Annotated in this window: 44 protein-coding genes (1 of these 44 running past the window's edge); 33 read left to right on the top strand and 11 right to left on the bottom strand. The window is 44.4% G+C overall.

Features of this window, described 5'->3' with window-relative positions:
- Nucleotides 1-615, bottom strand: the 5' portion of a protein-coding gene (locus BN1234_RS04860; protein WP_054955542.1) for an AraC family transcriptional regulator. 234 nt of this gene lie to the left of the window's left edge; only the first 615 of its 849 coding nucleotides appear in the window; the start codon lies at nt 613-615; the stop codon falls past the left edge of the window.
- Between the two features lie 190 nt (nt 616-805).
- Between BN1234_RS04860 and BN1234_RS04855 the strand changes: the two genes are divergently transcribed.
- The 13 genes from BN1234_RS04855 (at nt 806) to BN1234_RS04795 (ending at nt 18,173) form a co-directional block, all read left to right on the top strand.
- Nucleotides 806-1,981 (top strand): galactokinase, encoded by a 1,176-nt coding sequence (locus tag BN1234_RS04855; RefSeq protein WP_054955532.1) that lies wholly within the window; start codon nt 806-808, stop codon nt 1,979-1,981.
- Between the two features lies 1 nt (nt 1,982).
- Nucleotides 1,983-2,972 carry a UDP-glucose 4-epimerase GalE gene (gene galE / locus BN1234_RS04850; protein WP_054955531.1) on the top strand — a complete coding sequence of 330 codons (990 nt, stop codon included), beginning with the start codon at nt 1,983-1,985 and terminating at the stop codon, nt 2,970-2,972.
- Nucleotides 2,973-2,984: 12 nt separating this feature from the next.
- A complete protein-coding gene (locus tag BN1234_RS04845; protein WP_054955530.1) occupies nt 2,985-4,568 on the top strand; it encodes a UDP-glucose--hexose-1-phosphate uridylyltransferase in 1,584 nt (527 codons plus the stop codon).
- Nucleotides 4,569-4,711: 143 nt separating this feature from the next.
- Complete coding sequence (locus tag BN1234_RS04840; protein WP_054955529.1) at nt 4,712-5,875, top strand: iron-containing alcohol dehydrogenase; 1,164 nt, start codon at nt 4,712-4,714, stop codon at nt 5,873-5,875.
- A 190-nt stretch (nt 5,876-6,065) separates the two neighbouring features.
- On the top strand, nt 6,066-6,611 hold the full coding sequence (locus BN1234_RS04835; RefSeq protein ID WP_054955528.1) for an NfeD family membrane protein: 546 nt from the start codon (nt 6,066-6,068) through the stop codon (nt 6,609-6,611).
- The gene (floT, locus tag BN1234_RS04830; RefSeq protein ID WP_054955527.1) at nt 6,604-8,130 is read left to right on the top strand and encodes a flotillin lipid rafts scaffold protein FloT; all 1,527 of its coding nucleotides are present in this window, start codon (nt 6,604-6,606) and stop codon (nt 8,128-8,130) included. The genes BN1234_RS04835 and floT overlap by 8 nt, the downstream gene beginning before the upstream one ends.
- 108 nt (nt 8,131-8,238) lie before the next feature.
- Complete coding sequence (gene glcT, locus BN1234_RS04825) at nt 8,239-9,090, top strand: glucose PTS transporter transcription antiterminator GlcT (RefSeq protein WP_054955526.1); 852 nt, start codon at nt 8,239-8,241, stop codon at nt 9,088-9,090.
- A 277-nt stretch (nt 9,091-9,367) separates the two neighbouring features.
- Entirely contained in the window at nt 9,368-11,437 is a 2,070-nt protein-coding gene (gene ptsG, locus BN1234_RS04820; protein ID WP_054955525.1) for a glucose-specific PTS transporter subunit IIBC, read from the top strand.
- Nucleotides 11,438-11,479: 42 nt separating this feature from the next.
- On the top strand, nt 11,480-11,755 hold the full coding sequence (locus BN1234_RS04815; protein WP_054955524.1) for an HPr family phosphocarrier protein: 276 nt from the start codon (nt 11,480-11,482) through the stop codon (nt 11,753-11,755).
- Complete coding sequence (gene ptsP, locus BN1234_RS04810) at nt 11,748-13,463, top strand: phosphoenolpyruvate--protein phosphotransferase (protein ID WP_054955523.1); 1,716 nt, start codon at nt 11,748-11,750, stop codon at nt 13,461-13,463. Before BN1234_RS04815 ends, ptsP begins: the two co-directional genes overlap by 8 nt.
- A gap of 500 nt (nt 13,464-13,963) precedes the next feature.
- Nucleotides 13,964-16,216: a type I pullulanase gene (gene pulA, locus BN1234_RS04805; RefSeq protein ID WP_306455048.1), complete on the top strand. Its 2,253-nt coding sequence runs from the start codon at nt 13,964-13,966 to the stop codon at nt 16,214-16,216.
- Between the two features lie 182 nt (nt 16,217-16,398).
- Nucleotides 16,399-17,040 carry a 50S ribosomal protein L25 gene (locus BN1234_RS04800; protein WP_054955521.1) on the top strand — a complete coding sequence of 214 codons (642 nt, stop codon included), beginning with the start codon at nt 16,399-16,401 and terminating at the stop codon, nt 17,038-17,040.
- A gap of 263 nt (nt 17,041-17,303) precedes the next feature.
- A complete protein-coding gene (locus BN1234_RS04795) occupies nt 17,304-18,173 on the top strand; it encodes a glycerophosphodiester phosphodiesterase (protein WP_054955520.1) in 870 nt (289 codons plus the stop codon).
- 86 nt (nt 18,174-18,259) lie between these two features.
- On the opposite strand, the gene BN1234_RS04790 is transcribed toward BN1234_RS04795, so the two are convergent.
- From BN1234_RS04790 to BN1234_RS04760, 7 genes are all read right to left on the bottom strand, one after another.
- Nucleotides 18,260-19,060: a YitT family protein gene (locus tag BN1234_RS04790; protein WP_281177637.1), complete on the bottom strand. Its 801-nt coding sequence runs from the start codon at nt 19,058-19,060 to the stop codon at nt 18,260-18,262.
- An 82-nt stretch (nt 19,061-19,142) separates the two neighbouring features.
- Nucleotides 19,143-20,393, bottom strand: coding sequence for a cation:proton antiporter (locus BN1234_RS04785; protein ID WP_054955518.1), 1,251 nt, complete (start codon nt 20,391-20,393; stop codon nt 19,143-19,145).
- A gap of 4 nt (nt 20,394-20,397) precedes the next feature.
- On the bottom strand, nt 20,398-20,892 hold the full coding sequence (locus tag BN1234_RS04780; RefSeq protein WP_054955517.1) for a cation:proton antiporter regulatory subunit: 495 nt from the start codon (nt 20,890-20,892) through the stop codon (nt 20,398-20,400).
- 141 nt (nt 20,893-21,033) lie between these two features.
- On the bottom strand, nt 21,034-21,369 hold the full coding sequence (locus BN1234_RS04775) for a hypothetical protein (RefSeq protein ID WP_054955516.1): 336 nt from the start codon (nt 21,367-21,369) through the stop codon (nt 21,034-21,036).
- 209 nt (nt 21,370-21,578) lie between these two features.
- On the bottom strand, nt 21,579-21,785 hold the full coding sequence (locus BN1234_RS04770; RefSeq protein WP_054955515.1) for a hypothetical protein: 207 nt from the start codon (nt 21,783-21,785) through the stop codon (nt 21,579-21,581).
- Between the two features lie 101 nt (nt 21,786-21,886).
- Nucleotides 21,887-23,470 (bottom strand): response regulator transcription factor, encoded by a 1,584-nt coding sequence (locus BN1234_RS04765; RefSeq protein WP_054955514.1) that lies wholly within the window; start codon nt 23,468-23,470, stop codon nt 21,887-21,889.
- Entirely contained in the window at nt 23,463-25,238 is a 1,776-nt protein-coding gene (locus BN1234_RS04760) for a sensor histidine kinase (RefSeq protein WP_054955513.1), read from the bottom strand. The genes BN1234_RS04765 and BN1234_RS04760 overlap by 8 nt, the downstream gene beginning before the upstream one ends.
- A 229-nt stretch (nt 25,239-25,467) precedes the next feature.
- On the opposite strand from BN1234_RS04760, the gene BN1234_RS04755 reads away from it, so the two are divergent.
- The 15 genes from BN1234_RS04755 (at nt 25,468) to BN1234_RS22185 (ending at nt 46,306) form a co-directional block, all read left to right on the top strand.
- Nucleotides 25,468-26,406 carry an ABC transporter permease gene (locus tag BN1234_RS04755; protein ID WP_054955512.1) on the top strand — a complete coding sequence of 313 codons (939 nt, stop codon included), beginning with the start codon at nt 25,468-25,470 and terminating at the stop codon, nt 26,404-26,406.
- Nucleotides 26,407-26,454: 48 nt separating this feature from the next.
- The gene (locus BN1234_RS04750; protein WP_054955541.1) at nt 26,455-27,387 is read left to right on the top strand and encodes a carbohydrate ABC transporter permease; all 933 of its coding nucleotides are present in this window, start codon (nt 26,455-26,457) and stop codon (nt 27,385-27,387) included.
- 57 nt (nt 27,388-27,444) lie between these two features.
- Nucleotides 27,445-28,932: an ABC transporter substrate-binding protein gene (locus BN1234_RS04745; protein WP_054955511.1), complete on the top strand. Its 1,488-nt coding sequence runs from the start codon at nt 27,445-27,447 to the stop codon at nt 28,930-28,932.
- Nucleotides 28,933-29,081: 149 nt separating this feature from the next.
- Complete coding sequence (locus BN1234_RS04740) at nt 29,082-30,827, top strand: LytS/YhcK type 5TM receptor domain-containing protein (RefSeq protein WP_054955510.1); 1,746 nt, start codon at nt 29,082-29,084, stop codon at nt 30,825-30,827.
- A 21-nt stretch (nt 30,828-30,848) separates the two neighbouring features.
- Nucleotides 30,849-31,595, top strand: a complete 747-nt coding sequence (locus tag BN1234_RS04735) for a LytR/AlgR family response regulator transcription factor (protein WP_054955509.1) — start codon at nt 30,849-30,851, stop codon at nt 31,593-31,595.
- A 141-nt stretch (nt 31,596-31,736) separates the two neighbouring features.
- Nucleotides 31,737-33,188, top strand: coding sequence for a carbon starvation CstA family protein (locus BN1234_RS04730; RefSeq protein WP_054955508.1), 1,452 nt, complete (start codon nt 31,737-31,739; stop codon nt 33,186-33,188).
- Between the two features lie 146 nt (nt 33,189-33,334).
- Entirely contained in the window at nt 33,335-33,793 is a 459-nt protein-coding gene (locus tag BN1234_RS04725) for a zinc-ribbon domain-containing protein (protein WP_054955507.1), read from the top strand.
- A gap of 251 nt (nt 33,794-34,044) precedes the next feature.
- Nucleotides 34,045-35,484, top strand: coding sequence for an extracellular solute-binding protein (locus BN1234_RS04720; protein WP_245640093.1), 1,440 nt, complete (start codon nt 34,045-34,047; stop codon nt 35,482-35,484).
- Nucleotides 35,481-37,280 carry a sensor histidine kinase gene (locus BN1234_RS04715; RefSeq protein ID WP_054955506.1) on the top strand — a complete coding sequence of 600 codons (1,800 nt, stop codon included), beginning with the start codon at nt 35,481-35,483 and terminating at the stop codon, nt 37,278-37,280. The genes BN1234_RS04720 and BN1234_RS04715 overlap by 4 nt, the downstream gene beginning before the upstream one ends.
- Nucleotides 37,280-38,890: a response regulator transcription factor gene (locus tag BN1234_RS04710; RefSeq protein WP_054955505.1), complete on the top strand. Its 1,611-nt coding sequence runs from the start codon at nt 37,280-37,282 to the stop codon at nt 38,888-38,890. The genes BN1234_RS04715 and BN1234_RS04710 overlap by 1 nt, the downstream gene beginning before the upstream one ends.
- Before the next feature lie 187 nt (nt 38,891-39,077).
- Complete coding sequence (locus tag BN1234_RS04705; RefSeq protein WP_054955504.1) at nt 39,078-40,034, top strand: ABC transporter permease; 957 nt, start codon at nt 39,078-39,080, stop codon at nt 40,032-40,034.
- Between the two features lie 13 nt (nt 40,035-40,047).
- A complete protein-coding gene (locus BN1234_RS04700) occupies nt 40,048-40,974 on the top strand; it encodes a carbohydrate ABC transporter permease (protein ID WP_370733786.1) in 927 nt (308 codons plus the stop codon).
- 83 nt (nt 40,975-41,057) lie between these two features.
- Nucleotides 41,058-42,569, top strand: coding sequence for an extracellular solute-binding protein (locus BN1234_RS04695; RefSeq protein WP_054955502.1), 1,512 nt, complete (start codon nt 41,058-41,060; stop codon nt 42,567-42,569).
- Nucleotides 42,570-42,651: 82 nt separating this feature from the next.
- Nucleotides 42,652-46,173: a family 10 glycosylhydrolase gene (locus BN1234_RS04690; RefSeq protein WP_082423097.1), complete on the top strand. Its 3,522-nt coding sequence runs from the start codon at nt 42,652-42,654 to the stop codon at nt 46,171-46,173.
- A complete protein-coding gene (locus BN1234_RS22185) occupies nt 46,142-46,306 on the top strand; it encodes an S-layer homology domain-containing protein (RefSeq protein WP_156337149.1) in 165 nt (54 codons plus the stop codon). Before BN1234_RS04690 ends, BN1234_RS22185 begins: the two co-directional genes overlap by 32 nt.
- A gap of 134 nt (nt 46,307-46,440) precedes the next feature.
- Here the strand turns inward: BN1234_RS22185 and BN1234_RS04685 are convergent, their stop codons facing one another.
- The 3 genes from BN1234_RS04685 to BN1234_RS04675 form a co-directional block, all read right to left on the bottom strand.
- Nucleotides 46,441-48,015: an FAD-dependent oxidoreductase gene (locus tag BN1234_RS04685; RefSeq protein ID WP_054955501.1), complete on the bottom strand. Its 1,575-nt coding sequence runs from the start codon at nt 48,013-48,015 to the stop codon at nt 46,441-46,443.
- A 204-nt stretch (nt 48,016-48,219) separates the two neighbouring features.
- On the bottom strand, nt 48,220-50,007 hold the full coding sequence (locus tag BN1234_RS04680; protein ID WP_054955500.1) for a sensor histidine kinase: 1,788 nt from the start codon (nt 50,005-50,007) through the stop codon (nt 48,220-48,222).
- Nucleotides 50,008-50,022: 15 nt separating this feature from the next.
- A complete protein-coding gene (locus BN1234_RS04675) occupies nt 50,023-51,582 on the bottom strand; it encodes a response regulator transcription factor (protein WP_054955499.1) in 1,560 nt (519 codons plus the stop codon).
- 269 nt (nt 51,583-51,851) lie between these two features.
- Here BN1234_RS04675 and BN1234_RS04670 point away from each other — a divergent pair, with 269 nt between their 5' ends.
- The 5 genes from BN1234_RS04670 to BN1234_RS04650 form a co-directional block, all read left to right on the top strand.
- Nucleotides 51,852-53,162 carry an ABC transporter substrate-binding protein gene (locus tag BN1234_RS04670; RefSeq protein ID WP_054955498.1) on the top strand — a complete coding sequence of 437 codons (1,311 nt, stop codon included), beginning with the start codon at nt 51,852-51,854 and terminating at the stop codon, nt 53,160-53,162.
- A gap of 25 nt (nt 53,163-53,187) precedes the next feature.
- Nucleotides 53,188-54,063 carry a carbohydrate ABC transporter permease gene (locus BN1234_RS04665; RefSeq protein WP_054955497.1) on the top strand — a complete coding sequence of 292 codons (876 nt, stop codon included), beginning with the start codon at nt 53,188-53,190 and terminating at the stop codon, nt 54,061-54,063.
- Complete coding sequence (locus BN1234_RS04660) at nt 54,060-54,866, top strand: carbohydrate ABC transporter permease (protein ID WP_054955496.1); 807 nt, start codon at nt 54,060-54,062, stop codon at nt 54,864-54,866. The genes BN1234_RS04665 and BN1234_RS04660 overlap by 4 nt, the downstream gene beginning before the upstream one ends.
- A gap of 19 nt (nt 54,867-54,885) precedes the next feature.
- Nucleotides 54,886-56,931, top strand: coding sequence for a beta-galactosidase (locus BN1234_RS04655; protein WP_054955495.1), 2,046 nt, complete (start codon nt 54,886-54,888; stop codon nt 56,929-56,931).
- 297 nt (nt 56,932-57,228) lie between these two features.
- Nucleotides 57,229-57,671: sigma-70 family RNA polymerase sigma factor (locus tag BN1234_RS04650; RefSeq protein ID WP_156337148.1), on the top strand; the 443-nt coding region annotated here is incomplete at its 3' end.

The raw sequence follows: 57,671 nt of genomic DNA, 5'->3' as shown, positions 1-57,671 counted from the left end.
GTTATATCCCAGGCTTGCACACATTTGCTCTATTGAGACCGGATGAGCATACTGCGAAGACATATAGTTGATCATTTGTTTCACCGTTCGCTGAACCTGGGGTTCCGCTATGGAAAGCTGAAGCGGACGGCTGGTATGGTTCATGACTTCAGCCCAGATCAGGTGCAGATATCCAATAGCAGCCATATGAGAGCCTTCCTGTTTGGTATGAAAGAGCTCTTGAATCAGATGAATGTAATGTGGAATATGATTGGTTTCGGCCCGGTACAGCACAGGAAAGTCTGGGAGAAAGCCGGCAGAAACTACGAAGCTGTGGCTATCCCTCCCGGAAAAGGCAACCCATCGGTATTTCCACGGATGAGTGTGGCTGGATACATAGCTGACCAGCTGCCCAGGATGGATAAGGAAGCAATCGCCAGGGCCAAGCTTATAAACATCACTTTCCGTTCGAAAAGATCCCTGACCGGACTCAATGGCATGGAGTAAGTAGTAGTCATATATTTTCGGTCCGAGTGCATGATCCGGCTTCGTCTGGCTTTCACCGGCAAACAGCACATTCAGCTTGTCTGAATCGTGATGAATTGGACTTGAGGATACGGAGTAGCTTTCCTTCATTGTCATGACTCAGCCTCTCATTTTTCATTTAGGTGATAGCGGGCAGTACATATATACTTAATTATAGTTTACAGGGTAAGGTCACATTTATCCATATGTATCACACAAGATTACATTACTCTCAGCATAAGAGTCTCTTATACTATAGGTATCAGAACTACCATATGTAAAAGGATGGAGTGATCAACGGATGAATAAAAAAGAGCTCAAACAGATGTTTCTTGAAAAATACGGAGAAAGCAATCGTTCATACCGGGTATTTAATGCACCAGGACGCGTGAACCTGATTGGAGAGCACTTGGATTATAACGGAGGGTATGTACTTCCGGCAGCGCTAGAATTCGGTACAACCCTGGTAATCCGGGAACGTGATGATCAGAAGATTTCGTTCTCCTCTACCAATTTTTCTTTCGAAAGTACAATTTCATTACAAGATGATTTTGAAAAAAGCGGTCAGTGGATTGATTATCCGGTTGGAGTCATCAACGAGCTTCATAAACTAGGCTACAGGTTCAGCAAAGGCTATGACCTTCTCTATCATGGGGATATTCCGAACGGTTCAGGATTGTCTTCTTCAGCATCGATTGAAGTTGTAACCGCTTATGCGCTGCTGGTGATGGAAGGTCATGAAACCGATACCATTGAAATTGCGAAGCTCTCCCAAAAGGCTGAGAATTTATTCGTAGGAGTTAACTCCGGGATTATGGATCAATTTGCTGTAGCCAATGGACGTAAGGATCATGCGATTTTGTTGATGTGTGACACGCTGGAATATGATCTCGTTCCGTTTCATACCGGAGCATATAAAATTGTCATCGCAAACACGAAGAAACAGAGAGGCCTGGTGGACTCAAAATATAATGAACGCCGCAGCGAATGCGATCAGGCGCTTGAAATTTTGAAAAAGGAGCTTTCGACGCTTTCATTCTTAGCGCAGCTGAGACCCGAACAATTCATCTCCCTGCAAGACCATATAAAGGATGAGACGATTAGACGCCGCGCGCAGCATGTTGTGGAGGAGAACCAAAGGGTGCTTGATTCCGTGGAAGCACTGAAGAAAGGTGACCTGGAGACATTCGGACAGTATATGAATCAATCTCATGACTCCTTACGCTACCTTTACGAAGTGACCGGGGATGAGCTGGATGCGATGGTTGAAGAATTCCAGCGCCAGTCAGGAACGCTCGGAGCGCGTATGACGGGGGCGGGTTTTGGTGGTTGTACTGTGGCATTGGTGCATGAAGATGAGGTTGATCGAGTGATCAAAGAGGTTGCACATCATTATGAAGCCAGAACGGGGCTTAAGCCTGAATTTTATGTGTGCGGGGTAGGTCAAGGCGTACACGAAGTAAAGGAGATGTTGTAAAATGGCGATCCTTGTTACCGGCGGTGCCGGATATATTGGTTCTCATACTGTAGCAGAGCTGCTTGAACGGGGTGAAGATGTTGTTGTAATTGATAGTTTGGAGACAGGTCATCGTGAAGCGCTGCTGGGCGGAAAGCTCTACGAGGGTGATCTTCGTGATAAAGCGCTGTTGAAACAGCTGTTTAGCGAGAATGATATTGATGCTGTCATTCATTTTGCGGCAAATTCTCTTGTCGGGGAGAGCATGAAAGACCCGGTGAAATACTACGATAACAACGTTTATGGGACGCTTTGCCTTTTGCAGGCGATGAATGAGGCGGGTGTACGCAAAATTGTATTTTCGTCTACGGCAGCAACATATGGAGAACCGGAGAAAGTGCCGATTGAAGAGAAAGACCGCACCCAGCCGACGAATGTTTACGGTGAAACGAAGCTGACGATGGAGCGAATGATGTCCTGGTTTGATCAAGTGCTTGGCATTAACTATGTATCACTCCGGTATTTTAATGCAGCCGGTTCACATGCAAGCGGAAAAATAGGAGAGGATCATCGTCCGGAAAGCCATCTCATTCCACTGGTACTCCAGACAGCTCTTAAACAGCGCAAGCATATTTCGGTGTTCGGCGAGGATTATCCTACAGCGGACGGCACTTGTATTCGAGACTATATTCATGTCAGTGATCTGGCCGATGCACATATGCGGGCCGTAGATTATTTGCGCCGAGGAGAAGAAAGCAATGTATTCAATCTTGGAAATGGCCAAGGCTTCTCGGTTAAAGAAGTTATTGAGACGTCGAAGCAGGTAACTGGCGTGGATATTCCGGTTGTGATGGAGGCACGCCGTGCAGGTGATCCTGCGGTTCTGGTTGCTTCATCAGATAAAGCCCGCAGTGTTCTGGGCTGGAATCCTTCCCGCACGAATCTGGAGGATATTATCGCAAGCGCCTGGAGATGGCATAGCAGCCATCCGAACGGTTATGAAGAGAACTAAGGGGGAGCGGGCATGGAAAATCTGACAGCAAGAACTCCTGAAATCAATGAAGTATTGCATGCGATCGAGCGGCTCATTCTATTTGCTGCGCGGAAGGGATTAATTCAGGAAGCGGATTATGATTACAGCCGCAATTTGCTTATGGAGGATTTCGGCTTTAGCGAACCCTTTGATGGTGGAGTGAATGAGGAGCCGGTTGAAAGTCCGCAATCACTGCTGGATATATTAATTGATTACGGCATTGTTATTGGACTTATTCCAGACAATACAGACACGTACCGGGATCTGCTTGACGCCAAAATTATGGGGCGCTTGATGGCTCGTCCATCCGAAGTTATCAGTGCTTTCCGTATGACAGAGCAAGCGCAGGGGATCGAGGCGGCAACGAACAATTTTTATAAATTATGTATCGATTCCAACTATATTCGTATGGACCGAATCGCAAAGAATGAATACTGGAAGCATCCAAGTTCATACGGGGATATCGAGATCACGATTAATCTATCGAAGCCGGAGAAGAATCCCAAGGAGATTGCGATGGCGAAGCTGCTTCCTCCTCCTGTGTATCCGAAATGTCAATTATGCCGGGAGAATGTTGGATATGCCGGACGGGTTAATCACCCTGCCAGACAGAATCTGAGGGTTATACCGCTTGAATTAAACAGGGAGAAATGGTTGTTCCAGTACTCTCCTTATGTCTATTATAATGAGCACTGTATTGTACTTCACCATGATCATGTTCCTATGAAATTAACGAAAGATACACTTGCCCGTTTACTGGATTTTGTGGATGCTTATCCTCATTATTTTCTGGGTTCGAATGCGGATCTGCCGATTGTTGGCGGTTCGATATTGACCCATGATCATTTTCAAGGGGGGAGACACACATTCCCGATTCAAAAGGCACCCAAACTAGCCCGATTTAAACATGATAAGTATTCAGGAGTCTCTGTCAGTATCGTAAATTGGCCGATGTCGGTCATCCGTTTGTCTGCAGCGGACCGGGGTACACTGCTTGAATGTGCCAATGATATTTATGAGTCATGGAAGGTATACAGTGACCCGTCTGTAGATATTGAAGCATACAGTGACATAGAAGGGGAGAAAATTCGGCATAACACGGTTACTCCTATAGCACGGCGTAATGACGAAGGCGGTTATGAATTAGACCTGGTTCTACGGAATAACCGGACCAATGAGGAGCATCCGGAGGGAATCTTTCATCCACATCGGGAAATGCATCATATTAAGAAAGAGAATATCGGTTTGATCGAAGTTATGGGTCTGGCTATACTGCCGGGAAGGCTTAAACTGGAACTGGATCAAATCGCAGATATTTTATCAGGAGATACAGAGTTATATAAGGCTGCCCAATCAGAGGGGCATGCTCTTGGGGTTCATCTGGATTGGATCCAAGAACTGAAAGAACGTGCTAAAGAGAATATATCCAAAGAGGAAGCATTGGCTCTAATCCGCAGCGAAGTTGGAGGTATATTCACATCGATTCTGGAACAAGCCGGAGTTTATAAGCATACAGAAGAGGGCAGACAGGCATTCACTCGTTTTCTCTGCAGCATGGGATATTCTGCTGAATAGTATCGCAGGTTAACACTTATATTTAAATAATAAACCAGTCGTAATCCTAAGGGAGGATTGCGGCTGTTTTGTTTTGAGAGAACGGGATAGTATAATTATAGGGCTGTTATATTTATGATACTTTGAGGGAGGTTGGGGAACACATGGGACCTTTTGAATTTTATAATCCGACCAAATTAATCTTTGGAAAAGGTAAGCTGGACGCACTGAAGAGCGAAGTGCCGAAATATGGACAAAATGTACTCCTTGTATATGGTGGAGGAAGCATTAAACGCAGCGGTCTGTATGATCAGGTAATGACATTATTACAAGAGACCGGGGCAGAGGTAACTGAACTGAGTGGAGTTGAACCTAACCCGCGCTTGTCCACCGTCCACCGTGGCGTGGAATTGTGCCGTAAGCATAATATCGAATTGATCCTTGCCGTGGGCGGCGGGAGCGTAATTGACTGCTCCAAGGCCATTGCTGTGGGTGCTAAGTACAAAGGGGATATGTGGGACTTTGTTGAACGCAAGGCAGCCCCACAGGATGCGATTCCTCTTGGTACTGTATTAACCATGGCAGCAACCGGATCAGAAATGAACAGCGGTTCGGTTATTACCAATGAAGTAACGAAGGAGAAACTGGGTTGGGGGAGTGTACATGCATTTCCTGTCTTCTCGATTCTAGACCCTGTTCATACCTTCACTCTGCCAAAAGATCAAACGGTATATGGCATGGTGGATATCATGTCCCATGTTCTGGAGCACTATTTCCATCTGGATACGAATACACCTATTCAGGATGGTTTCTGTGAGACGATCCTTCGGACCGTGATTGAAACTGCACCTAAGCTTATAGAGGATTTGGAGAATTATGAATACCGCGAGACTATTATGTACTGCGGTACGATGGCTCTGAATAATATGGTCAGCATGGGACTCCGCGGTGACTGGGCAACGCATAATATCGAGCATGCTGTGTCTGCTGTGTATGATATCCCGCATGGCGGTGGTCTTGCTATACTGTTCCCGAACTGGATGAAATATAATATCGATGTTGATGTTGAACGATTTAAACGATTAGCTGTTCATGTATTTAATGTTGATCCAGCCGGCAAAACAGATCGTGAGGTTGGTCTGGAGGGAATTCAGGCTTTGCGTAATTTCTGGACGTCTATAGGTGCTCCTAGCACTCTTGCTGATTACAATATTGATGGAAGCGATATTGAATTAATGGCGGATAAAGCTGTTCGTTTTGGTCCGTTCGGAAACTTCCGCAAATTGCAGCGTGAGGATGCTGTGCAGATTTACAAAATGTCACTATAAGTAAATTTACAATATTCTAAATTAGAAAGAGCGGCGCGAAGAGGTTAACCTTGCGCCGTCTTTTTTGTACACAAAAATTACAAATTGAAGGAAGAACAACAAGAACGGAGGAAAAATATTGAAACTAAGGCGAACTTTTATACGTAATATTTGTTATATACAGTAAGGAATTCTGAAGGGAGCAGTCAACATGGAGGCGCTGTTTTGGGGATGTCTTGTCGGAGGTGTGTTGTTCGCTGTTGTGACAGTGCTGCTCGGGGATGTCCTGTCTAGTGCGATGGATGGAATGCTGGATTTTCTGTCGGTTGATTTTCTTAAACCGGTTGTGCTTGCTTCCGGCATCACCATTTTCGGAGGTGCTGGCATCATGCTCGAGAAATACACCGATTTATCCTCAGTGCCGCAGGTCATTCTATCTCTGCTTATAGCGATTTTATTATCGATCGCCGTTTACTTCGGTTATGTTCGTCCGATGGAGAATAGTGAAAACTCCACTGGATTTTCTGTTAGGGAGTTAGCCGGACGAATTGGCGAAGTGACAATTCCGGTTCCTGCGCAAGGCTTCGGTGAAGTTATGGTAAAGGTGGGGGCAGGGAATACGCTGCATATTGCCGCAAGTTTTGACCAGAAGCCGGTCGCTGCAGGAGTACGGGTAGTCATTGTAGATGTAGCAGAAGATGTCCTTAGAGTATCCGAGCTGGAAGAACGTAAGGGAGAGGATGAAGAACATGCCTGAGTTTTTAGTTATTCCGTCGATCGTTGTAGGGGTTATTATCGTATTGGGCTTAGCTTTCTGGGCTCGTTACAAAACAGTGAGTCCGGATGAAGCCATGATCGTAACCGGTTCCTTCCTTGGAAGCAAGAATATTTCCGAAGATGATTCCGGACGCAGGATCAAAATCGTTCGTGGCGGCGGGGCATTTATTTTACCAGTATTTCAGAGATCCGAGTTCGTCTCACTGCTGTCACACAAGCTGGATGTGATGACCCCGGAAGTTTATACGGAGCAAGGGGTACCAGTTCTGGCGGATGGTGTGGCAATCATTAAAGTTGGAAGTTCTATTGAAGATGTAGCCACTGCGGCTGAGCAGTTTATGGGTAAGCCGATTGAGGCGCTGAAGGGTGAAGCTCAAGAAGTGCTTGAGGGTCATCTCCGTGCGATTCTAGGCTCTATGACTGTGGAGGAAGTGTACAGAAACCGTGATAAATTTGCACAGGAAGTTCAAGGCGTAGCAGCCCGTGATTTGAAGAAAATGGGCCTGCAGATTGTCTCCTTTACCATTAAGGACGTGCGGGATAAACACGGTTATCTGGAAGCTCTCGGTAAACCTCGGATTGCTACAGTCAAGCGGGATGCTGAGATTGCTGAAGCAGAAGCGATTCGAGATGCGCGTATTCAGAAAGCGCGGGCGGAAGAAGAAGGACAGAAGGCAGAGCTGATCCGTGATACGAACATTGCCGAGGCGGCTAAAGAGAAAGAACTGAAAATTGCCTCCTTCAAGAAAGATCAAGATACTGCGAAAGCCGAAGCGGATCAGGCATACCACATTCAAGAAGCTCGTGCTAAACAGACCATGGTCGAAGAGCAGATGAAAGTGGAACTGGTACGTAAAGAACGCGAGATTGACCTGCAAGATAAGGAAATTACGGTTCGTCAGAAACAGTATGACGCAGAAGTGAAGAAAAAAGCGGACGCCGATCGCTATGCGGTTGAACAGGCTGCAGAAGCGGATAAAGCGCGGAAAATGCGTGAAGCGGATGCCGTTCAGTATTCCATCGAAACTCAGGCAAAGGCCTCTGCGGAACAAAAACGGCTTGATGGTCTGGCAGTGGCGGATGCAGAGCGTGCTAAAGGTACAGCTGAAGCAGAAGTTATCCGTCTGCGCGGTTTAGCTGAGGCGGAAGCCAAAGAAAAGCTTGCTGAAGCGTTCAAACAATATGGAGAAGCTGCGATCCTCGATATTATTGTTCAAATGCTGCCTGAGCTTGCAGGTAAAATAGCTGGGCCACTTTCATCGATTGATAAATTGACCGTTGTGGATACAGGTAAGGGCGAAGGAGCGGCGCGAGTAAGTAACTATGTAACAGAGCTCATGTCTACTGCTCCTGAAATGCTGAAAAGCGTATCCGGCATTGACGTTGAACAGATCATTCACAATCTGACCAAACGTCCTGTAACACAAGGGCAAAAACCCGTTGCAATTGAGGCTCAGCCCGTAGCAATGGAGACTGTTGCTACAAAGGAAACTGAATAATTAGCTATTTGGCAGCTCTGGATAAAACAGGGCTGCTTTTACTTTTGCCTGAATGTAGTGTTATCTGTTAAGATTAGCGGGGATGTGTTATCAAAAGAGGTGGGTGCTGTGAGCAGCTTACAAGTTGCTAAAGTATTGAATAATAACGTTATAATTGCGAAACACCCTCAACATGGTGAGGTTGTTGTCATTGGTAAAGGTATAGGATTCCATCGAAAATTAAATGATACGATCCCGCTCTCTGCTGTGGAAAAAATGTTTATCCTGACGAAGCCGGAGGAACAGGAACAGTATAAGCAATTGGTTCCGCAGATTGATGAACCGCTAATAGAAGTGATGAATGAAATTATTCTTCATGCCTCAAAATCAAGCAGTGGGCCTTTGAATGAGCATATACACATTGCATTGACCGACCATATTGCATTTGCCATTAAACGCCATACTCAGGGACTTATGATTCATAATCCTTTTTTGTATGAGACAAGGGAGTTATATCCTGAGGAGTTCAAGATGGCTGAATATGCAGTACAGGTCATAAGGGATCGCTTGGGCATAGATCTAGGTGAAGATGAAGTTGGATTTATAGCCCTTCACTTTCATGGGGCGCTAACGAACCAGCATGTTTCGGAGGTAAGGAAATATTCCAGGCTCGTATCTGACCTAGTCCATGTGGTAGAAGACAAACTGGGGTTTGCAATTCCTAAAGATTCACTTGATTACTCCAGATTAATCACTCATTTACGTTTTGCACTAGAGAGAGTTCGACGAGGGGAAACGGTCGAAGAAGCGGGATCGCTGGACAGCCTTCTTAAGAGGGAGTATCCGGAAATGTATTCACTCGCCTGGAAGCTTACCAAGATGATGGAGCAGCGTCTAGGCAAACCGATCTTTGCAGCGGAAGCTGGTTATTTGAGTATTCATCTGCAGCGACTTGCTCAAAGAAAAGAACAAGATGAATAAATGACGAAATTTTATATAGTTTACCCCTTGAAACCTCTTAAGATGGGTGATACAATACGAACTGTTATTTAGCAAAACTACAAATCAACGTGTAACTGATACGATCAGGCATGAGTATATAACAGGACATTTTTGGTTGTTCTTGTACCTTTATGGGTAGTCTAATCCATGAAGATATAGAACAACCGAATCCTGGTGTATGCCCATGCCTTTTTTCGGTTTGAAGTTTTGACTCCTCACCTAAGCTTTTACATCTTGAAAAAAAAGGAGAATTACAATGTTTAAAAGGCTTTTTGGGGTTTTGCAAAGGGTCGGTAAAGCTCTTATGCTGCCTGTTGCAATTCTGCCGGCAGCAGGATTGCTTCTTGGTCTAGGCAACATGCTCGTAAACCCCGACTTTCTTAAGTACGTACCGTGGCTCGATGCAGGGTGGGTTCAAGCAATTGCGACTGTTATGATGAACTCCGGGCAGATCGTATTTACGAATTTGTCCCTGTTGTTCGCCGTCGGGGTGGCTGTGGGATTGGCTGGAGGCGAAGGAGTTGCTGGTCTCGCGGCAATTATCGGTTACCTTGTCATGAACGTGACGATGGGCTCTGTACTTGGAGTTACAGAATCCATGATTGGTTCTGATAATGCCTATGCCAGCGTGCTGGGTATTCCTACCCTTGCGACAGGGGTGTTCGGTGGTATTATCGTCGGTATTTTGGCTGCGAGCATGTACCGAAGATTCTATAATATCGAACTTCCGTCATACTTAGGGTTCTTTGCGGGTAAACGTTTCGTCCCAATTATGACTGCAGCTACATCCGTTCTCTTGGGATTGTTGATGACGCTTATCTGGCCGCCAATTCAGGCAGGACTGAACACAGCCTCCCATTTCATGCTCGAACAGAATATGACACTGTCGGTATTTGTGTTCGGTATCGTAGAGCGGGCACTGATTCCGTTCGGTTTGCACCACATCTTCTATTCACCGTTCTGGTTCGAATTTGGAGAGTATGTGAATCAGGCTGGACAGTATATACGAGGCGATCAGAACATATTTATGGCTCAGCTGCGTGATGGTGTGGAATTTACAGCAGGTACCTTCATGACTGGTAAGTTTCCGTTTATGATGTTCGGTCTTCCAGCTGCGGCACTAGCGATCTATCATGAGGCTAAGCCGGAGAACAAGAAGATGGTTGCCGGTATTATGGGCTCGGCAGCTCTGACTTCGTTCTTAACAGGGATCACTGAACCGCTTGAATTCTCATTCCTCTTTGTAGCACCGCTTTTGTTTGCGGTTCATACGGTGTTTGCGGGTCTGTCCTTTATGACTATGCACCTTCTTAACACCAAGATTGGTATGACATTCTCTGGCGGATTGATTGACTATGTGATCTTTGGCGTGATTCCGAACCGAACCCCGTGGTGGAATGTCATTATCGTCGGGTTGATTTTGGCGGTGATTTACTATTTCGGGTTCCGATTTGTTATCCGTAAGTTCAATCTCAAGACTCCTGGACGTGAAGATTCTGTTGCTACGGAAGAAAATACTGAAAAAACCGGCCGCAGTAAGGATGAACTGCCTTATAACATCCTGACTGCACTTGGCGGACAATCTAACATTGCACATCTGGATGCTTGTATTACAAGACTCCGGGTTGAGGTTAAAGATAAAGCAAATGTAGATAAGAATCGCTTGAAACAGCTGGGCGCATCCGGAGTACTTGAGGTAGGGAACAATATTCAGGCGATCTTTGGTACACGGTCGGATACGATCAAATCCCAAATGCAGGACATTATGTCCGGCAAAACACTGCCACCTTCCACCGCGACAGATAAGGAAACAGCGGTTGAGCAACCGGCGGTTGTAGAACAGCAGGCAGCGCAGGATGGCGATGCTGTTATACTTGAAGATATTGTTGCTCCAGTGAATGGAGAATTGATGGACATTTCGAATGTCCCTGATCCGGTATTCGCTGAAAGAATGACAGGTGACGGATTTGCAGTTCTGCCGCATGACGGCAAGATAGCGTCACCGGTGTATGGTAAAGTGTTTAATGTCTTCCCAAGCAAACACGCAGTCGGCATTATGTCCGATGGCGGTAAAGAAGTGCTTGTTCATATAGGTGTAAATACAGTGAAATTAAAAGGACAAGGCTTCAAAGTGCTTGTTAACGAAGGAGATCTTGTGTCAGCGGGTCAGCCGATTATGGAGGTGGATCTTGAGTATGTAAAAGAGCATGCGAAGTCCATTATAACTCCAGTTATCTTCTCCAACCTTCCGGAAGGAGTCTCGGTGAAGCTGAACAAAACAGGTGTCGTTAAAGCGGGAGAGCCCAATATTATTACAATTCAATAATTTGGGTAATTAACTTAATAAAAAAGAAAGAGGATGATAAACATGCAAAAAACATTCAGAATTATTGACGAGGATGGAATCCACGCACGTCCAGCAACAGCTTTGGTGAACACAGCAAATAAATTTAAAGATACAGAATCTTTTGCTGAAGCAAACGGTAAAAAAGTAACTTTGAAATCCATCCTTGGTGTTCTGTCTCTCGGACTTGAGCAAGGAGATACACTTACACTCATTTCGGAAGGAGCAAGCGAAAGTGAAGCGCTGGCTGCACTTTCCGAAGTTATGATTAACGAAGGGCTGGGAGAAATCAATGAATAATATTAAGGGGATCGCGGCATCGGCGGGTATTGCCATCGCCCGCGCATTTACCTTAGAGCACCCTGATTATACGGTGACTCATCAGAAGACAGACGACGTCAATGGTGAAATTTCCAAGCTGGATGCTGCTCTGGAGAAATCCAGAGCAGAGCTGGAAGCCATTAAAGAGCGTACACGTCAGGAGTTGGGTGAGAAGAAGGCTGAGATTTTTGAATCTCACCTTCTGATCCTTGATGACCCTGAACTTATTAATCCGGTTAGAGATAAAATCTCTGATGAATCCGTTACTGCTGCACATGCTATGAATGAAACAGCGACACAATTTATCGAGATGTTCGAAAAGATGAAGAGTGCCTACCTTCAAGAACGTGCAGCGGATATGCGTGATGTTACGAAGCGAGTGCTGAAGCATCTGCTTGGACTTAAATATGTAAGTCCATCTGAAATTAGCGAAGAAGTTATCGTGATTGCTGAGGATTTGACCCCTTCAGATACAGCTCAGCTAAACCGTAAATATGTTAAAGGCTTTACAACGAATATTGGCGGACGTACCTCTCACTCCGCGATTATGGCTCGTTCTCTTGAAATTCCTGCGGTTGTAGGAACGAAAGAAGTCCTTTCTGTAGTAAAGGCCGGAGACCTTGTTATTGTCGATGGATTGGAAGGTAATGTATTGGTCAACCCTTCTGAAGAGGTTGTTGCAGAATATCGTCAGAAGCAAGAAGCGTATGCTAAACAGGTTGAGGAATGGAGAAAGCTGCGCAGTGAACCAACCGTATCGAAGGATGGTGTTCACGTTGAGCTTGCTGCAAATATCGGTACACCTAATGATGTAGCTGGTGTAATCGACAATGGCGGTGAAGCCGTAGGTCTATACCGCACCGAGTTCTTGTATATGGGACGCGATAAACTGCCATCTGAAGAGATTCAGTATAATGCCTATAAGACTGTGCTTGAGAAAATGGAAGGTAAGCCTGTCGTAGTTCGTACGCTGGATATCGGCGGGGACAAAGAGCTGCCTTATCTTGATCTTCCAAAAGAGATGAATCCGTTCCTTGGATTCCGTGCTGTTCGTTTGTGCCTTGAGCGCCAGGATATTTTCAGAACTCAGCTTCGGGCGCTGCTTCGTGCAAGTGTTCACGGTAATCTTCGGATCATGTTCCCGATGATTGCTACAATGGGTGAATTCCGGGAAGCTAAAGCACTCTTGGAGGAAGAGAAGGCGAAGCTGATTGCTGAAGGAACTGCTGTTTCTGAGAATATTCAGCTTGGTATTATGGTGGAAATCCCATCAACTGCTGTTATGGCTGATCAATTCGCCAAGGAAGTTGATTTCTTTAGTATCGGAACGAACGATCTGATCCAGTACACTATGGCTGCTGACCGTATGAATGAACGGGTATCTTACCTGTATCAGCCATATAACCCGGCTATTCTTCGACTGGTGAAGATGGTAATCGATGCAGCCCACAATAATGGCCGCTGGGCTGGCATGTGTGGCGAGATGGCAGGGGATGCTACGGCTATTCCGCTGCTGCTCGGTCTTGGTTTAGATGAATTCAGCATGAGTGCTACATCTATTCTTCCTGCCCGCAGTCAGATTTCCCGCTTGTCCCGTGCAGAGATGCAGGACCTTGCTGCAAAAGCGCTGGAAATGCGTACAGCAGAAGAAGTTGTAGAACTGGTAAAACAAGCTACTGGTGAATAATAATAGGTTGGTTACAAACGTATTTTAGGTTTCGCTGTTATATCAAAGGTTACTTTCTTTAGCATCCGCCTTTAGAGGACGGATGCTTTTTTTATTGGATAATGTCGATCAACCTAGGAATTGGTAGCGCTTTATTCTTTAATAATATGTTAATATGACAACATATTCTTAGAGCATTCTGATAAATCCAAAATCTCATCAATTGTTTGGTAAAGTTATTTCTAGTGCTTTGGTCTGGTATCTAATGGTTAAAGTACCTGTGTTAATTACTTTAAATTATTGTATCAAAAATTTAATTATGTCATAATTCCACAAAATGAAAAATTCGTGATTATGCAACTGGATGATCGTTCCGATAATATTAGTAGACTTACACCCAACCCGATTGGCGCGGCCGGGCATATGCTGTATTTACAGGCGGTTTATCAGTTCGATAGGTCTGTCTTATGAATCAGGCGCCAATACTATGAATAATTCTTTTTAAAGTGACGGTGATATTGATGAGTATGGGCATGATCAAGAATGCGGCGGATTTAGAATTGGGAGTGACGTATACAAAGAATCAAAGCGTGTTTAGTCTGTGGGCTCCGACAGCAAATTCTGTGCAACTGGTATTGTATGACGATCCTGGGCAATATGACGAGGCAGGGATTGTCACAAGCCACAGGAATGGACAGGAAATCGGGATGGCCCGCAGAGATGATGGAGTATGGACCGTTACTATAGCCGGGGATACAGCCGGTAAATATTATATGTATAAAATTCAACATGAGAATAGTGAGTATCGTTATGCAGTGGATCCTTATGCAAAAGCGGTATCAGCCAACGGCTGCCGGGGAGCTATTGTTGACCCGGAAAGCTGTAATCCGACCGGCTGGGAGCTGGATACGCGTCCGCCATTCATGCAGCCCACCGATGCAGTATTATATGAGCTGCATGTACGAGACTTCTCTATTTCTTCGGATTCCGGGATGGAACACAAAGGAAAATATAAGGCGTTTACAGAAAACGGTCTTAAAGATGATGACGGAAATAGCCTTGGCATCGATCATCTAGCCGAGCTTGGTATAACGCATGTGCATTTGCTGCCTATTTTTGATTACAAGACGGTCAATGAGCTGAAAGCAGATCAGGAATACAATTGGGGATATGATCCGCAGAATTATAACGTACCTGAAGGCTCTTACGCTACAGACCCGACGAAACCGGAGGTCCGAATCCGGGAATGTAAAGAAATGATACAGGCTCTTCACAAAAAGGGAATTAGAGTAGTTATGGATGTGGTATATAACCACACTTATTCGGTGGAAGAAGGTCCGTTTGAGCCGATTGTTCCGGGTTATTTTTATCGAAAGAATGACAAAGGTGAGCTATCCAACGGTTCCGGAGTAGGCAATGAGCTGGCAACGGAAAAGCCGATGGTTCGGAAATTTATTAAAGACTCTCTTCGATACTGGGCAGAAGAATACCATATTGATGGTTTTCGATTTGATCTTATGGCATTGATCGATACGACAACGATTTATGAAATCGTGGAAGAGCTGCGTGAGATAGATCCAGCCATCTTGGTTTACGGGGAACCATGGACGGGAGGAGAGAGCCCGCTACCTAATAAAACAGTTAAGGGAACACAGCGCAGCAAAGGTTTTGCAGTATTTAATGATCATTTTCGTCATGCAATTAAAGGGGATAATGATGGTTACGGAAAGGGGTTCGCTACGGGCGAGCCCTGGTGTGAAGGAGCAGTTGCTGAGGGAATGATGGGATCCATCCATGATTTTGCAGACGATGCCTCAGAAACAATTAATTACGTCACGGTACATGATAATTTGAATTTATGGGATAAGGTTCTTCGGGCTATTGGTATGGAGAACGAAGCAGGACACATTCTTATGGATAACGAAGCTGAACCGGTCAGAAGGAGCCTTCTTGCCAATGGTATAGTCCTGCTATCACAGGGGATTCCGCTTCTTCATGCAGGTGATGAATTGTTAAGAAGTAAATATGGCGATCACAACAGCTATCGCAGCGGTGATGCCGTCAATGCGATTCACTGGGGGAATAAAAAAAGGTTTCTCCCCGTTTACCAGTACTACAAAGGACTGCTGGAATTAAGACGTTCCCACCCTGCTTTCCGGTTAAGCAGCAGGAAGCAGATTGAGGAGCATATGGAAATCCTTCAATGCGGTAACCATGTGGTGGCCTATCATCTAAAGGATCATGCGAACGGGGATGAGTGGAGTGATATCGTGGTTATTGCTAATGGGGGCTATTTTGATACAGTGATGGCACTCCCGCCTTCACCATACAGTTGGAATATTATTGTGGATGATCAAAGAGCCGGGACGAAAACCATTCAGACATTGGACGATTCTAATATCATAGTCCCTGGCTTATCGATTATGGTGCTCCGTTCTGACTGGCAGCGCCCGAAGAAAAATTTAGTTACGATTGAATTGGAGTATGAGCGTCAAGATGGTGAATATGACGGTTGGAATTTATGGGTCTGGAATACAGGTATTAAGGATGGACGGATCGATTTTTCACAAAATGATGATGGAAGAGTTACAGCCATTATTCACATTGCACCGAATACAGAACAAATTGGATGTATTGTTCGTTTAAATGAGTGGGAAGCCAGGGAATGGGAGCAAGACCGGTATATTGTTCTCCCTAAAGGTGAGCAGAAGGTGAAGTTAAAGATAATTAGCGGGAGCGATGAATGGTGCTTACCTGCGGATAGAGCAAGTTAAAATAATAATGGAGCCTGCTGATTAAATTCAGCAGGCTCCATTTATATATGATTAGAGAGGGGTATCTATTATTACCCTTTTGGATGATGATTAAACTTTAATATAAAAATTAACTGATTAGCAACCAAGGAATGAGGTTAAAAGATAGATAGACTTTGTTTCGTAGAAGGAGGATGTTTATTATGACGTCAAAAGGAAACAACGTTCAACTAAATGCTGAAATTCGTAATGAGTTCACACGTGCATCTCGCCGCAATATCCGCCAAAATGGGGGAGTTCCAGCGGTTGTATACGGAACGGACTCCGAAAGTATTCCGGTGTCCGTTAATCTAAAGGAAACGGCTAAGCTGTTTCACACGGGTCGCTCTGAAGTATTCAATCTGAATATTGAGGGCTCGGATTCGATTCCGGTGCTGATCAAAGATATTCAGCAGCGGGCAGGAAAAGTAGAACATATTGATTTTCTTCATATCTCTATGAATAAAGCTGTACGTGTTCGTATTCCTCTGGAGGTTCAAGGAACAGCTAAAGGAACGAAAGCAGGAGGAGTTCTGCAGCTCCAGGAAACAGAACTTGAAATTGAAGGATTGCCTGGCGATCTTCCTGCTTCCATTGAAGTAGATGTTTCTGACCTGGATGTAGGAGATAAGATCACTGTAGCTGATATTAAGATTCCTTCTGGTATAACACTGCATGCATCAGAGGAAGAGGTTCTTGCATCTGTCATTGCTCCTCGCTCAGTAGAAGCTGATGGAGGCGAAAGTGAGAGTGCTGATGAAGAGCCTGTAGAAGAAGTAACGGATACAGAGAGCAGCGAGCAATAAATAACTTTGATTAGATAAAAGACAGCTCACCCGAACAGAAAACATACAAAATACAAGACATGGTGGTGTCAGGGAGTTATCCCGGTACTGCCATGTCTTTATTTTGGGCTATCGCCGTTTGCTCCTTTGGATTGTCTGATTCTGATTCGGATCGAATGGAAAAAATGATGTGCTCGCGTAATGAATAGAGAATTTCGGGAAAACTAATGCTGAAAAAAATGGCCAGAGCAAGAAGGCTCCTGCTGACGGAAGGAGGATTAACATTGAGATTAGGCTTTCGAAAAGGGTTGGTTGCTGCATTTTTAGGGATCGGTTTGATCGGAGGCATTTTATATCATTCGGTGGACGAACGGACAATAAATAACGATGTGTCAGATTTGAATCGGGACTTGCTGCGTATTGCCCACCGCGGTGCTTCCGGATATGCCCCGGAGAACACAATGGCAGCCTTTGAAAAAGCTTATCATATACGTGCAGATATGATTGAGCTTGATGTTCAACTGAGTAAGGATGGACAACTGGTCGTTATTCATGATTCGTTGGTGAACCGTACAAGCAGCGGTAAGGGTGGCGTACACAAGATGACATTAAACCAACTGCGAAAGCTCGATGCAGGTTCCTGGTATAACTCCAGATTCCGGGGACAAAAGATACCGACACTGGAAGATGTGCTCCAGCGATTCGGCGGCAAGATTCCCCTCCTCATTGAGATGAAGTCGTCTGCAGCAAATTCAGGTATAGAACGAAAACTAGCTGAACTTATACAGAAATATGATCAACAATCTTCCCGTGAAATGAAAGATACTATAATAGTTCAATCGTTTAACATCAAATCGCTTCAAACATTCCATAAGATTTCACCGGAAATACCGATTGCAGTTATAGTATCCAGATCTGCTGAAATAAAAGAAGAGCAGTTAAATGAGCTTGCTCCGTTTGCCCAATATTTAACGGTGTCCTCTTCTCTTGTAACTGAAGAAATTGTCACAAGAATTCAGCGTACCGGAATGAAGGTGTTTGTGTGGAATATACAAAACTTACTCGATATCCCTTCCTATATTAATGCGGGGGTTAACGGCATCATTACCGATTACCCGGATATCGTCCCGATTTATGTTTATGAGCGGCTTTGAGCAACAGGAAGGAAGGCAGTGTAATTCAGGCTCAATCTCAAAAAGACTGCCCGAAGTCTTGATGACTTGGACAGTCTGTTCAATTGTCATTTATGTCGGATAGGAGATACAGAAATCGAAGCATTCGGGTCTATTCTACGTACAAGCGACTTTAATCTGGATATTTCCATCAGGTGAATATGATAACACAACGGATCCTGCAGATTATCCGGCTGGCGGTCCGCCTTTCCGGATGGATGTGAAGATATATCATTCCTGCCAAGCAGCTGTAGAATGCTATCCTTGATTTCCTGAGGATAATGGCTTTGAATAATAACCTGGCGCTTCAAAGGAATGCTTGATGTTGTTAGTCTTGCAGTCTCGATAGCCATTAAGCAAGCAACAGCAGAGTACATTGCCTGCTCCAAACCAATAAGTAAGCCGGCTGCAGACAGGACCACAATATGGACGACAATTCCCGCATTGGACAATGGCAATCTGTTAAGGATCGCCATAACAGGCGATGGGATTTTGGATGCTGGGATCAAAATATCCAATACAGCACCATATTTAATACCAACCCCCAACCCAAAACCGAGAAATATTCCGCCAACAGCAGCTGCAGCAGCGCCTCCTTCAATAAGCGGAGGAAGAGGGTGAAGCAGCAGGGAGCAGAAGGAGAATACCGTAATTCCAGCTGCAGCCCGGATTGCCATATTACGGTTTGATTGTTGAAACATCATGATGACCCAAGGGAAATTAAGCATGAATAGGAACATCCCCGTATGAAGCCCGGTTAGCTGTGAAGCCAATGCGGATATTCCTGTCATTCCCCCCGCGATGAAACCATTAGGCACGAGGAACATATCCAGGCCGAAAGAAGCCATTAAGCCTCCTATGATAACCATAAATAACTGTTTTCTCTGTGAAAATAATATTGAAGCGTCATGGGTACTGTGGTGAGCTCGTAACGGCTGATTAGGCATTAGGCTAGCTCACACTTCCTTTCCCATCCTCTTTAAGAACGATGGACTCATGCTTCTTGTTCGGATAATCTTGAAATTTAAAAAATTTGTTTATCAGTTTGTAGACATGCTTGGACTCCTTGGTGAGAAGCGGACCAAGAATAGCGAGTATTAATACATATAACGCTGCAAATGGCTGAATGATGGTCATTAAGCCCCCAGCTTTGCCTAGATTAGCAAGGATGATTGAGAACTCTCCCCGTGATACGATGGTCAGTCCGATATTGGCAGAGGCTTTGGAAGATAAGCCTGCGCTTCGTCCGGCGAGCATTCCTGCTGTAAAGTTACCAATGAGTGTAACGATCACCGCCGCAAGGGACAGCCATATGGCACCTCCCAGCTCAAGCGGATTAATGGTCAAGCCGAAGCTGAAGAAGAAGATTGCTCCAAAGAAATCACGGAATGGCAGGATTAAATGTTCGATGCGTTTGGCATGCTCTGTCTCTGCCAATACCAATCCTAGAAGGAGTGCTCCAATAGCCTCCGCTACATGAATCGTCTCAGAAAATCCTGCAAGTAAGAAGAGGGAGGCGAAAACAACAAGAGCGAATAACTCATTCGAACGGATATTGAGCATGCGGTTAAGCAGGGGAACGGCTTTGCGTCCGATAATAAGCACGAGCAGCATAAACCCAAGCGCAATGGAAGCTGACAGCAGTACCCCTCCGATCGAGGACGAGCTGCTTAATACAAGGCCTGAGAGGATAGAAATATAAACAGCCAGAAATACATCTTCAAACATAATAATGCCAAGGATCATTTCTGTTTCCGAATTTGCAGTTCGTTTAAGATCAACAAGCACTTTGGCTACAATAGCACTGGAAGAGATTGTAGTAATACCGGCAATAATGAGTATTTCGGCAAGGGGAAAGCCCGAAATCACTCCAATCAGGAGCCCAAGTGTAAAGTTGATCGCAATATATATCGTACCGCCAACGGCAATAGAACGGCCTGATTTAATTAGACGGCCAACTGAAAACTCCAGACCAAGGTAGAACAGCAGGAACAACACACCAATGCGTCCCATAAATTCGATCAGCGGGGCGCTTTCAATAAATCGGAAGTCAAAGTGCCACCACTGCATTGCATGCGGTCCAACCGCCATCCCAATCAATATATAAAAGGGAATGACGGAGAATCGGAGTTTTGAGGATATTAAGCCAGCAATGGCGATTAGGAATATTGCGAGTCCAATTTCAAATACAAGATGATTCATCTATTCAACCACTTCCGTTCAGTAAAATTTGTTTAAACAGCCGCTGTTGTTGGCGTTCGCCTACAACGACAAGCGTCGAATCGGCATGGATGATAACCTCTGGGCCGGGATTAATCTGTTTCCCCTGATTTTTCCCTATGATTGCGATGATTGTTGCACCAGAGGTTTGACGCACATCCAGTTCACCAATAGATTTGCCAACGCCATAGTATGCAGGTTCGATTCGATACCATTCAATAATGAGTTCATCAAGAGCCATATCAATGGTCTCCAGTGCTTTAGGTTTATAAGTGAGACCGCCAACAATGGCAGCAAGTTGACGGGCTTCATCATCGTCCATTGAGATCATGGAAATGCTCTCATCCGGTTCATCGTAACGGAAATGGTATATTTCACGCCGTCCATCATCATGAATTATGACAACCGCTTTATCTCCCCCGCGGGTTTCTACAACGAATTTTTTGCCGATGCCTGGCAAGTCACTTTCACGTACATACATGGATTGAATCCTCCTATAGCTATATATTGGTAATCTGTAAAGAAGGCACACTTAAATAAGCCTGCAGAATTGGCTTTATTAAATCAGAATGAATGTAACAGAAAGAAGATGTAGAGAATGATGCACAGAGGTGGATTGAAATCACAAGAATTTGGAGGTGTATTTTATAGGGGACAAGAATAATAGGTGCAGTCTTAACAGAATGGTTGGATGATAAGGAGGATGAGGTTTAGGAATACGAAGCACAGTAAGGCCTGTTAAACCGAATAGTACGATCACGATCGCCAGCTTGGATAAGGAATGAAAATTCTTCTTGACGACAGGTATTTTCACATGCTTATGTGGTTCATGTACAGATCGTCCTGAAACGTTCTCGTTCCCGTATTGATCCTCTACAGGTAAATATAAAGCAAGTGAGATAACGAACATAATGACAAACATTGTAATATTCCGTAAAACCTTGTAAATTCGCTCCATTTGTCCTACCTCCCCTCACACCCAACTTTTCTCAATTGATCATAACATAAATAGCGATTAATCTCAAAATTAGATCAATTTTTTTATTAGCCTCAGGGTTTATAAAAAGACAGCAGGCCGCTAATGGTTAAGTCTACTATATAACCATTAGCGGCCTGCTATTCAAGTTGTAAAGTAACTGACCTATCTTTTACACAGGGACAGATATGTTACTGTGACCGATCCGTCTGGTCCGTTGGGCTGTTGTTTTTAGACGGGGCAGCCGGTCTTCTCAGTTCTTCATCATCCTTATTCTCCATAATGCCGGTAACGACCTCATCCAGCATATCAGTTGCAGCATGGTCCGGGTGGTCTGGCTCAGGGATTGGTTCAACACCAGGGAAACGTCCGTCATAATCAGGCTTCTTATCATTCATTTTTGCTCAGTCCTTTCCCGTTATATTTTGGCACAAAGCTGTTCGTTATATGTAACTGATAAACGATTGATGAACGATTGAATCACTGGCACAACCGAAGGTTACTTCTTACGATTCCGATATTCTGTAGGAGATATGCCGGAATATTTTTTGAATTGTTTATAAAAGTAGCCGGCTTCAAGATAACCTACATGGTTAGAAATCTCGTTCGTTTTTAATGTAGTTGAGAGCAACAGCTTCTGTGCTTTCTTGATCCGGAAAGAGTTTACGTAATCAGAAAAGCTGATGCCGGTTTCTTTCTGAAAGAGTTGGCCGAGATAGAACGGATGAATATTAAGGGAGGGACTGAGTGTTTTTAGTGATAACTCATTCATATATTGAGTCTTTATAAGATGAAGTACCTGTTTCACGACCGGACTGAATTCATCATCCTGTGTGCACAAATAATCGACGGCTGAATCAGCAATGAATTTTACATGTGTTGTGAGCTGTTGAATGGTATGAGCCTTGAAAATGGTAGTGAAAAGCTGTTTGTATTCACTGGTAGCCTGTTCATGATTCAGCTTGTTGTCCTTCACCACTTGTTTGGTGCATAAGATCATCTCCACTGCACAGTTGTGAATCTGAGCGGGGGTGGCTGATCCTGCGAATTGCAGCTCTGTAAATATAGAATCAATAAAGGTATGGATATTTTTCTTGTTCTTGCTTAGCAGAAGATGTTCAAATTCAAACCAATCGACTGAAGGCGTCCCGTTTTGGAGTGCAGCAGCATTGATCTGATCATAGGATATAATTTCATTTTCTTCATTTATTAAAAAAAATTCTTGCAATCTCTTGGCATGTTTATAGCTGGAGGATACTCCTAGAAAACCAGGCTCTAAACTGCCAAGTGTGACTAGAACCTTTACATGACATAGGGACTTTGCTTCATATTTAATTAAAGACAGCGTGGATAGAGCCTCCGCTTTGACTATATCGTGGGAATTTCCCGGAGTAATAATGACCATGTCACCATCCTGATCACTAAAACAGAGGGGGTTCCCGGTCTTCTCTGATAAATTTCTACATAACTGATATACCTGACGATTAAGCTCTTGTTCGGAATTCAATGAGCTATTCGCTTGCATAGATGAATCGTGAACGGTTTTGATGACTGCAGTGGCGTAAACAGGAAAACTGGTATTTATACCCAAAAAATTCAAGCGATTTCTCAGTTCTTCATTTTCAAATCTGCCTGTAACCCAGCGAAAGAAGATATTGTCCCGCAAAATATCGAGTTGGTTCTGTTCAATATAGGCTTGCCGATCTGCATATTCTATTTTCTGAACAGTACTCTCAACTGTTTCCCTTAACTCATTAATATTTACAGGCTTCAACAAATAATTTTCAATCCCGAGACGCATGCCTTGTTTCACATATTCAAACTCATTGTAACCGCTAAGGATGATAAATTTCATTTGTGGATGGATTGGTTTTAGCTGCTCGATTAACTGCAAGCCGTTCATATCCCGCATCATGATATCGGTAATGAGTATATCAACTTCTTGATTTTCTAATATTTCAAAGGCTTCCGAACCACCGGAAGCTTTACCGTAAAGATGAATCCCCAGCTCTTCCCAATCTATAATGGAGGTTAGACCTTCCAATATAAACGGCTCATCGTCCACAATAAACACTTTATGCATGATGTAGTTGCCCTCCTTGGTGTGCAGGAATTTTCATCGTGATGATGGCACCGTGAGTTCGTTCATGATCAATATGAAGTCCATACTCACTTCCAAAACAAATTTTGATTCGTTCATGGGTGTTGGATAATCCAATGGAGGAGTTAGCTGTGGTGTTATGCTCTCCGTTTAAACGTCTTCTGATCAGCTCGAGCTTATCGGAAGATATACCGCTGCCATTATCCCGCACCGTAATATATAAATCGCCGCCGTACTGTTTAGCTTGAATTTGAATCCGGTTATCTGAATGAGACATTCGTAAACCGTGTACGATGTAATTTTCAATAATTGGTTGAATGGATAGTTTTAAGACTTCGTAGTTCATGAGTTCAGGCTCAACATCTATTTCATAGGAAAAATTGTTCATGTACCGAATGCGGAATAGATCAAGATATAACGTGCAATATTCGATCTCATTAGCTAACGTCACAATCGTATCTGTTTTGACCGAATACCGAAATATGCTGGATAGAAGATAGATCATTTCGCCGACATCGTCTGCTTTTTTATGATGAGCTCTCATGCGTATAGCCTCAAGCGTGTTATACAAGAAATGCGGATTAATCTGTGATTGGAAGGCTGCAAGCTCCGCTTTCTTTTGACGGATTTCGGATATGTACACACGGTCAATGTACTTTGACAGATCTTCGCACATTTCATTGAACCGGTCTGCAATTTGGAATAACTCATCTTCCTTCTCGCGTGGTATGCGTACGGATAAATCACCTTTTTTAAGCTTCTCTATCGCTCGAACGATTACTTTCGTACGCCGGGAAAAGTTAATAATGGTGAAGTAGGTTAGCAGCATTGCAGCCAGTATACAGACACCAGTTCCAAGCAGCAATGTATTTCTCAGACCAATCAAACTATTCGTAATTTCCGACTTGGGGACTACACCTACAACCCAATATCCGAACCGGTTGGTGGTTTGAAGCGTGACGTAGGATGATTGTTCAAGTTCTTGGGTCGAAAAAGAAGCATTGATCTTCGAATGGTACGGATATTGCTGTCCGTAATAACGATTGGATGAGTCGAAAATGACATTACCGTTCGGTGCGAGCACGAGAACATAACCTTTCATTTCATCTCCATTGTTCTGATAAGCCTTTTTAATTCCTTCTGATTTATAATCAATGATCAGGTTACCGATGCTTTCAAGTGTCGTCAGGGACGTAAGATTGCTGATTGTGACAAAACTTCGATCTGTTACCATGTGCTCATCAAGAATTGATTCCAGGTTACCGGAGACATTTTCATAATACTGAGCATCTTTCGTCTGAGTGAATAGAACTTGTTTCTTAGGACTGTAAAGGGCAATAGCCCTGATATCCGGATAGTTGACCAATTGCAGACGTAAATAAGCAACAATTTCTCTTCTCCGGATGCCGGTGCTGCTGTACTGCATTAATCTATCGTCCAAATAATCAGAGAAATCGTTATTCAGAAAGGAAGTAACATCGTCCATAAGCGTAGATGAGCCATCATGGTAGATCTGCTGGAAAATTTGCTGTGAGATGGCATGTCTCATATCGAGATAGTTATTGATGTTAGATACAGCTTGAGTGTTAACATTCAGATCTTTTTTTACTTGGCTGTTAACTAGATAAGTGTAAACAAAAGCGGAGAGAGCTGCCAAAGAGAATATGGTGATGATGGAGTATGCCACCAATATTTTGTTAAACAATTTTTGATGAATATGTTTCCTGTAGAAATGGATAGCTTGTTTCATGACAGAGGCCCCTTTTGGATGTCTTATTTTATTGAATACGCTTTCAATAAAACACAGATGCATACTTATTCGCCAATGTCAGACTAACATATTCTTTTTGAAACGGTGAGAGCATAATTGCTTGTTTTTTTGATTTGTACATCAGGTGTTTGATTTTTTCACTTTAGAAAACGCTTACAATCAGGTACATTATTGCTGTAACAAGAAATGAACATCAGGGGGGGATAACATGAAAGGGCTAAAACGCCAGATCAGGACATTTGCCCGTAATAAAGCTTTATTGCTTATGGTGCTGCCGGGAACGGTATGGTTTATTCTCTTCTGTTACTTGCCAATGCCAGGAGCCATCATTGCCTTTCAAAATTACATGTTCAGCACAGATGGCTTTCTGGCAAGCATACTGCACAGCGAGTGGGTCGGATTTAAAAATTTTGAGTATCTGTTTAAGACAGAAGATTCTTTTATTATCGTTCGAAACACACTGTTATACAATACTGCATTTATCATCTTGGGCACAACCCTTTCTGTAATAGTTGCCATAGCTATTAGTGAAATAGCCAACAAGAAGCTGGCAAAGCTTTATCAGACCGGGATGTTCCTGCCACACTTCTTATCTTGGGTCATCGTCAGTTATTTTGTCTTCAGTTTCCTGAGTGTAGATAAAGGGGTATTAAACCAGCTGCTAACGTTCCTGGGAATGGACCCGGTATTTTGGTATTCGGAGGTAAGTAACTGGCCGTATATTCTTATCCTGGTTAACTTGTGGAAAGGTGTTGGATACGGCAGTGTTGTTTATTTGGCTGCCATTGTTGGGATAGACAAGACCTATTTTGAAGCGGCTATGATTGACGGTGCGAGCAAAGGGCAGCAGATTCGAAAAATTACAATACCGTTGATCAAGCCGATCATCATCATTATGTTCATCCTTGCCGTTGGCGGGATTTTCAGAGCTGACTTCGGTCTGTTTTATCAAGTTCCGCGTGATACCGGAGCGCTTTATCCGGTTACGAATGTTATCGATACTTTTGTTTACCGGGGACTGAAGGTAACCGGAAACATCGGAATGAGCACAGCCGCTGGTTTATACCAAGCTGTTGTAGGCTTTGTACTTGTTATGGTAACGAATTTTATCGTTCGAAAAATAAACAAAGAGCAAGCATTATTCTAGCTGACAGGAGGAGCGCTCTTGAATACAGAGGTTGTGACTGAGCAAAAGGTGCATGGACCAAAACGAAAGCGAAAGAAACAGAGAGATGTTTATCATCTGTCTCCATTTTGGAACGCGGTTACCCACTTGCTTATTGGCTTATTTTCATTCGCCTGCGTCTATCCGTTTCTCTTCGTTGTCGTTATTTCATTCACAGACGAGACCGTGCTGGCGACGAACGGATATAGTATATTTCCGGAAAAATGGTCGGTGGATGCGTACACGTATATTTTCAAAACAGGTGACCAGCTCCTTCGTTCGTACGGTGTTACCATTTTTATTACGCTTGTAGGCACGTTGCTGTCGATTTCCATCGTCTCGCTTTACGCCTATGCCCTTTCACGGAACTACTTCGCTTATAAAGGGATATTCTCTTTTCTCGCCTTTTTCACCATGTTGTTTGGAGGCGGTCTGGTTCCGTCATACATTGTTGTATCTCAGGTGCTGCATCTGAAGGATACGGTTTGGGCATTGATCTTACCGATGAGTGTAGGCGCTTTCTCGATTTTAATTATGCGAACATTTTTCAAGACAATGGTCCCTGATGCGATTGTTGAATCAGGAAAGATTGACGGAGCCAGCGAATTTCGTGTCTTCTTTAATCTGGTGCTCCCGATCTCGCTCCCGGGTCTTGCGACCATTGGTTTGTTCAGTGCTTTGGGCTACTGGAATGATTGGTTCAATGCTCTGCTCTATATTGATGATGCTAGATTGCTGCCGCTGCAATCCCTGCTAATGAAGGTAGAGACAAACATTCAATTCATTCTGCAAAACTCTACCAGTGTCAGTGGTTCAGATCGGTCTATGATTGCAAGATCCTTGCCGGCTGAGACAACCCGGATGGCGATGGTTGTTCTGGCGACGGTTCCTATCATATTCGCATATCCATTCTTTCAACGTTATTTCGTACAAGGTCTTACCATCGGGGCAGTAAAGGAATAACATATACATTTACTTGCAATCTTCACAATGATGACTAAAAGGGGAGGAAGAAAGACAATGAAAAACAAAAGTTTGCTTCTCGTACTATCCTTTCTGCTAGTGTCTGTTATGGCTCTGAGCGGCTGTTCAGGGGGAAAGGACAACAATTCCGGAACCGCATCCAAGAATGAAGCGGGGACAGGAGAGCAAGGGAACAAAGAAAAACCTGTTAAGCTGATCTGGTATACCATTGGCGGTCCGCAGAAGGATCAGGATAAAGTTATGGCAGAGGTTAATAAATATGTTCAGGAGAAAATTAATGCAACGATTGAGTTGAAGCTGATTGATTGGGGCGATTATGCTCAAAAAATGCAGGTTATCGCTGCCTCAGGCGAGCCATTTGACATCGCTTTTACCTCCTCATGGGCATTCAACTATGTGGAAGGCGCAAGAAAAGGCTATTTCCTGGAGCTGGATGATCTGTTAGACAAATACGGCCAAGGAATTAAAGAGGCACTGAACCCGGCATTCCTCGAAGGCTCTAAAATAGATGGTCATAACTATGCGATCCCAACGAATAAAGAGCTGCCTGCACAAGCCGTGTGGCGTTTTAATAAGGAACTGCTTGATAAGTACAATCTGGATTATAAGCAAGCGACAACGCTTGAAAGCTTGGAACCGTTTCTGAAAACAGTAAAGGAAGGCGAACCGGATATATATCCTATTGCAACCAATATCGGTCCGTTCCTTCCGTTTGACTTCGCTCTGGAAGGAATACCTATTGGCGTACCGCTTGATACAACGGATTTCAAAATGGTCAGCGTATGGGACACACCAGAAGCGAAGCAGGTGTTTCAAACGATGCACAAATATTACCAGGCAGGATATTTGCCTCCCGACGTAGCAACGAAGCAAGGCAACGAGCATGAGAAGACAGGAAAATGGCTTGTAGATAAACAGCACACTGTACCTTTTGCGGATAATCTCTGGAGTGATAATTTGCAATATCCGGTTGTCTCCACTCCGATTCATGAGCCAATGGTATTTAACTGGTCCGTAACAGGTTCGATGCAGGCCATATCGGCGAAAACGAAACATCCTCAGCAGGCAATGGAGTTTTTAAATCTTCTGAACACGGACAAATATCTTCGTAACTTGGTCAATAACGGAATTGAGGGAGTTCATTATAAGAAGCTGTCTGATGATACTTACGAGCCGATTCAAGACTCTGGATATGGTATGGCGGCCTTTACACTTGGAAATATGTTCTTGCTTGATAAATTGAAGGACGATCCGGCGGATAAGTGGGAGCAGTATCAAAAGTTTAATGATTCTGCAAAAAACGCACCTCTGCTTGGATTCCAGTTTGATCCTACGAACGTGATGACAGAGATCGCTAATGTGAAGAACGCAGTGGATGAGTTTGGCCCATCACTTAATACAGGCTCTGTTGATCCGGATAAGATTCTGCCGAAGGCTATTGAGAAATTGAAAGCTCAAGGACTTGATAAAATTATGGAAGAAGCACAAAAACAGCTGGATGAATGGCGCGCTGCGAATAAATAGTTATGAATGGAATAACCTCTCTCTTCGGAATCCGATGAGGGAGGTTATTTTGTTAGTAACTTAAAAAATGATAAGATTTAAGCAGGATAAGGTATGCTTATCCTGCAAAAGTCCTCTGCTTTAAAGTTCAGCTTATGGGGGGGATATCCATGTTTGAACTATTGATCACCATGATCGAACGAATCGGAATTATCGTGACGATTTCCTTTGTGGTAACCCGATTTCAATTTTTCAGAACGATGCTTAATCAAAATGAGCTGAATGCAGTTCAAAACATTCAAGCCATATTATTATTCGGTTTGCTGGGTATTATCGGGACTTACACCGGAATCACCATAAATACAGAGTCTCTCAGTGTTGATAAATGGATGTTCCAGGTGACTGCGGATGAGGCCATTGCGAACTCCAGAGTTGTAGGTGTAGTAATGGCCGGATTGTTAGGTGGATGGAGGCTTGGACTTGGCGCAGGATTGATTGCCGGAATCCACCGGTTTACGCTTGGCGGTTTTACGGGACTGGCATGCGGAATGGCTACGGTTATTGCGGGTCTTACAGCAAGTATTCTTCATAAAAAAAATAGTCAGGTCAGCCTGATGTCTGCTTTGATTATGGGGGCTTTGGCAGAAGCCCTTCAGATGCTGATCATCTTATTGGTATCGCGTCCGTTTGACCAGGCATTGCATCTGGTTTCTTATATCGGTATACCGATGATTGTAGCAAACGGGATAGGCTGCGCTCTTTTTCTATTGATCATAAAATCGGTTTTGAATGAGGAAGAGAAGGTTGCTGCCATGCAATCCCAAAAATCTCTTCGCATTGCCAGAAAGACACTTGAATTTATGCGGCAGGGTATGAATCCTCAATCTGCCGAGGCTGTGTGTCAAATCCTTTACGAGGAAGTCAAGGCAAGTGCGATCTCGATTACGGATGATAAAACAATCCTGGCCTATATCGGTGAAGGGGAGGATCATCACGTCGCCAGCCTTCCGCTGCAGACCGAGGTTGCGAGAAGAGTGATCGAAACGGGCGAGATGCTCATCGTGAACCGGGACGAGATTCACTGCCAGATACCTGACTGCCCACTTGGGGCCGCGATTATCGGTCCGCTTAAACAGGGGAATCAGACAGTTGGAACACTGAAGTTTTACTTTCGCAGCTTGAAGGAAATTAACTATGTTACTGTGGAGCTGATGACAGGTCTCACAACGCTGCTTAGCTATCAGCTGGAGGCAGCTCAGCTTGAGGAAGCAAAAGAACTGGCCCGCGAAGCTGAGATTAAAACATTACAGTCACAAATTCAGCCGCATTTTTTATTTAATTCCTTGAACACAATCCTTTCCCTAATCCGGATAGACCCGGATAAAGCAAGAACGCTGCTGCGAAGTTTATCAGACTTTATCAGGCTTAATCTTACGGCTGCTGCGTCAGAGAGAACGACGTTAAAGGAGGAGCTAAAGCATGTAAGGTCCTATTTGGGTATTGAGGAAATCCGATTTGAGAATAAACTGCGGGTGTCCTATGAAGTGGAGGAAGCAGCGCTTGGATGCCAGATCCCTCCGCTGACGCTTCAACCCCTTGTAGAGAATTGCATCCGGCACGCTTTTAAAGACAAGACCGATAACTGTGATATTTATATTCAAATAAGACAAGCCGCTGAATCCGGTGTGATGATTACGATAACGGATAACGGTATGGGGATTTCTCCGGATCGGCTCCAGCTTCTCGGGCATCAAATACTCGAATCTCCTTCGGGTACGGGACTTGCTGTATACAATGTGAATAGGCGCCTTACTTTGATGTATGGGGAGAGCGCAGCATTACAGATTCAAAGTGAGATAGATCGCGGCACGAAAATATCATTTTGTGTTCCACCCAGAGCAGATATTTCATACTGACACAGAAAGCGGGGATTGAACATGCACAGACCAATTCGAATCCTAGTCGTAGACGATGAAAGATACAGTCGGGAAGAATTGGTTTATCTTCTGAGACAGCAACCTTCAATTGAAGTTGTTGGTGAGGCAGAATCCGGCAAGGAAGGGCTGCTCCAAGCTATTCAGCTGCAGCCTGATGTTGTTTTTCTGGACATAGAGATGCCTTTTATGAATGGACTGGAAACAGCACGTTCCTTGCTGGAGTTGAAATCCGTCCCCAAAATTGTATTTGCCACCGCATATCCCCAATTCGGAGCTGATGCATTTCGGGTTGAAGCGGTAGATTATTTATTAAAGCCGTTTGACGAGGAGCAAGTGGCTGAAACAGTCAGACGTCTGGAGAAGGCATTTCCAGAACCATTTCAGGCATCAAACCAAGAACAAGCGTCCAAACGGCCTGGAAAGCTCTCAATTGAAACGGACGGAGCTGTAATATTTTTGAACCCTGATGATATTATATATATTTCCCGTGAAGGTGCCTTGTCCAAAATTGTGACCCGGCAGTCACGTGAATATGAAGTGAAGACACCGCTTAAAGAAATAGAATATCGTTTGTCTCCGTATCCGTTCTTTCGGATCCATAAAAGCTATATTGTTCATCTGAATTATGTAAAGAGACTTGTACCTTGGTTCAACGGTGCCTATCAGCTGGAAATGACAGGTTGCAGTGAAATGCTTCCGGTTAGCCGGAATTATGCAAAAGCGTTTCGCAGAGAGCTCGAACTGTAGTTAATCGTTAGATACATGCATGTCAGCATGAAAATTCGCCGTCTTAAACCGGATATCTGACATGATAATTAAAAAAAGACCTGCGTTCATGGAAATCTTCTATACTCAATGTAAGCGATTCCATGGAGGGGGTTGATTCATATGTATACTTTTATAATTTCGATTATTTTATTAGTGATTGGCTACCTTACGTATGGCAAATATATTGAGAAGATGTTCGGGGTGAAGGATAACCGGGCAACACCGGCATATGTCAACCAAGATGGTGTGGATTATCTGCCGATGAGCACAAATAAGAACTCGCTTATTCAACTGCTCAATATTGCAGGCGTAGGCCCGATTTTCGGACCTATTATGGGTGCGCTCTATGGACCGGTCGCTTTCCTGTGGATCGTTCTTGGCAGTATTTTTGCAGGAGCGGTTCATGATTATTTAACAGGCATGATCTCCATTCGTAACCGCGGTGCACATCTGCCTGAACTTGCGGGTAAATTCCTCGGGAAAGTGATGAAACATGTGGTAAACGCATTCGCGATTTTACTGCTGGTTCTGGTGGGAACCGTATTCGTTACTTCTCCAGCAAGCTTGCTTCATAATTTAATGGACGGCCGTGTTAGCCTTACAGTCATAACAATAGCGATATTTGGTTATTATATTCTGGCTACGCTGCTGCCTATAGATAAGATTATTGGTCGTTTTTATCCGATCTTTGGAGCCATGCTGCTCGTCGCATCTGTCGGAGTAGGTGTTATGCTGATTATTCAGCAGGCTCCAATACCAGAGTTATCATTTGCAAATATGCATCCGGACAATATGCCTATCTTCCCTATGCTGTTTCTGACGATTACTTGCGGGGCTTTGTCCGGGTTCCATGCAACCCAGACACCGATTATATCCCGGACAACACAGCATGAGAGACAGGGACGTAAAATCTTTTACGGCATGATGATTGCTGAAGGGCTTATTGCGATGATTTGGGCAGCTGCTGCAATGAGCTTGTTTGATGGTCCCATCGGACTGAATGAACTTCTGAGTTCTGGCGGAACAGGGCTGGTTGTAAGTGAAGTTGCTGTAGCAACGCTGGGTGCTGTATTCGGTACAATTGCAGTACTTGGGGTAATCGTGCTTCCTATTACATCAGGAGATACCGCGTTCCGTAGTGCACGGATGATCATTGCGGATTATATCAATCTGTCACAATTAAGCATGAAGAAGCGCCTAGCTATTGCAATCCCGCTGTTTGTGGTATCCATTGCTCTTACCCAAATTGATTTTAATATTCTGTGGAGATACTTCTCCTGGGCGAATCAGGTAACCGCTGCAATTGCCCTGTTTGTAAGTGCGATGTATCTCTATATCGGACGTAAAAATTACTGGGTTGCCCTGATTCCAGGTGCATTTATCCTATATACAACCACGGTTTATATTTTAAACGCAGAGATTGGATTCAGACTGCCAATAAATATATCATACATTGTTGGTGCCGTGATAAGCGCTGTATTGGTTCAGGTCTTCTTCTCAGCAGCGAAGAAAGCGAGAGCTGTAGACTTACCGCTGGATGTTGATATATCGGACTACCAAAAAGCTGCATAAAGGACTTACAGACCGAATCCCCTTCAATTGAAGGGGGTTCTTTTTGTTGCGTCTTCCCTCATAAATCAAAAGAGGAACCTGAGAGAAAATTGAACAGGCTCCTGGGTTATAATGATATAAAGTTATCTAGCGAGAGGAGTATTTTGATGAGCTTTATGGATAAATTTAAACAGGGCGTTGTCGAGGCGGGAAGTAAAGCTAAAACGCTGGTGGAGATCAATCGAATCAAATTGCAAAACAACAGCAAGAAGAATGAGATGGAGCAGCAATACCAGGAAATCGGAAAGCTCGTTTTCGATGCCGCAGAGGAAGGTCGCTGGCCGCTTCCGAAGGAGCAGTTTGAACAGCCGATCAACCATATTTTGCAGCTGAAATGGGAAATAGAACAGAATCTGCAGCTGATCCAAAATCTGACCGATGAAAAAACGTGCAAGTCCTGCGGGAGCCGGGTGTCTGTGAATGATCGGTTCTGTTCAAAATGTGGTTATACATTTGAAATTACACAGGAACCGGTTCAGATTATGGAAGAGGGCAGCCAATTGAGTGAAAATCATAACCGTGATGTCAATCTTCCACAGGATTCTGATTACAAGAGAAAAGAATAAGTGTCATTTAATTAAAAAATAAGACCGCATTATGATTACAAACCACATGCGGTCTTTTTGCTGCCTCCAATTCAAAAATATGGAATAAATAAGAAGTTATACTCTATTTCATTTATTGATATAGGTCTATAATGGTGATTATTAACAGGGGGGAGTGATGGGTGCGAATGAAGAAAAAAATACAGGGTCTTGCCATTATTTTTGGAATCGCTTTCTTTTTGTGTTCGGGGTGTACTTTGATTCAAGATCCAATGAGCAAACCGGTACCCAAGTCCAAGGCGGAGAAGATAAATATAGTCATATCAAATCTCGGAATGACCTTCCCCCCGGGAATGGATGAGAATGACAACCGCTATCTGAACTATATTGAAGACCGGATCGGAATCGACATTCAGGTCAATACACCACCGCCAGAAGTATATGATGAGAAGCTTGATGTCATAATGTCTTCAGGTAATTTGCCGGATATGCTGCATGCTTATGAGCCTGTCTGGTTTGATAACTACGTGAAACAGGGTGCATTTATGCCGCTGGATGATCTGATTGACCAGTACGGACCTCATCTGAAAGAGAAAATACCCGGGGAAGTCTGGGATAGAGTAAAATATGGCGGAAAAATATACTCAGTACCCAGCTTAAGTGAGGTTGCCGGCGTGGAGCTGATGTATGCGCGACAAGATTGGCTGGACCGAGTCGGACTCCATCCCCCGGTCACGCTGGAAGAGTATTATGAAGTCATACGGGCATTCACCGAAGATGATCCGGACGGCAATGGCATGGATGATACGATCGGTCTTACCTTAACTGTCAATCTGGGACGATCCTCTCCTTTTTTCGGCGCTTTTGGTGTACAGCTGAATACCTGGTTTGAGCGGGAAGGGAAGCTTGTAAACGGAAATATTCTGCCAGAGACGAAGGAAGCACTGGCCTTCTTCGCCAAGCTGTATCAAGAGGGATTCCTTGATCGAGATTTTCCGCTGAATTTGCAAAATAACTTATATGAAAAAATTGAAAATGGAACCGTAGGTCTTTTCTCGGCAGCCTGGTATGACACGCGAGGACCCATAGCGGACAACATGAAGAAGGATCCGAATGCACACTGGATTGCTTTGGAGTTTCCTACAGGTGAAGGCGGACAAAAAGGAGTCTACGGCAAGGACATTATTCGGGGATATAACGTAATTCCAGCAGGATCGAGCAATGCCGCTTCCGTGATTAAGATGCTTGATTTTATCGCAAATGACTATAAAACGTTAAAGCTTGGCTTCGAAAACGAAATATGGAGATGGGAGAACGACCATATTGTCACAGATTTCGGGAAACATGACGAGCATTTGTACCGGGGGATATATCAGTCTCTGGTGGATGTGCCGGACCCTGTCCTATCCAAGCAACGGCTTGATTCGCTTGGGGATTTTCAATTATACAACAATTTGGAGATGATCAAGAAAAATACAATCAAAAATGCGTTCTATGGGATACCGACACCAGCGATGAGCAAATATGACAAGAAGCTGGAGGGGTTAAACGATACATTTACCAAAATCATCATGGGGCTCGAGCCGATAGATTCCTTTGACCGTTATGTGGAACGCTGGAAGCTGGAGGGGGGAGAGGAAATAACAAAAGAAGTGAATGAGTGGTATCAGGCACAGAAGCGTACCGAAGCATCCGGGGGAGGGACGGAATGAACCAGCTTCCTAGAAAAATTGCAGAAGCGTTCTCACAAAATATTCAGACCAGATTGACCGGGTACTTCTTACTGATCCTCCTGCCGCTTGTGATTATCAGCTTGTTTGCCGTTGAGAGATCACGCGATATTCTTTATGAACAGGCAGTTCAACGAACGGAAATGGCACTTGCTTCTGCGCTGAATCATTTCGATCTGGCCCTGCAAAATGTAGAGGAAATATCTACGCTAATTGCCGCAGATCCCGGACTAAATGAACTCTTAAACAAAAACAGCTCCAGTTTCTCAACGAGCTCAATCGTGGATTTTTCGAAAATTCTGGAACAGTTATCCAACTCGGTTTCCGTCAACCGGTTTGTATCGCAAATATCGATTTATCATCAAGGCTCGAATATGTTCATCTCCACTAATTTTGGCGGACGTAAGCTGAGATCAGAGCCACAGCAGGCGTGGCTTGTGGATTCGGCCAGAAGAAATGGTACAGGCATTTCCTATGTTATGGCGGATTCCCCTATAGGCGATGGGCTTACGTTCGGGAAGATGACCGGCACGGATTCCATCTCATTAATTCGTTCCATGGATCTTTATAATTCGGAGCGCCAGTCGAATTTATTAATTGTGAGCTTAAACAAGAGCAAGCTGCTGAATGTGCTCAAGACACTCCAGCCTGCCGGGACAAGTCGGGTCTCTTTGATGAACGAGAAGGGAGAAGTCATCATTGAGACTGGAGGGTATGAAAACGATGGAGGTGTAATGAAAGATGAGATGGAGGTGACACTGGATTCCGACTACTCCTCGTGGCGGCTTGCCTTAGTTCAGCCGAAGAAGGAGCTTTACGAGGAAACGGATCAGCTTCGTTTGTTTACCTTTGCGATTATTGGGCTTAGTATTGTGCTTGCGATCGTCATTTCATGGGTTGTCTACAGCGGAATTGCTTCACCTGTATTGAAGCTGACTAAAGGAATGAGAAGATTAAGTCATGGTGAGATGAACGTGTATATCGACACGAAAAAGCAGGATGAATTCGGCTTTCTTATCCAGTCCTTTAACCGCATGGTTTCTATTCAAAAGCATCTGATTGAAGATCATTACGAGCAGCAGCTTCGTTTGACAACGACAGAACTGAAATTTTTGCAATCCCAGATTAATCCGCATTTTCTGTATAACACACTGGATTCGATCTATTGGACAGCTAAAAACTATGAAGCGGAAGAGATTAGCGAAATGGTTATGAACCTGTCCAAGTTTTTCCGTTTAAGCTTGAACAAAGGCAGAGAGGTATTCTCCATCGAGGAAAGCATAATGCATCTGCACTATTATATTCGTATTCAACAGCTTCGTTTTCTGGACAATTTTACAGTGGAGTATCAGCTGGAAGAGGAGAGTAAGAAGGTCAAAATCCTAAAGCTGCTGCTTCAGCCCATAGTAGAAAATGCAATCATACATGGAATGGAGGGGAAATCCTCAGGTGGCTGCCTGATCATCTCCAGCAGAATCGAAGGGGAGAAATTTGTACATATCCGTGTTCAGGATAATGGACCGGGTATTGAAGCGGAGAGACTCCAATATATCAGGCAGGAGCTCAGCCTCATGGGAGCACGAAATGTTCCTTCACTTGCAAAAGAGGAAGAGAATATTAAAGATCTGTTTGGGCTCCGCAATGTATTTATGAGAATGAGACTGTACTATGGAAATGAATCGGATATGACGATTGAAAGTGCGGTAGGGGCAGGAACTACCGTAAACATTTCGATACCACTCGACCGCTGCGAAAGTGAAAGGAAGGAGAGTGTCTAATGAATTTGATGATTGTCGAGGATGAGCCGCGTCTGCGTAACTCACTGGCCTACAATATTCCATGGGAAGAGCATGCAATTGAGGTTGTAGGTCTGGCTGCAAATGGCCTTGAAGCCCTTCAGCTTGCAGAACGGAAAATGCCGGACTTAATGCTTGTGGATGTACAAATGCCGGAGATGGATGGCTTAACATTAATCAATAAGCTTAGAAAACGACCGTCCGGGGGCTCTTTGCTCAAAATCATTATTTTGAGCGGGCACGATAATTTCGAATTCGTACAGCATGCGATGGAATACGGCGTATCGAAGTATTTACTTAAACCGGCAGGGGAGATGGAAATATTACAAGCGGTTCTGGAGGCAAGAGATCAACTACGTAATGAAATGAATCAATGGAGGACGACTGCAGAACTGGAACGAAAGTGGAAGGAACATCTTCCGTATCTTCAAAATAATTTTATGCTCAACTGGGTACACGGAAGATACAAAGAAGAAGAAGTGCTGGCAAGAAGCAAAGAGCTTTTTATCGATATTCGAGAGGACGCCCAGTTCGCCGCAGCGGTTGTAGGCCTTGATCCGATACCCGAAGGAGACACCAGATTCGGAATGGAAGATCAAGAGCTGCTTCGGTTTATGATCCGCTGCCTGGCGAGCGAGTTACTGTCCAGTTCCTTCTGCAGGATATGCACAGATCCGGATTATGATTTGCTGCTTCTGTTCATAGCAGAGCCTCACCGGGATCCCAATGAAGTTATGCTTCAAATTAACAATACCATCGTTAAATTGTTGTCCCAGACGAAAGTAGTTTTAAAGCTAACCGCAAGCGCAGGCATTAGTGCAGGGACAGGCGGAATCAGTGACGTAAGCTGCATGTATGCTCAGGCGGCGAAGGCTTTGCAGGAGCGGGTTGTTTATGGTCATGATATCGCGATTCCGTATCGGGATATGGAAAGTACATACAGGCAGGATATATCGACCATGCCCCAGATGGAGAAACTGTTGGAGATTGCATTGGAAACGGCAGATGAAACACGGGCGATGGAGGTATTGACCCAGTTGTGGGAAGAAGGCTTGTCGCTGACAGAGTCCTCAGAGGAATTTCATGAAGCTGTATTGTACATGAACAGCATGTTCACCCGTATGATGATGAAGCAGGGGTGGAGAATTAAGCATGTTGTGAATGAGGATTATGTTTATTTTGAGAATATTAAGCTGTTGAATACAAGAGCGCTCACATGGTCATGGCTGACGAGAACCGTTCAGAATATTACGGCATATATGAGAAAGCAGCGAAAGTCAACGACACATCAGGTGGTGAAGGAAATTCTATCCCTGATTGACCAAGAGATTGATCAGGAGATTACATTACATACTGTCGCAGATCGATTATATGTGAATTCCTCGTATTTGAGCAGACTGTTTAAGCAAGAGATGGGTGTAGCTTTTTCCACGTATGTATTAGAGCAGAAGATGGAAAGGGCGAAACGGGTTTTGCAGGAGGGACATAAAGTTTATGATGCAGCCCGTTTAGTCGGATACCGTGATGTCAGTTATTTCACCAAAGTATTCCGTAAATACTGGGGAGTGAATCCCGGTGAGTTCAAGTCGTAAACGAAGGCATCCAGAATGGCCTGTGACATCAGGCTATACTGGGTGTCTTTTTTATGTAGTCGTAAAAGGGAAAGTATACAAATTACCATAAAAAGCAATGGCCTTCATCTATTTTGTAATCGTTTTCAAAATTAAAATGGAATTACTTATCAAGCTCAGTCCAAGCAAAAAACAAGGGGGAAGTAATATGAAATCCGAAACAACTCAACGCCCCAAACCTCATTTGAAAAACGGATATTGGCAGCGTCTGTGGTCGGATATATGGAAGGAATGGGATTTGTATCTGCTGCTTGTGCCAGGAATTTTATTTATTTTGCTCTTTAAGTACACCCCGATGTATGGGATTACGATTGCATTTAAGGACTTTAACATTTTTACAGGCTTCGCGGACAGCCCTTGGGTAGGATGGAAGCATTTTGAGAAGCTGTTTACCTCTCCAGATTTTGCACTCGTGTTTAAGAACACGGTCATTATCAGCCTTCTAAAGATTATAATCCTGTTTCCACTGCCGATTATTGTCGCTCTAATGCTGAACGAAATGAGGAAAATGATCTTTAAACGAACGATCCAGACGATCATTTATCTTCCACACTTTCTGTCTTGGGTCATCGTAAGCGGATTGTTCATTGATCTGTTATCGACCAATGGAGGGCTTGTTAATAAATTGCTCGTTTCGCTGCATATGGAGCCGATTGCCTTTTTTCTGGATAACAGCGTATTCCGCAGTGTGCTGGTCACCTCTGCAGGATGGAAGGAAACGGGCTGGAGCACGATTGTATATTTGGCCGCTTTCAGCACGATTGACCCGGTACTGTATGAGGCTGCAAAGATTGACGGGGCCGGTAAATGGAAGCAGTTGTGGCATATCACGCTCCCTGGCATTGCGCCAATTATTATTTTGATGTTCATTTTGAGACTTGGAAGCATCCTTGAAGCGGGGACCGAACAGATCCTTGTCATGTATAATCCGGTCGTTTATAAAGTGTCCGATGTCATCGGGACATACGTTTACAGACAGGGTCTTGGTAATCAGGATTACAGCTTCACAACGGCAGTTGGTCTATTCGAGGCGGTCATTTCGTTCACGCTTGTCATTGTTGGAAATTCATTAAGCAAAAAGTATCTACAGCGGGGAATCTGGTAATGAGGAGGAGCGAATGATGAGTCATCAACATGCCTTGCAGTCAGGAAACGGTACAAAGGAAAAGAGCATGATTAAGACCTCTGTCGGAGAACGATGCTTTGCCGTATTCAATTATATTTTCTTTATCCTTATAGGCTGTACTACGCTTATTCCATTTGTAAATCTGATCGCCAAGTCGCTGAGCAGCGAAGCAGCGGTGGTTTCTGGAACTGTGGGTCTTCTCCCGGTGGGGCTGCAATTTGACACCTATAAATATGTGCTGCAAGACTCCATGTTTCTGTCTTCTTTAAAAACCTCACTGCTCCTAACGGTCATCGGCACCACGCTAAGTCTTACAATGACGACGCTTACAGCCTATCCGTTATCCAAGGTCAGGCTCCGGGGCCGTAAATGGCTGCTGCTGATGTTCGTCTTCACGATGCTGTTCAGCGGAGGGCTGATTCCTACCTATTTGCTGATGCAAAACCTGAATTTAGTGAATACGCTCGGTGTCCTGTTTTTGCCGGCGATGGTGAACGTATTTAACATGCTGATTATTAAAAATTACTTCGAAGGTCTGCCCGACTCATTGGAGGAATCCGCCAAGCTGGACGGTGCGGGCAATATTCGAATCCTGATCCATATCATGCTGCCGCTGTCTTTGCCTGTTATGGCGACCATTGCACTGTTTTTCGCCGTTGCGTTCTGGAACGATTTTTTTGCAGCGATGATTTATATTACGAATCCGGAGCTGAAGCCGCTTCAGCTGTACCTGAAAGAACTGATCGTATCTTCCAGCGGGGATTTTCTGAGAAATAATATAGATGCTGCGATTAATACGACGCCGCAATCGATTCAGGCATCCTCTATCCTGCTAGCCACCTTGCCGATTCTGCTCGTTTATCCTTTTTTGCAAAAATATTTCGTTAAGGGCGTTCTCGTCGGCTCGGTAAAAGGTTGATGAAATGTAATTTTCGTAAAGGCGGTGATGCTCAAACACGTCATTGGTAGTTTACAAGTATTCATTTACCAGGAGGGTTAAAAATGAGAAAAAAATCAGCCATTCTCGCCATTTTATTAGGGTTAAGCTTGGCCATTTCCGGTTGCGGCGGCAGTACGACTCCAAAGGCAGATCCGCAGCCGCCGGATACGGGGACTAAGGCTCCACCAGCTGAGACAAAGACGGATGATGCTAAGCCAAAAATACGAATGATTATGCAGTACGGCGTGTTTGATCCAAGTAAAGAGTTTACGAGTCAATTGATTACAGAGAAGACAGGGTATGAGGTCCAGTATGAAATGCTTCCGGCTGAGAATGCGGATGAAAAGCTGAATCTGCTCGTAGCGAATAAAGAGAATTTTGATGTGATGAAGCTGAATTCCGCCCAGTTTTACAGTCTTGCTACAGCGGGTGCATTGGAGCCTATAGATGAACTGCTTGAGGCGTATGGCACCAATATCAACAAGGCGATCAAGCCTGCCTCCTGGGGCAGTGCAACCATTGACGGGAAGAAATACGCGATTCCGGAAGTCGGTTCGGGCGTAGCGGTAGGTGAGGAGCTGGTTGTCCGTCAGGATTGGCTGGATGAATTGGGGTTATCCGTGCCTACCAATACAGATGAGCTTTACACGGTGCTAAAGACCATTAAAGAGAAGAAAAATATAATTCCGATGACGGGAAGTAAAGATTCGATTTACGGTGACATCGCTACGACCTTTGGCGTTTTAACCGATTGGAAGGATGTTGATGGCAAGCTGGTCCATCGAGCAGAGCTTCCGGAGATGAAAGAATTCATCGCGTATATGAATAAGCTCTATACCGAAGGATTGCTGGATACAGAGATGCCGATTAATACCGCCCAGAAGGCGATAGAGAAGTTTACAAGCAATAAAGCGGCTGTTTACAAGCTGGCATGGTGGAATGCGGGCAGTACGATTGCAGCACTTGAGAAGAATTCTCCTGATGCGAAAGTATCCATTATTCCTTATTTGAAAGGTAAAGATGGCAAGGCAGTAGTTGGTGCAACGGCAAATACGAGCTGGTTTATCGCCATTCCAAAAGCTTCTAAAAACAAAGAAGAAGCGATGAAGTTCCTGGATGCGAAGCTGGAGCCGGATACGTTCAGAGAGCTCGCCATAGGTAAAGAAGGAGTTCATCATGAAGTGAAAGACGGCAAGTACTATCCGATTCTCCCGAAATTTAACGAGGATCTGGGTAACGGCAGCGGATTCCTGACCGGGGTTGATGAAGAGATGTATCCGACGTATTGGCAGGCTCGTGTACGTAAAGATCCTGTACTGCAGATGTATTTTGAAACATTCCAGAAAAATGCGGAGGGCATTATCGTCGTTGATCCAATGTCACCTGCACCGCCGATTGAGGCTGTTTCGAAGAACACTTTGAAACTGAGAACACTGCTGGATGACAATGTACTTAAATTCATTACGGGCTCGGAACCACTGGAAAACTACGATAAATTCCTTGAACAGTGGAGAGCTGAGGGAGGAGCGGATATGGTTAAAGCCGCCAATGAGTGGTATCAAACCGTCAAATAAAGAGGGGACATCTGAGAAGAGCAGTTGCATGTGCAGCTGCTTTTTCTTCAAAATCTATTCACTAATGAAGGGTGGTATTGTAATGAATATTAATCTTCGGAGACGACTTGCTTTAATTCTTAGTATGATTCTGATCCTCTCTCTGGTGAGCTCGTGGAAACCTGGCACCGCTGTACAGGCTCAAGGGGGTGAAGAGGAATCGAATCAAGTGACTCTTGTTTCTCAAGATGAACAGCAGCGATTAGTGATGACGGATATCAATGTGGATCAGAATGAACTATCGCTGGAAAACGATTATCTCGCATTGTTTACAAGCAAAGGAAGAGTTATTGCGGGTGTGTATGATGAACAGGTTACCGTTCCGTCCCGGCACATGGCTTTGGTTGTAGATGCCTCCGGGAAGGTGCAGCAGAAGATTGGTCCGAGCGCCGACCCCGAGGCGGATTTGGGTACGGGTGCAGAGATAACAATCCCGGATGGAGGGTATATAGTTCTAGCGGACGATGCTTCATCGGAGAATTCGGAAGATCAGGAGCGGTTGATTCTTCATTATGAAGTTGGTGATCAGGTTAAACTGATGCGCGGTGAAATGGAAGTAACCGCTGTTGACTTTATGGAGCCTGGTCTTGAGCTTGTTCCGAATCCAGAGTCTAATCCGGACACCGGCACAGTGCCAAACACAGAGCCAAACCCAGGTACAGAGCCAGTGCCAGGTTCTGAGCCGGACGCAGAAACTAACCCAGTTCCAGATCCATCTCAGGAACCAGAGTTGAAGCCTGAACTGGTAATGAACACTCCGACGGATACGATTGTCACGATTCCATTGATTGAGATTAATGGTTATGTTAAGGATTATGAGGAGAATGCGGCGATGAAAGTGCTTATTAACCAGAAGGAAGCACCGATTATAGCTAATGGAAGCTTTCGAATGAACTTATATTTAAATACAGGTCCGAATCAAGTGACGGTGCAGCTGATGGACGGTGAGGAAGAGTTGGCATCGATGTCGCTGAATATTGTGTATGACCATTCAGAGCAGAATGAGGATTACATCGAGGTGGAGGCTGCTCCTCTTGATATTACAATCGGAGTAGAGGGGCCGCGAAAGAGACTGAATTATATCGATCAGAACGTGACCGGTATTGAGAATATCATCGCCTTGTTTACTGGGGATTTCGGTGCATCTATCGTTGTTCCACAGCATAATGTGGCGGTTCAAGTCGATAGCAGTAATCGAGTGATGACGGTTATTAATCCGTCTATCAATGGCAAGCCTCCGGCATGGACTGGCCCAACTGAGCTTTCGATACCGGAAGGCGGATATGTAATGATGGCGCAGGATAACAGCTACTCGAATAATGATATTAAGCGGTTTTTGGCGGAAAAATTCAAAGCCGGAGATGTCATTAAGCTTCGGAAGAACGGTGAAGTGGTTGAAGTGAAAGACTTAATGGGCGGTAATGGATTTATAGCGAGGTTAGAGCTGGATAATGCAAAGATGTACACAGTCACTGACAGTCAAACGACTATCAGCGGCAGAATTGAACATATGGATAACCCGGCAGCAACGAAGCTGCTGATTAACGATGAAGAGGTTTCTTTTGATGAAGATGGTTCCTTCTCGCATGCACGCTCTCTGGAAGCTGGAACGAACTACATCGATGTGAAGGTGCTGAAAAATGAGATTGAGCAGGATCAACGCAGCATTGTGGTTTTTAGCAGACCCGGATTTTCTCCGGATAAAGAGGTAATCCTGTGGGTCGATCAGGCAGCCAACGCGAAGAAGTTCCAGAGCAGAGCTCATGTAAAAGAGTTCTTGGAACAAGCGCAAAAGGGCGGGGTTACCACTATAGTCTTCGATGTGAAGGGTGTTGAAGGATTTGCTTCATATAAAAAGAGTACACTGACTCAGCGTCCTTATGTAAGTGAGATTAAAGCGCCGCAAAAAGCCGGGGCGAACCCTGATCTGGATCTTCTCCAAGAATTTATCGACCATGGACATGCGCTTGGCTTGAAAATTCATGCAGCAATTAATGTGTTTGCAGAGGGCTCGATCGCGCATCAGGAGTTTGCTGTTCTTGACGAACATCTGGAATGGGAGGAACGCGTTCATTTTGCCGAGAACAATGGAGAGATCAAGCGTCTTCGGGAAAGTGCCAAGCAAGGCTTGGTCGCTTTTGTCAATCCATCCAATGATGAGGTCAGAGATTATGAGCTGAAGACTTTTGAAGAAATTATTAAGAATTATGAGGTTGACGGCGTTGTTCACGATCGAGGTCGTTATGACAACGAAGGCGCTGATTTCAGCGATGAGACGCGGGTTAAATTTGAGCAGTTCTTATCGGATAGAGGCAAGCAGCTTGAGCACTGGCCAAATGATATTTTCTATTATGAGAATAACGTTCGTGTGAATGGACCGCTCATTCAGGATTGGTGGGAATTCAGATCGGGAACGATCAAGAGTTTTTTTGGAGAGGTTAAGAACCTTGTCGATTCGTATGAGGCTGAATCCGGCCGGAATATTCAGGTTTCTTCCTATGTAGGTTCATGGTATGAGACTTATTTCTTAAATGGGGTAAACTGGGGCAGCGAGAACTTCCGATTTGATCCAAGACTTGGGCTGATGGATGAATCCGTATATACCGAGGACTATTACAAAACAGGTTACATCGAGTATTTAGACTTTCTGATGATTGGTGCCTATCAGACGACAAGCCAGGAAGTTAAGAAATATATTACACTTGGAAATATAGTAACGAACGGGGAAATTCCGCTGTATGCGGGAATTGCGTTAACGAATGTGCAGACACCGGCAATGCAGCGGGATGTATTCCAGGCTGGACTAAGCACGACCAACGGGTTGATGCTGTTTGATGCTTCTCAAGTCAACTGGCCGATTGTTACGGCTGCGCTGCAGGATCGGGAATGGGTGAAGGATTATCAACTGGGGATGAGCTTGCCGGGAAAACCGAATGAATTTTTGGAGGGAAGTTTCTATAATGTGAACCGGGTGGAAGGCAACATCAATGTGATGACAGAAGCCTTCGGATATTCAACAGGAACGAATCGTTTCGGGGTTGAGGTCGTTGTCGATGCATCCGGTGAAGTAACGCATGTTGTTAACCGGGATCAGGCCATACGCTGGAGCTGGGGCTCGCCTGAAGAAAATAACAGTGTGATTCCTCCAGGAGGATTCGTTATTTCAACGCTCGATCCTTCGGGAACCCGGACGAATAGGCAGCTTGTTGCCAATGCCTATAATACAGGAGAGCAGGTTCGATCAGCCGTGTTAAGCGGGCTTATGGATGATGAAGGAAAACAGACGGCGAAAGGTAGCGTAAAGGTAGAGGGTCATGTGGAAGTGCTCGGAGCTGGTACAGTGGTTACAGTGAAATTTAATGGAAAGCCGGTGAAGGTGAAGAAGAATGGTGATTTTACGGCTTCGATTCCGCTCTCTCTGGGTGATAATCGAGTTACCATTGACGTATATGTGGATGAGATGAAGACGAACAGCAAGTCCTTGGACATTACCAGAACTTCGAATGGAGGGGGAACAGCTCCTGGGAATCCGGATGGATCAGGAGGTTCAGGCGGCGGTCTGTGAATCCGGGGACACCGATGAACTTATGCAAGGACGCTCAGCGGATCGATTCGACCCCCAGGCTTCAACAACACGTGCAGAGGCAGCCGTCGTATTAAAAAGAATGCTGCAGACAGCGGGGTTCATGAACAAGTAATGGCGAAGAAATAGCTTAGAGTGACACACAAAAAAGCTGTCCTGATCGTAGATTTGTCTACGAAGGGACAGCTTTTAGCTATTTTTGCGCTTAAAAAGTATCTTGAGATGACTATTTAACAAATTCGCTAGAGTTTAAACGGGATGGATGGACGGCCAACCAAGCTCAATGCCCTCTTGAGTCAGCCTCTGCTGAAATTGAGCCATCTCCGTTTCATTATTTCGCACGGCGGTAGGAACCAGCTTTCGATCCAGACAGTAGCTTACACAGTATCCTGCCGCTTCTCCAATATTCCATTCTACAGGATGCAGTCTGTAGCAGCCGTTCGTTATATGGGTAGCTCCGATGTTCTTGCATGCGGCAAGCACGTTGGTTACCCGTTTGGGGATCAAGCTGCCCAGCGGAATCTGAAAGGGAAGAGAAGAAATATCGATATAAGGTTTGCCACCTGTGCTCGGATGCAGGTCGATGCGGTAGCAGCCGATCCCCACGGAATCATGAAAGAATTCTGCTCTCCCATCCGGACGTGCATGTGTTGCTACGTGCTGCTCCAGCACCGTGAATTCTGCATGAATACGTCTGGATTCACGTATGTAAGGGTATTTAGCAAGACCATCCTCTGTTCCAACCACATCAGGTCGCAGCCGAAGCCCAGGATAACCCAGCTTGCCGTCCAGACGAGGCGCCTCGGTCTGCAGCCAATAGAGCAGGGAGAGACTGAGCTGTTTGGCTCCGTACAGATGTCGATTCTGCTCTTCCTCACTGACATCAATGACAGAACCTAACCAGTAGTCATTCTGCGGCCAATTGACTAGTGAAACAGGACTCTGAAAGGTTCCCTTTCGAAAATGGGATGGATCTATAATTTGACGATACTGAAACAAAGAGAATTTATTCGTCCCGGGAAAAATCTCATACCTTACGGGCTCCATCGTAGAAGGTCTTACTCCACTCAAACTCAGCAAGTGATCGGGCCAGAAGTCAGGCTTATAAGTACGCCAAAATTCATATTGCTCCGGCTTGTCGATCGTATGGTTCTCATTCGGAACGTAATCCATTGCAAAACAATAGGTAAAGCCCTGCATATTCATCGGCTGTGCTGCTCCATCCACCGCATGCGCTTCTCCCGTCTGAGCCTTCGATTCTGCACCCGTAACGTATTCAATGCCTGCTGCTGGAAGAAGATCACCACATTCCGTAGCATCGAGGAAGAAGGGAGCTTGTAATACAATCCGCTGATGATGGCTAATGTTTTTGACAGTTACGCTGATGATCTGATCGCCTTCGACCTCGGCCTCTTCGAGTACATATCCATATATGATCTTTATTCGTCCACTGTGAATATATGGGGCCAGCATGTCATTCAGCACAGCCAGAGCTGCGCGGGGCTCATGACACAGTCGACTAACGATTCCGCTTCCAGGGTTCAGGCGGGTATTCGCTCTGGATTCGGCGGTTAAAGGGAAATTTCGAGTGTAATATTGCCTCACACCCTGTCGAAACTCACGATAACTCCGCGTACAGCCAAACGACTCGATCCAGGGATGCTCGTCTGGCGGTACGGCCTGACTTGTTAGCTGACCGCCGATCCATTCCGTCTCTTCGGTCATAATGACGTTCTTTCCTGATTTGGCAGCCGCGAGAGCAGCTGCGGTTCCTCCTGTGCCGCCTCCGATAATAACGACGTCTGCATGCCACTCCTTAACCATTGATCAAACCCTCCTCTGCAGCTGAAATAAGACAAAGTTGTCCTTCTTTAATCAAATCTAAGCTCAGTATCCAGATGGGAACTTATGAACTCATCCTCATTGTAAAAGCTCAAAGGCTTGATATGAACGGTAGGCAGGTGACCATTTATGGTAAAACGATGCTCTTTTTAAATTCGATATGAATGCAAATTAAGGTTCGATGCGTTAATGTGAGGGGAGCCGAGAATCCTCCAACCCCTGTCGCTCCAGTAAAGGAAGACTAATTCGGACGCTTGTCCCGTAACCCGGTTCACTTTCAATCTGAACCCCATAAGATGATCCGAACAATAACTGGATTCGGCTGTGTACGTTACTGATGCCTATTCCTGATAAATGGTGGCGTTTCTTTTGCTCCCTCATTTGATCCTCCACTGCGGCCATACCGACACCATCATCAATGATCTCAATAATCAGAAGGTCTTCCTGTCTGCGGATAAAAATATGAATATTTCCGCTGGACTTGCCGGCAAAAGCATGGAAGAACGAATTCTCGACAAATGGCTGAAGAATAAGCTTCGGTACAAGCAGCGGCAAGCAATTCTCCTCAATTTCATAATGAACGCGAATCTCATTGCCGTAACGAATTTGCTTAATATACACGAAATGCTTCAGGGTTTCGATTTCCTGTTCAATGGTTACGCGATCTTCCGTAGAACCTATAGTATTCTGCAGCATGGAGATCAGACTGTTTATTGTCTCGTCTACTTGGTCGATCCGGTTCATTTTGGCCAGGTACTTAATAGAGCTCAGTGTGTTGTATAGAAAATGGGGATTAATCTGCATCTGCAGCGCATTCAAATCCGCTTTTCGGCGTTCTTGCTGCTCGAATACAAGCTTTTCTGTATATTGATCAATGACTTTAATGAATCGATTGTAGGCCTTTGTTAACACGTTGGTTTCATAACTGGCTCCTTCTTGAAGAGGCTGATATTTCAAATTATTTCCGGTAGAGGCTTGCATCGTCTTGACCAGCTTGTAAAGCGGGCGTGTTATCCGCCTGCTGAGGGAATAAACGAACAGCATACTGATGATCAGGATGAAGGGAACAACCTTCATGATGTCAGATGAAATTTTGTAAAGTGGAGCAAAAGCTGTATGTTGATCAATCTCTTCAACGAGGTAGGCGTTGTACTCCGGCAAAAAATAAGAAATATAGGTTTTTTTATTTCCCATATCGGACCATATTCCATTCTGTTCTTTTGAAGAGTTTTCCGCTACAGCAAGCAGCTCTGTATCTTTCATGCTTATCTGTTCTTTGATGCTGCTGGATAGCACGCTACCGTCTGAGGCAATGAGTGAGATATGAATTCCGTCTGATATATAAGGTTTATATTTTCGGTATATATTTAGTTCATCCATGATGACGGCAACATAACCGTACATACGATTGCTGCTGGATTCAATTAACGGTTTGACGGCAAACAGGTAATTATCGTAGGGGACCGATTCGGAGAATAGATCGAGACTGCTGTAGTACTGAATCCGATTCTGGAATTGTCCGTCCTCGCTCATGAACTTAGATATGAAATCTTGAGGGACCTTGTCCCATTTCAGGGAGTTGCTTGAATAATGGCGCCCCCCTTCACCGGGAATGCCAGATACAATGATATGGGAGTTTTCCGGACTAAGATAATCCTTGTAAAGATCCATATATCTTCCGAGTGCAATGACAAGCTTGATTTCTTCCAGGGACGTGTTTGTTGGCTTGGTAATGTAATCTTTAAACTCCGAGCTTCGGTTGACCTGCAGCATGGTATTAACAACCTGGCCGTTATAGTCCAGCAAATCATTCTTCATCAGATTCATATTCGCGGATGCGCTTCGTACAACCTGCTCCAGCAAGATTCGTTCCGAAATGTAGGAGGAGGCGAGCATCAATAATATAGAGATGATAATAATGCTGGACACCATCAGCATGAGGATTTTGATGAAGATACTATTCTTACGCAGCATGAATTTCACCTGACTTTATTGTGGGATGTGATTTCGGTATTCAACAGGAGTCATGCCGGTCATTTTTTTGAACACTTTTGAAAAATAATTATGATCCGAGAAACCGGTTAATTGACTGATCTGGGAGACCGACAAATCATGGTTATGAAGCAGCTCTTTGGCTTTATCAGTTCGTACCCGATTGATATACATTGTTATGTTTTCATTTGTATGCTGCTTGAAATAGGAGGACAGATAGCTGTAATTCATATGAAACTTGTTCGCAAGATCTTTAAGTGAAAGCTCCTGGGCGTAATTCTGGTTCACATATTCATAAATCTGATGAAGAACGACTGATTGCGGATCTGTATAATTAGATAATGCTCTTAGCTCGTCCAAAAATTGCAGCTGAACATTTTCTAATTCGTCCAAATCAAATGCCAGGTCAATGGTTTTAAAGAGCTTGAGCTTGGATGTGCTTAGGCTTGATAATGGATATTTCATCTGTTCCAGCGTGCTTAAGGCGTAGTAAATTATGTTTTGACACAAACGTTTTAGACTGTACTCATCATAAGCTTGCGTGGATCTTAATTGAGCAAAAAAAGCTTGGGTTTGAGCTACAGCATCATCAATAGCATGTGACCGGAGCGCTGAGGTGAATTTTCCTTGGTCAAAATCGATTGAATCACTTTCACGATTGATTTCACCTGCAAGGACGCAGTGTCTGCCAGGGAAATATAAGAGCTTGCCGAACAAATCCGTTAGGTGTTTATATTCCATCTGAATTCGGGATATGTTTCTAAATTCATCTGAAACTACAAATTTGATGTATGAAAGCGATATCATTGCGTGGTTTGCAAAGAGATGGATACGGCTCTGTACTTCCTCAGCTTGATTGTAGTCATAGTTGACCAGCAGAAGACATTCATTTTTCAGAAAAACACAGGAATACTTTAAAGAGCCGAGGTGCTCCTGGGCGAGGTCAATCATAACCTGCTCAATCCGGGCTTGAGTCCAGTTGGTTTTGGTTAGAAGGATACTTATGCTGGCTGCCGCCATTCGAAAACGAGTGAAGGGGAAATACTCCTTCAATTCCTCCCAGTCGTAATCCCCGTCATGATCAAGATACACGTCTGAGCTGAGTAAATGCCCGAGTTTTAATGCAAAATCAGGCTCTTCAGTCTGTGCTTCGAACTGAACAGGTGATATCTCGCTGCAAAGAGACTGTATTAAGGAAGTTAAATCTGCTGCAGAAACTTTCGGTTTGAGTAAATAGTCGGTGACACCATATTTAAATACTTCTCGAACGTAGTCGAACTCGCTATAGCTGCTGAGTACCAGTACTTTTATATCAGGATAATGTTTACGCATCATTTTAGTGAGTTCAACACCATCCATGACGGGCATGACAATATCAGTAATGACAACGTGAGGTTGGGCTTTGTCCATGATCTCTAGTGCTTCTTGACCGTTGGAAGCCTCTGCTACAATCTCAATTCCGAATTCGTTCCAATTGCATAAATGTTTAATTCCTGTCCGCAAGATGCTTTCATCATCCACAATCATTACGCGGTAAACTGTTGAGCTTTCATTCATGATGTGTGACACCTCGCAGTAAAGTCTATTTTCTTCATCATATACTAATCTAAAAATCTTGCATATGAATCAGATGTGATGTCAAAAATCTACAATAATAAATACTAGGATCCGAAATTTTTACTATTGAAGCGTTTTCATTGTAATAACAATCCATAATTTATACTAAAGAAAAGAGAATAAAGCTTATACAGGCTAATCGCTGATTTCTTACAATAAAGATGCAAAAGGGAAAACGCTTGCAACAATAAAACAGGGGGTTATATCGCATGAAGATAAAGTTCTTATCCGTATTGCTGCTCGTTACTATGACTGCTTCGCTTTTGGCGGCATGCGGGTCATCTGGCTCGGATTCCAGTAAAGAGGGAGGCTCGAAACAGAGCGAGGGGTCGAAGAATAAAGTTGTGGCATGGGCGTGGGACCCGTCATTTAATGGCGCCGCTTTAAAAATTGCTGAAGAGCTGTACAAGAAGGACCATCCAGACTTTGAGCTGGAAGTGGTTGATATGGCAAAAGCGGATTTGGAGCAAAAACTAAATACCAATCTGGCAGCCGGAGTGAAAGAGGGACTTCCTGATATTATTCTAGTCAACGATCCGAACATTCAGAAATATGTGACAGCGTATCCGAATACATTTGCTGATTTTACAGACAAAGTAGATTTCACTCAGTTCTCTCCATATAAAGTGGATGCACTCCGCATTGATAATAAAATTTATGGTGTTCCGTTTGATATCGGGGTAACCGGGATGTTCTATCGGTCGGATTATTTGGAGCAAGCCGGCTTTACGGAAAAAGATTTAGAGAACATTACTTGGGATCAATATATTGAAATCGGAAAAGTTGTAAAAGAGAAGACAGGCAAGTACATGGCTACGATCAATCCGAATGATGAGGCTTTAACCTCTATTCTTTTGCAATCCGCCGGCTCCTGGTACATTACACCGGACAATAAAGGCAACTTCGTTAACAATCCTGCCATGACAGAAACGCTTCGTGTTTATAAAGCAATCGCTGATTCCGGCATTGCTAAGCCGGTAACAGGCTGGAGTGAGTTCGTCGGCAGTTTTAACGCGGGGGATGTTGCGACGGTAGTATCCGGAGTATGGCAAGTCTCTTCCATTATGGATGCCAAGGATCAAAGCGGAAAATGGAAAGTTGCACCGATCCCTAGACTCGAAGTGGAAGGCGGCGTCAATGCATCCAATGAAGGCGGTTCAAGCTGGTTTGTATTGGACAACAGTGCAAATAAAGACCAAGCTATCGATTTTCTGGCAAAGACCATTGGCGGCAGCAGTGAGTTCTATGAGCGCTTCCTGAAAGAAAACGGCGGTGTAGGTTCTTATATTCCTTCGTTCTCCAGTGAAGTATACGGCCAGAAGTCGGAATTCTTCGGTGGACAAGCGATTTATCAGGATTTCACCAAATGGTCCACCGAAGTGCCGGGTATTACACTTGGTATGTACACCCAAGAGTCCAAAGACGCCCTGAAGAACGAACTCCCCAATATCCTTCAGGGAGCAGATCTGACACAAAGCTTGGCTAACATTCAGAAATTATTCGAACAACAGGTGCAATAAATAAATAGTTAGCAGGTGGTAATCCATGGAACGAAAGTGGAATAAATCATCGCTGATGGGATGGCAATTTATCGCCATTCCATCAGCACTCATTCTGTTATTCAGCTTCTATCCGATGTTTCAATCACTATTGCTGTCCTTTCAATCGGGTAAAGGTACCGTTTATCACTATGTAGGCATTGACAATTATGTACGCTTATTTTCAGACCCGATGTTTAAACAGGCTGTATTGAATACACTGCTGTATCTTGTAGTCCAAGTCCCTATCATGCTTATGCTTGGCATGGTCATCGCACATTTGCTAAACAATCCGCAGCTCCGCTTTAAAGGCTTTTACCGGACGGCAATATTCTTACCTTGCGTCACATCGCTCGTATCCTATGCGGTTTTATTCAAGAGTATTTTTGCCGTGGATGGTATTTTGAACAAGATGCTTTTGTCGGTCCATATGATTCAAGAGCCTGTGGCATGGCTGATGGATCCAGTCTGGGCGCGTGTAGTCATTATTGTTGCGATTACATGGCGCTGGACAGGTTATAATATGATCTTTTACTTGTCGGCCATGCAAAATATTGACCCGAGTATTTACGAAGCTGCTTCTATTGATGGAGCGTCCAAACCACGTCAATTTTTCAGTATTACGATACCGATGTTAAAACCGATCCTTTTATTCACAGCGATTATTTCGACGAACGGAACACTGCAATTGTTCGATGAAGTGGTGAACATCACGAACGGCGGACCGGGCAATTCAACGATGACGATCTCTCAGTACATCTATAACCTGTCCTTCGTTTACACACCGAACTTTGGATATGCAGCTACGGTATCCTATGCCATCGTATTTATGGTTGCCGTCCTTGCGCTGATCCAGCTAAAAGTAGGAGGGGAGAAACGATGAGAAAGCTTACTTCAGCAGGTGTTCATTTGTTCCTGCTCACGGCATCCTTTTTATCTCTTTTTCCTTTCCTGTGGATGATCATGGGGATGACGAACAGCTCGTCGGATATATTGAAAGGTAAGTTTGGTTTCGGTTCGATGTTTATGGACAATGTTCACAGGTTGCTGGACATGACGAGCCTCGGTTCCGCATTTATGAATTCTACCGTTATTGCTATTGTGGGGACGATCGGGACGCTGATACTCAGCTCTATGGCCGGGTACGGCTTTGAAATTTACCAATCCAGAGGTAAGAGCCGTCTGTTCGGGTTGCTTATGCTGTCCATGATGATGCCGTTTGCAGCGGTTATGATTCCACTTTTCCGGATGTTTAGCGGTATGGGACTGTTGAACACGCCGACAGCTGTGATTTTGCCTTCGATTACAACGGCGTTCATGATTTTCTTTTTCCTTCAAAATACGAAATCGTTTCCGCGTGAACTGCTGCAGGCAGGCCGGGTGGACGGGCTAAGTGAGTGGAAAATATTCACCCGAATTTACATGCCAACGATGAAGCCGACCTTCGCGGCGGCAGCCATTATTACATTCATGAACTATTGGAACAGCTTCCTGTGGCCTTTGATTGCTTTGCAAACTCAAGACAAAAAGACGCTGCCGCTTGTTGTTTCATCCCTGGCGTCATCGTATAATCCGGATTATGGCATTATTATGGTTGCCATCGTCATTACGACATTACCGTCTGTATTAATCTTTTTCTTACTGCAAAAGCAATTTGTTCAAGGGATGCTCGGTTCTGTGAAGTAATTAAGGCGAGGTGATTGGTATGGGAACAGGATTTACGGATCGGCTGCTGCATGGTGCGGACTATAATCCGGAACAGTGGCTGCATGATCCCGAGGTATTAGAGCAGGATATCCAGCTGATGCTACAGGCTGGCTGCAATGTGATGTCGGTTGGTATTTTCTCTTGGGCTGCTTTGGAGCCGGAAGAAGGGAAATATCAGTGGGGATGGATGGATCATGTGATTCATCGTCTTCATACGAATGGAATCTCCATCTTTTTAGCGACCCCATCCGGCGCACGCCCGGTCTGGCTGGCACAGAAATATCCGGAAGTGCTGAGAACAGGCCCTAACCGACAGCGGAATCTGTATGGTGCACGGCATAATCATTGCTATACGTCTCCTGTATACCGGGAAAAAATAAAAAATCTGAACGGTCAGTTGGCAGCCCGTTACGGCAATCATCCTGCCGTCAAGCTCTGGCATATCTCCAATGAGTATGGCGGAGAGTGCCATTGTGAATATTGTCAGGATGCTTTCCGCGTATGGCTTCAGCAGAAATACGGGACGATAGAACATTTGAATGAGCAGTGGTGGACTACGTTCTGGAGTCATAAGTATACGGACTGGTCGCAAATCGAATCACCGGCGCCGCATGGGGAAAATGCTACGCATGGCATGAATCTTGACTGGAAGCGATTTGTAACCGACCAGACACTGAATTTCATGCAGCATGAAATTTCCGCAGTAAAGGTGAACAATCCGGAAATTCCGGTAACGACGAATTTTATGTATTATTTCAACGGGTTGAACTACTTTAAGTTTAAGGATTTCATAGACATTGTTTCTTGGGATAACTACCCGACATGGCACAAGAAAGATGATATCGATATTGCGATAGACACTGCGATGTGGCATGACATGATGCGTTCCATTAAACGCCAGCCATTTTTACTAATGGAGAGCTCTCCAAGCAGCACCAACTGGCAGAGCGTATCGAAGCTTAAGAAGCCGGGGATGCATATCCTCTCTTCCATGCAGGCTGTTGCACACGGCTCGAATTCCGTACAGTATTTTCAGTGGCGGAAAAGCCGCGGTTCAAGCGAGAAGTTCCACGGCGCAGTTGTCTCTCATGACGGAAGCCCAAATACGCGTGTATTCCGGGAAGTAAGCCAGCTTGGAAGTCTCTTGGCAGAAATGTCGGGTGTTGCCGGTACGGAAATGAATGCTGAAGCTGCTGTTGTGTACGACTGGGAGAACAAGTGGGCTATTGAAGATTCACAGGGACCTCGAAACATCGGCATGGAGTATAAGGAAGAAGTTCAAGCTCATTATCGCTCTTTAATAGAGCAAGGGATTACTGTTGATTTTGTGGATATGGAATGTGAAATAAGCAGCTATAAGCTTGTCATTGCTCCGATGTTGTATATGCAGAGAGCCGGTTTTGAGCAGAAGATGCGCCATTTTGTAGAGCAGGGCGGTACGCTTGTGATGACATACTGGAGCGGTATTGTGAATGAGAACGACCTTGTTCACTTAGGAGATATGCCGCATCAGTTAACGGATGTCGCAGGCGTTATCAGTGAAGAGATCGATGGCTTATATGACCATGAGCATAACCGCGGACGGGTTGTTGGACAACTGGAGGGTCAAGCATTAACAGGTGAGTATTCTTGTTCAAAGCTGTGTGACCAGATTCATCTGCAAGGTGCGGAAGCTTTAATAATATATACCGATGATTTTTATGCTGGAAATCCTGTAGTGACTCGAAACGCTTATGGTTTAGGTCAAGCGTATTATATTGGCAGTCATTTCGAACAAAAATTTTACGATGACCTGTACCATGACCTTATTCAGCAGCTCTCTTTAAAGCGTGCATTAGATGTGAACATGCCTAAAGGAGTATATGTGACATCACGGGCAAATGCACAAGAGCAATATCTTTTTGTTCAGAATTTCACGCCAGACTCTAAGGTTATTCCCGCTTTAGGAGCGGGTTGGTCACCACTTACCCGGGATGTAAACCTGAAGGGCGAATGGACGGCAACAGCGTATGAGATTTTGGTAGCGAAGCGTAGTCTGGTGTAGGTTTTTAGAAACAATATATTAATTATTCTGCTAATTGCCTGTAGAGTAATTCGCAGAGACAAAAAAAGGAATGAGCATTTTGCTCATTCCTTTTTTTTTGCATGTATAGGCCAATCAGAAGAATTGCTGCTTGAATACTTATTCAGAATTTCAACTGTACAATCTGAATCGCGATACAAATGGAAGGCAGTTTTCCGCGTACATGCACTTCTGGGCCTTTGCCTACATACAATAAGTTGATCAGAACCGAGCGCGATAAAAGGCCGGTTGCATTGAAATTCGCAGGAGGTGTCCCCAGTGCCTGGACTGTTTACCGCTATTGCTTTGTTCATTAAAGAGCTCAGTCTGCTTGTGTCGTATGTGAAAAATAATGCTTTTCCCCAGCCTCTGACGGAAGAAGAGGAGTCAAAGCACCTGGAGCTAATGGCGGAAGGCGATCCGAACTCCCGCAATAAGCTCATTGAGCACAATCTGAGATTGGTAGCTCACATTGTGAAGAAATTTGACAATACCGGCGAGGATCTGGAGGATTTGATATCGATCGGAACCATCGGTCTGATTAAGGCAATTGAGAGCTTTCGCCCGAATAAAGGCACAAAGCTGGCGACATTTGCGGCCCGTTGTATTGAAAATGAAATATTAATGCACCTTCGAAGCTTGAAGAAGACTCGCAAGGACGTTTCACTTCATGATCCGATTGGAACTGACAAGGAGGGGAACGAATTAACATCATTAGGTTA

Origin of the sequence: Paenibacillus dakarensis (assembly GCF_001373415.1) — a bacterium.
In the GTDB taxonomy this organism is placed as follows: domain Bacteria; phylum Bacillota; class Bacilli; order Paenibacillales; family Paenibacillaceae; genus Paenibacillus_AQ; species Paenibacillus_AQ dakarensis.
The sequence above is the reverse complement of the archived record's forward strand: the minus strand, read 5'-3'. Positions and strand labels throughout refer to the sequence as shown.

Excerpts from the sequence above, each read along its gene's own strand:
- BN1234_RS04665 (WP_054955497.1), top strand. The coding sequence starts at position 53,188 with ATGGAACGAAAGTGGAATAAATCATCGCTGATGGGATGGCAATTTATC.
- BN1234_RS04740 (WP_054955510.1), top strand. The coding sequence starts at position 29,082 with ATGTTTGAACTATTGATCACCATGATCGAACGAATCGGAATTATCGTG.
- BN1234_RS04735 (WP_054955509.1), top strand. The coding sequence starts at position 30,849 with ATGCACAGACCAATTCGAATCCTAGTCGTAGACGATGAAAGATACAGT.
- BN1234_RS04730 (WP_054955508.1), top strand. The coding sequence starts at position 31,737 with ATGTATACTTTTATAATTTCGATTATTTTATTAGTGATTGGCTACCTT.
- ptsG (WP_054955525.1), top strand. The coding sequence starts at position 9,368 with ATGTTTAAAAGGCTTTTTGGGGTTTTGCAAAGGGTCGGTAAAGCTCTT.
- galE (WP_054955531.1), top strand. The coding sequence starts at position 1,983 with ATGGCGATCCTTGTTACCGGCGGTGCCGGATATATTGGTTCTCATACT.
- pulA (WP_306455048.1), top strand. The coding sequence starts at position 13,964 with ATGAGTATGGGCATGATCAAGAATGCGGCGGATTTAGAATTGGGAGTG.
- BN1234_RS04675 (WP_054955499.1), bottom strand. The coding sequence starts at position 51,582 with ATGAATGAAAGCTCAACAGTTTACCGCGTAATGATTGTGGATGATGAA.
- BN1234_RS04845 (WP_054955530.1), top strand. The coding sequence starts at position 2,985 with ATGGAAAATCTGACAGCAAGAACTCCTGAAATCAATGAAGTATTGCAT.
- floT (WP_054955527.1), top strand. The coding sequence starts at position 6,604 with ATGCCTGAGTTTTTAGTTATTCCGTCGATCGTTGTAGGGGTTATTATC.
- BN1234_RS04835 (WP_054955528.1), top strand. The coding sequence starts at position 6,066 with ATGGAGGCGCTGTTTTGGGGATGTCTTGTCGGAGGTGTGTTGTTCGCT.
- BN1234_RS04815 (WP_054955524.1), top strand. The coding sequence starts at position 11,480 with ATGCAAAAAACATTCAGAATTATTGACGAGGATGGAATCCACGCACGT.
- BN1234_RS04775 (WP_054955516.1), bottom strand. The coding sequence starts at position 21,369 with ATGGAGCGAATTTACAAGGTTTTACGGAATATTACAATGTTTGTCATT.
- BN1234_RS04800 (WP_054955521.1), top strand. The coding sequence starts at position 16,399 with ATGACGTCAAAAGGAAACAACGTTCAACTAAATGCTGAAATTCGTAAT.
- BN1234_RS04760 (WP_054955513.1), bottom strand. The coding sequence starts at position 25,238 with ATGAAACAAGCTATCCATTTCTACAGGAAACATATTCATCAAAAATTG.
- BN1234_RS04655 (WP_054955495.1), top strand. The coding sequence starts at position 54,886 with ATGGGAACAGGATTTACGGATCGGCTGCTGCATGGTGCGGACTATAAT.
- BN1234_RS04700 (WP_370733786.1), top strand. The coding sequence starts at position 40,048 with ATGATGAGTCATCAACATGCCTTGCAGTCAGGAAACGGTACAAAGGAA.
- BN1234_RS04770 (WP_054955515.1), bottom strand. The coding sequence starts at position 21,785 with ATGAATGATAAGAAGCCTGATTATGACGGACGTTTCCCTGGTGTTGAA.
- BN1234_RS04765 (WP_054955514.1), bottom strand. The coding sequence starts at position 23,470 with ATGCATAAAGTGTTTATTGTGGACGATGAGCCGTTTATATTGGAAGGT.
- BN1234_RS04670 (WP_054955498.1), top strand. The coding sequence starts at position 51,852 with ATGAAGATAAAGTTCTTATCCGTATTGCTGCTCGTTACTATGACTGCT.
- BN1234_RS04660 (WP_054955496.1), top strand. The coding sequence starts at position 54,060 with ATGAGAAAGCTTACTTCAGCAGGTGTTCATTTGTTCCTGCTCACGGCA.
- BN1234_RS04695 (WP_054955502.1), top strand. The coding sequence starts at position 41,058 with ATGAGAAAAAAATCAGCCATTCTCGCCATTTTATTAGGGTTAAGCTTG.
- BN1234_RS04725 (WP_054955507.1), top strand. The coding sequence starts at position 33,335 with ATGAGCTTTATGGATAAATTTAAACAGGGCGTTGTCGAGGCGGGAAGT.
- BN1234_RS04680 (WP_054955500.1), bottom strand. The coding sequence starts at position 50,007 with ATGCTGCGTAAGAATAGTATCTTCATCAAAATCCTCATGCTGATGGTG.
- BN1234_RS04855 (WP_054955532.1), top strand. The coding sequence starts at position 806 with ATGAATAAAAAAGAGCTCAAACAGATGTTTCTTGAAAAATACGGAGAA.
- BN1234_RS04790 (WP_281177637.1), bottom strand. The coding sequence starts at position 19,060 with ATGGTTATCATAGGAGGCTTAATGGCTTCTTTCGGCCTGGATATGTTC.
- BN1234_RS04840 (WP_054955529.1), top strand. The coding sequence starts at position 4,712 with ATGGGACCTTTTGAATTTTATAATCCGACCAAATTAATCTTTGGAAAA.
- BN1234_RS04705 (WP_054955504.1), top strand. The coding sequence starts at position 39,078 with ATGAAATCCGAAACAACTCAACGCCCCAAACCTCATTTGAAAAACGGA.
- BN1234_RS04785 (WP_054955518.1), bottom strand. The coding sequence starts at position 20,393 with ATGAATCATCTTGTATTTGAAATTGGACTCGCAATATTCCTAATCGCC.
- BN1234_RS04720 (WP_245640093.1), top strand. The coding sequence starts at position 34,045 with ATGAGCAAACCGGTACCCAAGTCCAAGGCGGAGAAGATAAATATAGTC.
- BN1234_RS04685 (WP_054955501.1), bottom strand. The coding sequence starts at position 48,015 with ATGGTTAAGGAGTGGCATGCAGACGTCGTTATTATCGGAGGCGGCACA.
- BN1234_RS04755 (WP_054955512.1), top strand. The coding sequence starts at position 25,468 with ATGAAAGGGCTAAAACGCCAGATCAGGACATTTGCCCGTAATAAAGCT.
- BN1234_RS22185 (WP_156337149.1), top strand. The coding sequence starts at position 46,142 with ATGGATCAGGAGGTTCAGGCGGCGGTCTGTGAATCCGGGGACACCGAT.
- ptsP (WP_054955523.1), top strand. The coding sequence starts at position 11,748 with ATGAATAATATTAAGGGGATCGCGGCATCGGCGGGTATTGCCATCGCC.
- BN1234_RS04745 (WP_054955511.1), top strand. The coding sequence starts at position 27,445 with ATGAAAAACAAAAGTTTGCTTCTCGTACTATCCTTTCTGCTAGTGTCT.
- BN1234_RS04780 (WP_054955517.1), bottom strand. The coding sequence starts at position 20,892 with ATGTATGTACGTGAAAGTGACTTGCCAGGCATCGGCAAAAAATTCGTT.
- BN1234_RS04690 (WP_082423097.1), top strand. The coding sequence starts at position 42,652 with ATGAATATTAATCTTCGGAGACGACTTGCTTTAATTCTTAGTATGATT.
- BN1234_RS04710 (WP_054955505.1), top strand. The coding sequence starts at position 37,280 with ATGAATTTGATGATTGTCGAGGATGAGCCGCGTCTGCGTAACTCACTG.
- BN1234_RS04715 (WP_054955506.1), top strand. The coding sequence starts at position 35,481 with ATGAACCAGCTTCCTAGAAAAATTGCAGAAGCGTTCTCACAAAATATT.